Source organism: uncultured Sphingosinicella sp. (assembly GCF_963974575.1).
GTDB lineage: Bacteria > Pseudomonadota > Alphaproteobacteria > Sphingomonadales > Sphingomonadaceae > Sphingosinicella.
On sequence record NZ_CAXBBQ010000012.1, the window covers coordinates 1 to 57,671 of the forward strand.

The 57,671-nt window shown below is 64.6% G+C and carries 51 protein-coding genes and 2 tRNA genes (1 of these 53 running past the window's edge); 25 read left to right on the plus strand and 28 right to left on the minus strand.

From position 1 onward, the window contains the following. The coding region (locus tag AAC014_RS16780; protein WP_339710815.1) for a hypothetical protein at positions 1-738 on the minus strand (738 nt) is incomplete at its 3' end. A 187-nt stretch (positions 739-925) separates the two neighbouring features. On the opposite strand from AAC014_RS16780, the gene AAC014_RS16785 reads away from it, so the two are divergent. Beyond that, on the plus strand, positions 926-1,756 hold the full coding sequence (locus tag AAC014_RS16785) for a class I mannose-6-phosphate isomerase (RefSeq protein ID WP_339710818.1): 831 nt from the start codon (positions 926-928) through the stop codon (positions 1,754-1,756). An 8-nt stretch (positions 1,757-1,764) separates the two neighbouring features. On the opposite strand, the gene AAC014_RS16790 is transcribed toward AAC014_RS16785, so the two are convergent. Continuing rightward, positions 1,765-2,535, minus strand: coding sequence for an NUDIX domain-containing protein (locus AAC014_RS16790; protein ID WP_339710820.1), 771 nt, complete (start codon positions 2,533-2,535; stop codon positions 1,765-1,767). Between the two features lie 49 nt (positions 2,536-2,584). Between AAC014_RS16790 and AAC014_RS16795 the strand changes: the two genes are divergently transcribed. Together AAC014_RS16795 and AAC014_RS16800 are read left to right on the plus strand one after the other, a co-directional pair. Next, on the plus strand, positions 2,585-3,199 hold the full coding sequence (locus tag AAC014_RS16795) for a DUF4126 domain-containing protein (protein ID WP_339710823.1): 615 nt from the start codon (positions 2,585-2,587) through the stop codon (positions 3,197-3,199). A 1-nt stretch (position 3,200) separates the two neighbouring features. Continuing rightward, positions 3,201-4,013 (plus strand): phytanoyl-CoA dioxygenase family protein, encoded by an 813-nt coding sequence (locus AAC014_RS16800; protein WP_339710826.1) that lies wholly within the window; start codon positions 3,201-3,203, stop codon positions 4,011-4,013. Positions 4,014-4,035: 22 nt separating this feature from the next. Here AAC014_RS16800 and AAC014_RS16805 read toward each other — a convergent pair. Both AAC014_RS16805 and AAC014_RS16810 read right to left on the minus strand, forming a co-directional pair. Continuing rightward, a tRNA-Ala gene (locus AAC014_RS16805) sits at positions 4,036-4,111 on the minus strand. A gap of 73 nt (positions 4,112-4,184) precedes the next feature. Then, positions 4,185-4,484: a chorismate mutase gene (locus AAC014_RS16810; protein ID WP_339710829.1), complete on the minus strand. Its 300-nt coding sequence runs from the start codon at positions 4,482-4,484 to the stop codon at positions 4,185-4,187. A gap of 104 nt (positions 4,485-4,588) precedes the next feature. Here AAC014_RS16810 and AAC014_RS16815 point away from each other — a divergent pair, with 104 nt between their 5' ends. The 3 genes from AAC014_RS16815 (at position 4,589) to AAC014_RS16825 (ending at position 6,054) form a co-directional block, all read left to right on the plus strand. Then, positions 4,589-5,605 (plus strand): polyprenyl synthetase family protein, encoded by a 1,017-nt coding sequence (locus tag AAC014_RS16815; protein WP_339710960.1) that lies wholly within the window; start codon positions 4,589-4,591, stop codon positions 5,603-5,605. 65 nt (positions 5,606-5,670) lie between these two features. Continuing rightward, positions 5,671-5,949, plus strand: coding sequence for an ETC complex I subunit (locus tag AAC014_RS16820; protein WP_339710832.1), 279 nt, complete (start codon positions 5,671-5,673; stop codon positions 5,947-5,949). A gap of 28 nt (positions 5,950-5,977) precedes the next feature. Continuing rightward, positions 5,978-6,054, plus strand: a tRNA-Arg gene (locus AAC014_RS16825). A 194-nt stretch (positions 6,055-6,248) separates the two neighbouring features. On the opposite strand, the gene AAC014_RS16830 is transcribed toward AAC014_RS16825, so the two are convergent. The 10 genes from AAC014_RS16830 to AAC014_RS16875 all read right to left on the minus strand — a co-directional run bounded on the left by AAC014_RS16830 (position 6,249) and on the right by AAC014_RS16875 (position 16,434). After that, positions 6,249-6,725 (minus strand): hypothetical protein, encoded by a 477-nt coding sequence (locus AAC014_RS16830; protein ID WP_339710835.1) that lies wholly within the window; start codon positions 6,723-6,725, stop codon positions 6,249-6,251. 162 nt (positions 6,726-6,887) lie between these two features. Further along, a complete protein-coding gene (gene gabD, locus AAC014_RS16835; protein ID WP_339710837.1) occupies positions 6,888-8,330 on the minus strand; it encodes an NADP-dependent succinate-semialdehyde dehydrogenase in 1,443 nt (480 codons plus the stop codon). Between the two features lie 13 nt (positions 8,331-8,343). Further along, positions 8,344-9,726 carry an aspartate aminotransferase family protein gene (locus tag AAC014_RS16840; RefSeq protein ID WP_339710840.1) on the minus strand — a complete coding sequence of 461 codons (1,383 nt, stop codon included), beginning with the start codon at positions 9,724-9,726 and terminating at the stop codon, positions 8,344-8,346. Beyond that, complete coding sequence (locus tag AAC014_RS16845; RefSeq protein WP_339710842.1) at positions 9,723-10,463, minus strand: gamma-glutamyl-gamma-aminobutyrate hydrolase family protein; 741 nt, start codon at positions 10,461-10,463, stop codon at positions 9,723-9,725. The genes AAC014_RS16840 and AAC014_RS16845 overlap by 4 nt, the downstream gene beginning before the upstream one ends. 2 nt (positions 10,464-10,465) lie before the next feature. After that, positions 10,466-11,896, minus strand: a complete 1,431-nt coding sequence (locus AAC014_RS16850; RefSeq protein ID WP_339710845.1) for a gamma-aminobutyraldehyde dehydrogenase — start codon at positions 11,894-11,896, stop codon at positions 10,466-10,468. Positions 11,897-12,000: 104 nt separating this feature from the next. Continuing rightward, positions 12,001-12,456 (minus strand): SEL1-like repeat protein, encoded by a 456-nt coding sequence (locus AAC014_RS16855; protein WP_339710848.1) that lies wholly within the window; start codon positions 12,454-12,456, stop codon positions 12,001-12,003. Further along, on the minus strand, positions 12,420-13,544 hold the full coding sequence (locus AAC014_RS16860) for an ABC transporter ATP-binding protein (RefSeq protein WP_339710850.1): 1,125 nt from the start codon (positions 13,542-13,544) through the stop codon (positions 12,420-12,422). Before AAC014_RS16860 ends, AAC014_RS16855 begins: the two co-directional genes overlap by 37 nt. A 5-nt stretch (positions 13,545-13,549) precedes the next feature. Then, positions 13,550-14,398 carry an ABC transporter permease gene (locus tag AAC014_RS16865; RefSeq protein ID WP_339710853.1) on the minus strand — a complete coding sequence of 283 codons (849 nt, stop codon included), beginning with the start codon at positions 14,396-14,398 and terminating at the stop codon, positions 13,550-13,552. Next, positions 14,395-15,297, minus strand: a complete 903-nt coding sequence (locus tag AAC014_RS16870; protein ID WP_339710856.1) for an ABC transporter permease — start codon at positions 15,295-15,297, stop codon at positions 14,395-14,397. Before AAC014_RS16870 ends, AAC014_RS16865 begins: the two co-directional genes overlap by 4 nt. 27 nt (positions 15,298-15,324) lie before the next feature. Further along, positions 15,325-16,434, minus strand: a complete 1,110-nt coding sequence (locus tag AAC014_RS16875) for a spermidine/putrescine ABC transporter substrate-binding protein (RefSeq protein WP_339710859.1) — start codon at positions 16,432-16,434, stop codon at positions 15,325-15,327. A 186-nt stretch (positions 16,435-16,620) separates the two neighbouring features. On the opposite strand from AAC014_RS16875, the gene AAC014_RS16880 reads away from it, so the two are divergent. Beyond that, positions 16,621-17,526, plus strand: coding sequence for a LysR family transcriptional regulator (locus tag AAC014_RS16880; protein ID WP_197723630.1), 906 nt, complete (start codon positions 16,621-16,623; stop codon positions 17,524-17,526). Between the two features lie 3 nt (positions 17,527-17,529). Here the strand turns inward: AAC014_RS16880 and AAC014_RS16885 are convergent, their stop codons facing one another. The 6 genes from AAC014_RS16885 to AAC014_RS16910 form a co-directional block, all read right to left on the minus strand. After that, entirely contained in the window at positions 17,530-18,246 is a 717-nt protein-coding gene (locus AAC014_RS16885) for a hypothetical protein (RefSeq protein ID WP_339710963.1), read from the minus strand. Beyond that, positions 18,215-18,547 (minus strand): DUF6481 family protein, encoded by a 333-nt coding sequence (locus tag AAC014_RS16890; protein ID WP_339710864.1) that lies wholly within the window; start codon positions 18,545-18,547, stop codon positions 18,215-18,217. Before AAC014_RS16890 ends, AAC014_RS16885 begins: the two co-directional genes overlap by 32 nt. Before the next feature lie 78 nt (positions 18,548-18,625). Next, positions 18,626-18,832: a cold-shock protein gene (locus AAC014_RS16895; protein WP_121053057.1), complete on the minus strand. Its 207-nt coding sequence runs from the start codon at positions 18,830-18,832 to the stop codon at positions 18,626-18,628. Positions 18,833-19,008: 176 nt separating this feature from the next. Further along, on the minus strand, positions 19,009-20,400 hold the full coding sequence (locus AAC014_RS16900; RefSeq protein ID WP_339710867.1) for a glutamine synthetase family protein: 1,392 nt from the start codon (positions 20,398-20,400) through the stop codon (positions 19,009-19,011). 66 nt (positions 20,401-20,466) lie between these two features. Then, positions 20,467-21,741, minus strand: coding sequence for an FAD-binding oxidoreductase (locus tag AAC014_RS16905; protein WP_339710870.1), 1,275 nt, complete (start codon positions 21,739-21,741; stop codon positions 20,467-20,469). Between the two features lie 2 nt (positions 21,742-21,743). After that, positions 21,744-23,093, minus strand: a complete 1,350-nt coding sequence (locus tag AAC014_RS16910) for a glutamine synthetase family protein (protein ID WP_339710872.1) — start codon at positions 23,091-23,093, stop codon at positions 21,744-21,746. A 157-nt stretch (positions 23,094-23,250) separates the two neighbouring features. Between AAC014_RS16910 and AAC014_RS16915 the strand changes: the two genes are divergently transcribed. The 7 genes from AAC014_RS16915 to AAC014_RS16945 all read left to right on the plus strand — a co-directional run bounded on the left by AAC014_RS16915 (position 23,251) and on the right by AAC014_RS16945 (position 32,362). Further along, positions 23,251-25,023: a sulfotransferase gene (locus AAC014_RS16915; RefSeq protein WP_339710875.1), complete on the plus strand. Its 1,773-nt coding sequence runs from the start codon at positions 23,251-23,253 to the stop codon at positions 25,021-25,023. Between the two features lie 120 nt (positions 25,024-25,143). Next, positions 25,144-27,555, plus strand: a complete 2,412-nt coding sequence (locus AAC014_RS16920; protein WP_339710877.1) for a TonB-dependent receptor — start codon at positions 25,144-25,146, stop codon at positions 27,553-27,555. Positions 27,556-27,807: 252 nt separating this feature from the next. Further along, complete coding sequence (locus tag AAC014_RS16925; protein WP_339710880.1) at positions 27,808-28,383, plus strand: TetR family transcriptional regulator C-terminal domain-containing protein; 576 nt, start codon at positions 27,808-27,810, stop codon at positions 28,381-28,383. Between the two features lie 45 nt (positions 28,384-28,428). Beyond that, entirely contained in the window at positions 28,429-29,799 is a 1,371-nt protein-coding gene (locus tag AAC014_RS16930) for a M20/M25/M40 family metallo-hydrolase (protein WP_339710883.1), read from the plus strand. A 68-nt stretch (positions 29,800-29,867) separates the two neighbouring features. Beyond that, complete coding sequence (locus tag AAC014_RS16935; RefSeq protein WP_339710885.1) at positions 29,868-30,617, plus strand: FkbM family methyltransferase; 750 nt, start codon at positions 29,868-29,870, stop codon at positions 30,615-30,617. Positions 30,618-30,662: 45 nt separating this feature from the next. After that, positions 30,663-31,598, plus strand: a complete 936-nt coding sequence (locus tag AAC014_RS16940; RefSeq protein ID WP_339710887.1) for an ABC transporter ATP-binding protein — start codon at positions 30,663-30,665, stop codon at positions 31,596-31,598. Next, a complete protein-coding gene (locus AAC014_RS16945) occupies positions 31,595-32,362 on the plus strand; it encodes an ABC transporter permease (protein WP_339710890.1) in 768 nt (255 codons plus the stop codon). The genes AAC014_RS16940 and AAC014_RS16945 overlap by 4 nt, the downstream gene beginning before the upstream one ends. On the opposite strand, the gene AAC014_RS16950 is transcribed toward AAC014_RS16945, so the two are convergent. From AAC014_RS16950 to AAC014_RS16970, 5 genes are all read right to left on the minus strand, one after another. Then, positions 32,344-35,418, minus strand: coding sequence for an efflux RND transporter permease subunit (locus AAC014_RS16950; RefSeq protein WP_339710893.1), 3,075 nt, complete (start codon positions 35,416-35,418; stop codon positions 32,344-32,346). The genes AAC014_RS16945 and AAC014_RS16950 overlap by 19 nt on opposite strands. Further along, entirely contained in the window at positions 35,415-36,464 is a 1,050-nt protein-coding gene (locus AAC014_RS16955; RefSeq protein ID WP_339710896.1) for an efflux RND transporter periplasmic adaptor subunit, read from the minus strand. Before AAC014_RS16955 ends, AAC014_RS16950 begins: the two co-directional genes overlap by 4 nt. Positions 36,465-36,587: 123 nt before the next feature. Continuing rightward, complete coding sequence (locus AAC014_RS16960) at positions 36,588-38,258, minus strand: DUF389 domain-containing protein (RefSeq protein WP_339710900.1); 1,671 nt, start codon at positions 38,256-38,258, stop codon at positions 36,588-36,590. Continuing rightward, positions 38,251-39,969: an SLC13 family permease gene (locus AAC014_RS16965; RefSeq protein WP_339710903.1), complete on the minus strand. Its 1,719-nt coding sequence runs from the start codon at positions 39,967-39,969 to the stop codon at positions 38,251-38,253. Before AAC014_RS16965 ends, AAC014_RS16960 begins: the two co-directional genes overlap by 8 nt. Then, the gene (locus AAC014_RS16970) at positions 39,966-40,808 is read right to left on the minus strand and encodes an ATP-binding protein (protein WP_339710906.1); all 843 of its coding nucleotides are present in this window, start codon (positions 40,806-40,808) and stop codon (positions 39,966-39,968) included. The genes AAC014_RS16965 and AAC014_RS16970 overlap by 4 nt, the downstream gene beginning before the upstream one ends. 72 nt (positions 40,809-40,880) lie before the next feature. On the opposite strand from AAC014_RS16970, the gene yajC reads away from it, so the two are divergent. Genes yajC through AAC014_RS16990 form a run of 4 tightly spaced genes read left to right on the plus strand, consistent with a single transcriptional unit; the run spans position 40,881 to position 44,178 of the window. Continuing rightward, complete coding sequence (gene yajC, locus AAC014_RS16975) at positions 40,881-41,228, plus strand: preprotein translocase subunit YajC (protein WP_339710909.1); 348 nt, start codon at positions 40,881-40,883, stop codon at positions 41,226-41,228. Between the two features lie 16 nt (positions 41,229-41,244). Beyond that, on the plus strand, positions 41,245-42,837 hold the full coding sequence (gene secD, locus AAC014_RS16980) for a protein translocase subunit SecD (protein WP_339710912.1): 1,593 nt from the start codon (positions 41,245-41,247) through the stop codon (positions 42,835-42,837). Positions 42,838-42,849: 12 nt separating this feature from the next. Beyond that, entirely contained in the window at positions 42,850-43,800 is a 951-nt protein-coding gene (gene secF, locus AAC014_RS16985) for a protein translocase subunit SecF (protein ID WP_339710915.1), read from the plus strand. 6 nt (positions 43,801-43,806) lie between these two features. Then, entirely contained in the window at positions 43,807-44,178 is a 372-nt protein-coding gene (locus AAC014_RS16990) for an Mth938-like domain-containing protein (RefSeq protein ID WP_339710917.1), read from the plus strand. On the opposite strand, the gene AAC014_RS16995 is transcribed toward AAC014_RS16990, so the two are convergent. Beyond that, complete coding sequence (locus AAC014_RS16995; RefSeq protein WP_339710919.1) at positions 44,155-45,330, minus strand: glycosyltransferase; 1,176 nt, start codon at positions 45,328-45,330, stop codon at positions 44,155-44,157. The two genes, AAC014_RS16990 and AAC014_RS16995, sit on opposite strands and share 24 nt — an antisense overlap. Before the next feature lie 86 nt (positions 45,331-45,416). Here AAC014_RS16995 and AAC014_RS17000 point away from each other — a divergent pair, with 86 nt between their 5' ends. The 6 genes from AAC014_RS17000 to AAC014_RS17025 all read left to right on the plus strand — a co-directional run bounded on the left by AAC014_RS17000 (position 45,417) and on the right by AAC014_RS17025 (position 52,929). Continuing rightward, a complete protein-coding gene (locus tag AAC014_RS17000; RefSeq protein WP_339710921.1) occupies positions 45,417-46,214 on the plus strand; it encodes an outer membrane protein assembly factor BamD in 798 nt (265 codons plus the stop codon). A 10-nt stretch (positions 46,215-46,224) separates the two neighbouring features. Continuing rightward, positions 46,225-47,877 (plus strand): DNA repair protein RecN, encoded by a 1,653-nt coding sequence (gene recN / locus AAC014_RS17005; protein WP_339710923.1) that lies wholly within the window; start codon positions 46,225-46,227, stop codon positions 47,875-47,877. After that, positions 47,874-49,985 carry an NAD-dependent DNA ligase LigA gene (gene ligA, locus AAC014_RS17010; RefSeq protein ID WP_339710926.1) on the plus strand — a complete coding sequence of 704 codons (2,112 nt, stop codon included), beginning with the start codon at positions 47,874-47,876 and terminating at the stop codon, positions 49,983-49,985. The genes recN and ligA overlap by 4 nt, the downstream gene beginning before the upstream one ends. Positions 49,986-50,103: 118 nt before the next feature. Further along, entirely contained in the window at positions 50,104-51,339 is a 1,236-nt protein-coding gene (locus AAC014_RS17015) for a cytochrome P450 (RefSeq protein ID WP_339710929.1), read from the plus strand. A gap of 76 nt (positions 51,340-51,415) precedes the next feature. Continuing rightward, the gene (locus AAC014_RS17020; protein ID WP_339710932.1) at positions 51,416-52,651 is read left to right on the plus strand and encodes a cytochrome P450; all 1,236 of its coding nucleotides are present in this window, start codon (positions 51,416-51,418) and stop codon (positions 52,649-52,651) included. A gap of 125 nt (positions 52,652-52,776) precedes the next feature. Continuing rightward, a complete protein-coding gene (locus AAC014_RS17025; RefSeq protein ID WP_160119237.1) occupies positions 52,777-52,929 on the plus strand; it encodes a hypothetical protein in 153 nt (50 codons plus the stop codon). A 9-nt stretch (positions 52,930-52,938) separates the two neighbouring features. Here AAC014_RS17025 and AAC014_RS17030 read toward each other — a convergent pair whose 3' ends face one another. Continuing rightward, positions 52,939-53,829 carry a 50S ribosomal protein L11 methyltransferase gene (locus AAC014_RS17030; RefSeq protein ID WP_339710937.1) on the minus strand — a complete coding sequence of 297 codons (891 nt, stop codon included), beginning with the start codon at positions 53,827-53,829 and terminating at the stop codon, positions 52,939-52,941. 116 nt (positions 53,830-53,945) lie between these two features. On the opposite strand from AAC014_RS17030, the gene AAC014_RS17035 reads away from it, so the two are divergent. Beyond that, entirely contained in the window at positions 53,946-55,652 is a 1,707-nt protein-coding gene (locus AAC014_RS17035; protein WP_339710940.1) for a DUF885 domain-containing protein, read from the plus strand. Between the two features lie 8 nt (positions 55,653-55,660). Here the strand turns inward: AAC014_RS17035 and AAC014_RS17040 are convergent, their stop codons facing one another. Further along, positions 55,661-57,671, minus strand: partial view of a UvrD-helicase domain-containing protein gene (locus tag AAC014_RS17040; RefSeq protein ID WP_339710942.1) — the 3' portion only. Its footprint extends 278 nt past the window's final position; 2,011 of the gene's 2,289 nt are visible here — the last part of the coding sequence; its start codon lies beyond the right edge, outside the window; it ends in the stop codon at positions 55,661-55,663.

Consider the following 57,671-nt stretch of genomic DNA (forward strand, 5'->3'; position numbering starts at 1 on the left):
AGCGGCGGTCTTCGGCTTCGGACCCGGCTTGCCCTTGGGCTTGGCGGGCGCAGCGACTGCAGGCTTCGCGGCAGCAGCCTTCGGCTTCGGACCGGGTTTACCCTTCGGCTTCACCGGTGCTTTCACGGCCGGCTTCGCAGCAGCGATCTTGGGCTTCGGACCCGGCTTGCCCTTGGGCTTGGCGGGCGCAGCGGCCGCGGGCTTCGCAGCAGCAGCTTTCGGCTTCGGACCGGGTTTAGCCTTCGGCTTGGGACCAGGCTTCGCCTTCGGCGCAACCTTGGCGCCGATGTTCGTCGACGCCGCAAATTTCGTGATCTCGTTGGCGACGTTGCTGGCGAGTTCCTTGGCAATCTTTTCGAAGCCGGCGCGCGACTTGATGTCGTCGACAAAGGTTTGCACGCCGCTCTTGCGCAGCGTCGACGACGCCTGATCGAGCCACTGTCCGAACATCGCTTCCGCACGCGCCTGCAACTGTGCACCGGCGGCGGCGAGATGTTCACCGAAATCCTGACCGGTCGACTGCTTCTTCACAGCCGGCTTCTTCGCAGCCGGTTTGGCAGCGCTAACCTTCTTAGGCTTCTTCGCCTTCGCTACCGTTTCTTTCTTCTTCGCCATCATGATCTCCCATTGACGGATGGAGGACGCTAACATGTCCACAAAATTTGAAAAACTACCAACGCGCAGATAGTTCGTAATAATTGCCATATTCTTGATGGAATTAGTCATGGCAAAACGCAAGACACGATTTCTGAAGGCGCATTCGGTGCTGAGGGCCGATGATGTATAGCAACTGAAACGCGCTCGGTAAGATCAGGTTGCAAAGCTCGGCATCGAACGCGGCGATAGTTTAGGCGAATGTTTCCCGGCAGGCGGACCCGCTCTCGCAGACGCTGCCGGAACATGACTGAGTGGAGGCAGGAATACGATGACGGTCACCAAGCTGATAACACGCCGCATCGAGAAGCCGTGGGGCCGGCGGCATCTCTCACCTTTCTTTGAAGACGTCCCGGAGGGTGATGAAAAGATTGGAGAGATCTGGTTCGAGACTCCCGACGGACGCGACCCTGAACTCCTTATAAAATACCTGTTCACGAGCGAGCGATTGTCCGTGCAGGTGCACCCGGACGACGACGCGGCACGCGCCGCCGGCTATGCGCGCGGGAAGGATGAAGCCTGGCTCGTCCTTGCCGCCGAACCCCACGGCACGGTCGGGCTCGGCACGGTGCGTTCGATGTCTGCAGACGAATTGCGCGACGCTGCCATCGACGGTTCGATCGAACAATTGATCGACTGGAAGCCGGTGAAGGCGGGTGATTTTATTTATTCACCAGCCGGGACGGTCCATGCGATCGGTGCCGGAGTCACCATCGTCGAGATCCAGCAGAACGTCGACCTCACCTATCGACTCTATGATTATGGACGTCCGCGCGAGCTCCACCTCGACGAGGGAGTCGCGGTTTCGAATGCACATCCGTTCTTCGTTTCGGATGAACGTCACGACCTTTCCCGGGGGCGGACGCTGCTGTCGGCGGGCGGGAAATTTGTCGTGGAACGCTGGCGCACCGGCGCGCGCCTGCACCTGCGCCCACCGCGCGATCGGCCCGTCTGGATCACGGTGATCGATGGCCGCGCGGGCGACGCACGGTCGGGCGAGACGCTGCTCGTGGAAGGCGACGCCGATCTCGAAGCCGTGCCCGGCAGCGACCTCCTCGTCTCTTATCCCGGCGGCGAGGTCGCGACGATCCTGGAATTCTGAAAACAGGGTTACGCGCGGCGCGCGGTCTCCAGCGGCTCGCGCGTTACCGGATAGCCGATGCCTTCCGGGATGCAGAGATGCGGCCCGTCGTCGCACATGCGAACCTCGGGCTGCACGGTGACGATCGGCGTTTCCATCGCGTGCGCGATGAGCGCGTCAATGCTCCCGTGCTGCGCGAGGCGTTCGAGATTGCGGCGCGTGGGGAACATCACTTCGGCTTCCTGACGATCCGCGCGCGCGATCGCTTCAGACGGCGTGATCCACCACGAGGTGGTCGCCTCGTTGCCGTCGTGACCGGCGCTTGCCCCTTCGGGAAGGCGCGCGAGATAGAAGCGCGTGTCGTAACGCTTGCCGTGAAGACCGGGCGGCGGCACCCAGCGCGCAAAGGGGAAGAGCACGTCGAGATCGATCTGCTGATCGTGACGCGCGAGGAAATCGGAAAACGACAGCGCGCGCGAAGCGATCGCCGGCTGCGCTTCGATGAAGTCGCGCGGTGCGATTTCCGGCCCGTGCGTGAGCAGAACGCCCGCCTCCTCGAAGCTCTCGCGAACCGCGGCGACGCGCGCTGCGACCTCTTCCAGATCGAGATCGTGGCGGCTCGCAACGAGCCGCGACGCGGCGAGATCCACATCGTGCGCGTCCACCTTGCCGCCCGGAAAGACGATCATCCCCGCTCCGAAACCCATCGTCTTCGCGCGGGTCTGCATGAAGATTTCGGGTGTGCCGTAGCCTTCGCGCAGAAGGATCAGCGTGGCGGCGGGCTTGGCTTCGTCGTTCATAGACATGCGGCGTATGTGGACCCGCAATGCCCGCTTGCCAAGCGGGGCAATGCCTATCATTTTCTCGCGCATGGGCCCGATCGAACTGCTCGGTGTCGCCGCCAGCCTTAGCCTGCTCGCGGGATGGCGGCTCTATGCCACCGTGTTCGCCGCAGGGCTCGGGATGCGTTTCGGCCTCCTTGACCTGCCGCAGCATCTTCAAAGCCTCGATGTTTTTGCCAGTCCCTGGGTGATCGGCGCTGCCGCAATCGGTCTCGTCGTGGAATTCTTCGCCGACAAGATCGCATGGCTCGACAGCATCTGGGATGCGATTCACACCGCGATCCGGCCGCTCGGCGGGGCGCTCATCGCGCTTGCCGTTGTCGATGCGGGAGACCCTGCATGGCAGGTGGCGGCATTCCTGCTGGGCGGCGGCGCGGCGTTCGTTAGCCACAGCGCGAAGGCAAGTGGACGCGCGGTGGTGAACGCAAGCCCGGAACCGTTCTCGAACGTGATCGTTTCGGGTGTGGAGGATATGCTCACCCTCGGCGGGCTGACGCTCACACTTGTCGATCCGGTGCTCGCGGGGATCGTCGCGGTGTCGCTGCTCGCGGTAACCTTACTTCTTCTTTACGCAAGCTGGCGCATCCTGAAGCGCATCGACGTGGTGCTGCGGAAACTCTGAAATGACCTTCATGGAAGATTATACCCGGGATGGTTACGCCATCATCCGGCAGTTCTTTTCGCCTACCGACATCGAACGCATCGGCGCGGCGATCGACGGCATACACGCGGAAGCCGCTGCGCATGGGCGCAGTTTCCGTCACGGCAATCTCTTCTACAAGATCGCGGACGGCGACGTGCGCATGGCGCAGTGGCCATCGTGGCGCAGCGACGTGCTGGACGATGCACGCACCGACCGGCGCTTCGCAGCGCTGCTCGGCCCTGTGATCGGCGGCGACATCAAACAGATCATTAACCAGATTCACTGGAAGCGGCCGGGCGGGAAGGGCGATTTCGCCTTCCATCAGGACTCGCGTTTCCGGCGCCCGCCGGACGCTTACCGCAATCTCGGCGCGAGCTACGTGCAGACCGGCCTCGCAATCGATCCGCACAATGCGCGCTCGGGCGGAATGCGTATCCTGCCCGGCAGCCACCGGCTCGGTGCGCTGGATATGGAAATCGCAGGCGCGGTCATGGATAATGCCGCCGCCGAAGAAACGCTCGTCGCGCTCGGCCTCGATCCCTCGGGGCTCATCGACCTCGATCTCGAACCCGGCGACCTCGCGCTGTGGAGCCCTTATCTCGTGCACGGATCGGGCGCGAACCGTGCCGATCACCACCGGCGCTTCTACATCAACGGCTACGTCCGCGCCGCCGATTGCGACCGCGGCGAATGGGCGTTTCGAGACGGCGAACCCGTTCGGCTGGGTCCCGAACCCGCGCTCGTTCACTACGACCAATTGCGCGAACGGCCGGCGCCGCACTACGTCGATTGATGGGAAAAACAGGAAATCCGGATGGTGGAGCTGAGGGGAATCGAACCCCTGACCTCTGCAGTGCGATTGCAGCGCTCTCCCATCTGAGCTACAGCCCCGATCCGGACGGCGCTCTATAACGATGCCTTCCCGCCGATGCAACGGGGTTTGCGCGGCGTTTGAAAATCGCCTTCAGGCCTGCTCGTTCTTGATGCGCTCGTGGTGCCGGATCACCTCTTCGATAATGAAGCGAAGGAACTTTTCGGCCAGTTCCTCGTCCAGCTTCGCATCGGCGGCGAGCTTCCGCAGCCGCGCGATCTGGCGGGCCTCCCGGTCCGGATCGGCGGGCGGGAGGCCGGCGACGGCCTTGTATTCACCCACGGCCTGCGTGATCTTGAAGCGCTCGGCGAGCATATGGATGAGCGCTGCATCGATGTTGTCGATACTGCTGCGGTATGCAGCGAGGCGGTCATCTGAGCGGTCGTCGGTCATCAGGCTCCCCAAAACGTCGGCGCGTCGATGTGGCGCGGTGACAAAGCGCCGTGGATGTAGCATGGACGAATGACAGCGGAAACGTCATGGGACAAGTCAGAGTCGTGAGCGCCAACATACACAGGTTGAATCCGGCAGAGCCCGCACCGTCCATCGACGGGCTGATGCAGCTGGTGGCGCCCGAGCTGAATTCCGTGAACCAGATCATCTTGGACCGGATGCAAAGCCCGGTGGCGGTGATTCCGGCGCTCGCGGGGCATCTGATTTCGGGCGGCGGCAAGCGCCTGCGGCCGATGCTGACGCTCGCGAGCGCGCGCCTGCTCGGCTATTCGGGCGAACGGCACCACAAGCTCGCGGCGAGCGTGGAGTTCATCCACACCGCGACATTGCTCCACGATGACGTGGTGGACGGATCGGACCTGCGGCGCGGCAAGAAGGCGGCGAACCTCATCTGGGGCAACCAGGCGACCGTGCTTGTCGGCGACTTCCTGTTCAGCCGCGCGTTCGAGCTGATGGTGGAAGACGGCTCGCTGCGCGTCCTCAAGATCCTTTCGAACGCCTCCGCCGTGATCGCGCAGGGCGAGGTCGACCAGCTGATGGTCGCGCGCCAGATCGAAACCAGCGAGGAAAAATACCTGCAGGTGATCACCGCGAAGACGGCGGTGCTGTTCGCCGCCGCCTGCCAGATCGCCGCCGTGGTCGCGGAGCGCGACGAGGCGTGCGAGGCCGCGCTTGAAAGCTTCGGCCGCAACCTCGGCATCGCCTTCCAGCTCGTGGACGACGCGATCGACTACATGTCCGACGCCGAAACCATGGGCAAGGGGCAAGGCGACGACTTCCGCGAAGGCAAGCTGACGCTGCCCGTGATCCTCGCCTATCGCCGCGGCGACGACGAGGCGCGGCGCTTCTGGCGCGACGCGATGGAAGGCCGCCGCAAGTCCGACGAAGACCTCGCCGAAGCGATCGAGAGGCTGAAAACATCAGGTTCGATCGCTGATACGTTGGCGCGCGCGCGGCACTATGGCGAACTCGCCATCGATGCCATCGCCGATATGCCGGCAAGCAGCGCCAAGGTTGCGCTTACCGAAACCGTGCGTTTCGCGATCGCGCGGGCATTCTGAGCGCTTGACGCGCGGCCCGCGGCTGCGCCATTGGCGTTCCCGAGAGCTTTCAAGGACGAGGACAGATGGCTGCCCGGATTTACCAGCGCCCCAAGAACGCGATGCAGAGCGGCAAGGCGCGCATGCAGGAATGGGTGCTGGAGTTCGAGCGCGCGGACCCGCAGCGCCCCGATCCGCTCACCGGCTGGGCAGGCTCCGCCGACACGCGCCGCCAGTTGACGCTGCGCTTCGACAGCGCAGAAGCCGCCAAGGCGTATGCCGAGCGCGAAGGTTTTGCCTACACGGTGCTGCCGCCGCGCACGCACCACCTGAAAATCCAGACGTACGCCGACAATTTCAAATAGCGCGCATTTGCGCTAAGGCCCCTCGCGGGCGCCCGTAGCTCAGTTGGATAGAGCACGAGCCTTCTAAGCTTGGGGTCGCAGGTTCGAATCCTGCCGGGCGCGCCATGATTTTCTGAAGGTATTCCGCATGAATCACAAACGCGGCAGGCCCAGAAACCGTCGTGCGGGCTGCAAGATGTGCAAGCCCTGGAAGGTCAACGGCCATCGCACCGAGCGTCGCGACGGGGAGAAATTCAGCGACCACAGGCGCCGCACGGGCGCGGACGACGTGACACGGGGCGAATAGCTCGCCGTCGCCGCTAGTCCGACCTCTCTCGCGAATTGCCACGACGATCCCGGCGATCGCGCCAATCGCCACGGTCGCGGTCCGGCCTTGTCATGCGCGGGCTTTCGCGACCCCGATCGGCGTTCACGCGTCGATCCCGATCGCGATCACGCCATTTCTGACGGTCGGACCGGTCCCACTTTCCATCGTGCCGATCGCGATGACCGGCATAACGATCGCGTTGGCGCTCCATCCAGTAATCGCGTTGCCGCGCATTCCAGCGATGGCGTTTTCCTGCGCGGTCGAGCACGTAGTAACCGCTGCCGGGGTAATAATAGCCATCGTACCAGCCATAGCCGTAGCGGGGATAATCATAGCCGTAGCGGTCGTAGTAGCCGCCGTGGCCAACCGAAACGCCCGCTCTGCCGTATCCGTCGTACATGCAGCCGCCGAGGGCGACTGCAGACAGCAGCACAAGTGCGCTCGTTACGCCTCTTCGAATAGTATTCATGGCCTTCTCCTGCAGTCCAGTGGGCCATGAAGCGCCTGAACCGCAGGTGAAGCCGAGCGCCAAAAAAGACGCCGGCTCCGTTCGGGAGGCCGGCGTTCAGGTGTTGCATTGGGGTCAATGCACTGAACCTAAACGCCTATTGGACGAAATGTTTCCGCCGCCTCAGATGGTGAGGCAGAGGTACTTCATCTCGACATATTCATCGATGCCGTAGCGCGAGCCTTCGCGGCCGAGGCCGGACTGCTTGACGCCGCCGAACGGCGCGACCTCCGTGGAGAGGATGCCCGAGTTGACGCAGACCATGCCCGACTCGATCGCCTCCGCCACGCGCCAGACGCGGGAGAGGTTGTTCGAGAAGAAATAAGCGGCGAGGCCGAACTCGCTGTCGTTCGCCATCGCGATGGCGTCCTCTTCGGTTTCGAAGCGGATGACGGGGGCCAGCGGCCCGAAGGTCTCTTCGTGTGCGACAAGCATGTCCTGCGTGACGTTCGCGAGCACGGTCGGCTCGAAGAACGAGCCCCCGAGCGCGTGGCGCTTGCCGCCGGCGAGAATCTTCGCGCCCTTGCCGGTGGCGTCGGCGATGTGCTCCTCGACCTTCTCGACAGCGGCTTCGTTGATGAGTGGGCCCTGTTCGGTCCCGTCTTCAAGCCCGCTGCCGACCTTGAGCTTCGCAGCGGCCGCGGCGAGCTTCTCGACGAATTCATCGTAAACCCCGGCCTGCGCGTAAAGGCGGTTCGAACAGACGCAGGTCTGGCCCGAATTGCGGTACTTGGAGGCGATGGCGCCGACAACGGCAGCGTCCACGTCCGCATCGTCGAACACGATGAAGGGGGCGTTGCCGCCAAGTTCGAGGCTGAGCTTCTTGATGGTATCCGCGGACTGTTTCATCAGCAGGCGACCGATCTCGGTGGACCCGGTGAAAGACAGCTTGCGCACGATGGGATTGGAGGTCAGTTCGCCGCCAATCGCCGAAGCTTTGCCGGTCAGCACGTTGAACACACCCTTCGGAAGTCCCGCCTCTTCGGCCAGCACGGCGAGCGCGAAGGCGGAATAAGGCGTTTCGGTGGCGGGCTTCAGCACGATGGGGCAGCCGGCGGCGAGCGCCGGGCCGGCCTTGCGCGTGATCATCGCGTTCGGGAAGTTCCACGGCGTGATCGCGGCGGCCACACCGATCGGCTGCTTCAGCACGACGATGCGCTTGTCCGCCATGTGGCCGGGGATAACGTCGCCGTAGAGGCGCTTTCCTTCCTCGGCGAACCATTCGATGAACGCGGCGCCGTAGGCGATCTCGCCGCGTGCTTCGGCAAGGCTCTTGCCCTGTTCGAGCGTGAGCAGGCGGGCGAGTTCCTCCTGATTGGCCATGATGAGCTCGTACCAGCGGCGGAGGATGACGGCGCGCTCCTTCGCCGTCTTCGCGCGCCATGCGGGCCACGCGCGGTTTGCGGCCTCCACGGCGCGCTTCGTTTCCGCAGCGCCGCAGTTCGGAACGGTGCCGAGAACCTCGCCGGTGGCCGGGTTCGTGACCTCTATCGTCTCGCCGCTGTCTGCCTTCACCCATTCCCCGTCGATGTAGCAGGCTTCGCGAAGCAGCGGCGAACGGGTCATGGAGGCTCTCCTTTTACAGGGCTTTCAGTTTCGGCATGGCCAAATCCAGCGAACGGCGGATGATGTCAACCAGATCGTCGATTTGCTGGCGTGAGATGATGAGCGGCGGCGACATGACGATGGTGTCGCGAATGCCGCGCACCATCAGGCCGTTTTCGATGCAGAAGTCGCGCACGACCGGGCCGGCATTGCCTTCCTTGCCGCCGAAGCGCGCGGCTGTCTTCTTGTCCGCGACGATCTCAACCCCGCCGAGCAGGCCGATCGAGCGCGTTTCGCCGACGAGCGGATGGTCGTCGAGGCGCTTCAGCGCGGCGTTCAGATAGGGGCCGACATCATCGCGAACCTTGCCGACGAGGTTCTCGCGTTCGATGATCTCGATGTTGCGGAGCGCGACGGCCGCGCAGACCGGGTGGCCGGAATAGGTAAAACCGTGGACGAAATCGCCACCGGTCTTGAGCACGTCCACGACGTCCGACGACACCGCGACCGCCGAGATGGGGAGATAGCCCGAGGAGAGTCCCTTGGCCATCGGGACGAGATCGGGCGTGAAGCCGAGCGTCTGGTGGCCGAACCACTCGCCGGTGCGCCCAAAGCCGCAGATCACCTCGTCCGCGACGAGGAGGATGCCGTACTTGCGGCAGATGCGCTCGACTTCCTGCCAGTAGCCTTCGGGCGGGATGATGACGCCGCCCGCGCCCTGCACGGGCTCGCCGACGAACGCAGCGACGTTCTCGGGGCCGACTTGCAGGATGCGGTCCTCGATCGCCTGCGCGCAGAGCTTGCCGAATTCGCGCGGCTCCATGTCGCGGCCCTCGCCGAACCAGTAGGGCTGGCGGACATGCTCGATGCCGGGGATCGGGAGATCGCCTTGCGCGTGCATCGCCTTCATGCCGCCGAGGCTGACGCCCGCGACGGTGGAGCCGTGATAGGCGTTCCAGCGGCTGATGAAGATCTTGCGGCTGGGCTCACCCTTCACCTGCCAGTAGTGGCGCACCATGCGGAACACGGTGTCGTTCGCTTCGGAGCCCGAGGCGTTGAAGAACACGTGCTGGAGCTTGCCGCCGGTGAGGCCCGCGATCTTCGCCGCGAGTTCGATCGTAGGCGGTGTCGCGGTCTTGAAGAAGGTGTTGTAGAAGGGAAGCTCACGCATCTGCTCGGCGGCGACGTCTGCAAGCTCTTCGCGGCCGTAGCCGACGTTGACGCACCAGAGTCCCGCCATGCCATCGAGGATGCGGTTACCGTCGCCGTCAGTGATGTAGCAGCCTTCAGCGTGCGTCACGATGCGGCTGCCGCCCATGTCCTCGATCAACTTGTAATCCTGCTGCGCGGGCAGGTGGTGCGCGACATCGAGACGGCGCAGCGCGGGAATGTCGTAGTTCTTGCGGACGGCGGTCATGCTGTTCCCCTGAGAGTCTGGCCAAGAAGTTTGAAGAAGATCTGGCTGTCCGGGTTTGCTTCCGGGTGCCATTCGGGATGCCACTGGACGGCAACGACGGGCGATTTGCCGATGGTCGCCGAGTAGGCCTCGACGAGCCCGTCCGGTGCGGTCGCTTCCACGCTCAGGCTATCGGCGAGGCGGCCTATGCCCTGGAAGTGAACGGAGTTCACATCGAGTGACGGCGTATCGTAGGTGCGCGCGAGGATGCCGCCGGGGACGAGATCGACGCGGTGGCGGTGATCGAACATCGCGTCGAACGAAACGTCGTCCGGTGCGTGATGGTGGATGAGATCGTCGCTTGCGGAGGTGTCGCGGCGAAGGCTTCCGCCGAGCGCGACGTTGATTTCCTGAAAGCCGCGGCAGATGCCGAACACGGGACGCCCGCGCCCGATCATCGCATCCACCATCGACAGTGCGATCTCGTCGCGGCCGGGATCGAACGGGCCATCGCCGCCTTCATCGGCATAGCGGCTGCCCTCGATGTTCGAGGGGCTGCCGGTGAGGAGCACCCCGTCGAGACGCGGGGCGACTTCTGCGGCGGTCATCAGGTCCGGCAGGGCGGGGATCAGCAGCGCCGCAACATCGGCATAGGTCATCGCTGCGCGTACGTAGCGCTCCATCACCGCCTGCGCCGGCTCGGTGCCGACAATACGGTTGCAGCAGATAATACCAAGGACGGGGCGGGCTGTAGTCATACTCAGTGCTTTATCATGACATGCCGCGTCGCGAGATAGTGTTCGAGGCTGTAGACCGAAAGATCGGAGCCGTAGCCCGACGCCTTCACGCCGCCGTGCGGCATTTCGGTGGCGTTCACCGAGTGCGTGTTGATCCACGTGACGCCGTATTGCAGCCGCGCGGCGAACGCCGCGGCCTTGCCGACATCGCGCGTCCATACCGAGGAGGCGAGGCCGTATTCGCTGTCGTTCGCCCAGTCGAGCGCCTGGCTGTCTTCATCGAAGCGTGTGACCGAGACGACCGGGCCGAACACCTCTTTCTGCACGATCTCGTCGCTGTTCTTCGCGCCCGCGACGAGCGTCGGCTGATAGAAGAAGCCGGGGCCGTCCGGCGCCGCGCCGCCGGTGACGACCTCCGCATCCGTATCGGCGGCGGCGCGGGCGACGAAGCCGTCCACGCGGTCGCGCTGGCGGGCGGTGATGAGCGGGCCGAGCGCGGTGCCGGGCGCAGACGGGTCACCCATCGGGATCGCCTCGACCGCGCGCTGAAGTTCGGCGACTAGCCGGTCGTGGATGCTCGCATGGGCATAGACGCGGCAGGCGGCGGTGCAGTCCTGACCGGCATTATAATAGCCGCCTTCCGCGATAGCCTCGACCGCCGCAGCGATGTCCGCATCTGCCAGCACGATCACGGGTGCCTTGCCACCGAGCTCGAAATGCGTGCGCTTGATGGTGGGGGCGACGGCTTCCATGATCTTCCGGCCCGTTGCGACATCGCCTGTAAGCGACACCATGCGCACGCGCGGATGCGCGACGAGGCGCGCGCCGACGTTCGGCCCGTTGCCTGTAACGACGTTGACGACGCCCGCGGGCAGAAACTCGGCGCACACTTCGGCGAGCCGCAGCGCGGTCAGCGGCGTGTGCTCGGAGGGCTTCAGCACCACGGTGTTGCCCGCGGCGATGGCAGGCGCGATCTTCCACGATGCCATCATCAGCGGGTAGTTCCACGGCGCGATGCCGACGACGACGCCAATGGGATCGCGGCGGATCATCGAGGTGTGGCCGGGCTTGTATTCAGCCGCCGCCTGACCGGGGATGGCGCGCGCTGCGCCCGCATAGAAACGGAACACGTCGATGGTGTTGCCCACGTCGACGGCGCGCGCGGTGCCGATCGGCTTGCCGCAGTTGCGCATTTCAAGCTCGGCGAATTCATCCGCCCGCGCCTCGATCCTGTCGGCGATACGGAGCATCCTCAGCGAGCGTTCCTTGGGCGACATTGCTGACCAAACCGCGAAACCGCGCTCGGCGGAAGCAATGGCGGCATCGACCTGCGCTCGGCTTGCACTGTTCAACGTGGCGAGTGTGGCGCCTGTCGCCGGATTGAAAACCGGCTCGTGCGCGTCTTCGCCGTCGAGGGCGTGTCCGTCGATAAACTGGCTGGTCCGGTCGGTCATGAGGGATCGGCTTTCCGCGTGAGAGATCGACCGGACGATAGGGATGGGGCCGCCTCATCGGAAATACGAAATGATACATACTACCTATCGGTTTTCCCGATAGCTTAGCGGAAATCCTCGCGTGCGATGATTCTGGCTCGCATCCCTGCGAGCCACGCTTTCGCTTCGGGCAGGCCGGCGACCTTGGGACCGGTATTTATCGGGACTGTACGCCCGGTCTTTTCTTTCCCCACGGGCGGCGAATAGACCCACACTATGCCGCCACTATCTGAAGCGGCCTGTTCATACAGACGTTTCGCCTTGCGATAACTTTGTGGAACCCCGAGCCCCGCCTCAAAGCGTTTTCCAAGCGCGAGTTGGGCGTATTTGTCCCCCGCCATTGCGCGCCTGGCCTCTTCCTGGACCAAGGGCGACGCCGCGCCAGGTTGCAGCGCGATATCGGCATAGGGATCAACGGCGCAGCCCACGAGCAGAGCTGCGACAGCGATGGAAAGATGATGGCGCGGCAGGACTGTGCGCCGATTCAGGATAGCAGCACCACCGGGCTCGATCCGTGCCACGAAAGCCAGACCTTGTCATCCCAGGTGAAATCTTCCTGATCGTAGCGCGACAGGTTGGGGCGGGAGACGCGGATAACGCGGCCCGAATCGAGCTTCACCTCGTAGATCGTGATGTCGCCGAGATAGGACATGCCGCGGATTTGGCCGTGGGCAATGTTGTCGCCTTCCGGGCATTCAGGGGCGCTGGGCTTGCCCTTCGCTTCGGGAATCATGGCGATCTTTTCCGGGCGGAGCGCGACATGGATATTCGCATCGTGGGGGCCGGTGACGCCGTGGTTCAAATAGATGCGGCCGATCTCCGGGGCGTTGACGACAGCCCTGTCAGGCTCATCTACCACTAGTCGGCCGTCGAACAGGTTCACCGATCCGATGAAGTCCGCCACAAAGCGATTCGTGGGGAATTCGTAGAGGTCGGACGGAGTGGCGAGCTGGGCGACGAGCCCCCTGTTGATGACGGCGATACGGCCCGCCATCGAGAGTGCTTCGTCCTGATCGTGCGTCACCGTGACGAAGGTGATGCCAACCTGCTCCTGAAGATCGGCAAGCTCGAACTGCATCGCCGCGCGCAGCTTCGCGTCGAGCGCCGAGAGTGGCTCGTCGAGCAGCAGCACCTTCGGGCGCATGACGAGCGAGCGGGCAAGCGCGACACGCTGGCGCTGACCGCCCGAAAGTTGATCGGGACGGCGGCCGCCGAAGCCGTCGAGCTTCACGAGCGCGAGCGCTTCCTCGACGCGCGATTTAATCTCGGACGAGGGGACGCGCGCGATGCGCAGGCCGTAGCCGACATTCTCCGTCACCGTCATGTGCGGGAACACGGCGTAGGATTGGAACACCATGTTCACCGGGCGCTTGTTTGGTGGCACGTGCGCCATGTCCTGCCCGTCGATGACGATGCGGCCTTCCGTCGGCACTTCGAAGCCGGCGATCATGCGTAGCAGCGTGGTCTTGCCGCAGCCCGAAGGGCCGAGCAGCACGAAGAATTCGCCGGGCATTATATCGAGCGAGACATTGTCCACCGCCGCCACCGCGCCGAAGCGCTTGGTGACGTTCTGGATGCTGATGATGGGCTGTTTGGGTGCGGTCGCCATGGGAATCAGTGGCCTTGCGGGGTTCCGCCCATCCGGCTTTGCACCTTCAGGGCTATGGTCGTGAGAATGACGGTGAGCGCGATGAGCAGAGCGGAGGCGGCGTTCACCTCCGGCGTCACCGAGAAGCGGACCATCGAATAGACCTTCACCGGGAAGGTGATGGTGTTCGGCCCGCTGGTGAAGAAGGTGATGACGAAATCATCGAGGCTGAGCGTGAAGGCGAGGAGCGCACCGGCAACGAGGCCCGGCTTCATGTGCGGCAGCAGCACATCGCGGAACGCCTGCCATTCGCTGGCACCGAGGTCTTTCGCGGCTTCCTCCTCCTCGCGGTTGAAGCTGGTGAGGCGCGAACGCACCACCATCGTGACGAACGGAAAGCAGAAGGTGATGTGCGCGATGATGATCGCGCCGAGGCTCAGCGGCCACGGAAGGTCCGTTGGGAAGCCGATCTTCGCGAAGAACACCAGCATCGCGACGCCCATGCAGATTTCCGGCACGACGATGGGCAGCGCCATGGCGCCTTCGGTCGCGGTCTTGCCCGGGAAGCGGAAGCGCCAGAGCATCACGGCGGCGAGCGCGCCGAGGACGACGCTGACGATGGTGCTGAGAAACGCGATGGTGAGCGAATTGCCCATCGCGATCATCAGCGAGTCGTTGTTCAGCGCCTTCTCGTAATAGTCGAGCGTGAAGCCGCGCCACACGATGTTGCGCTTGCTGTCGTTGAAGCTGAACGCGACGAGTGTGATGAGCGGCGCATAAAGGAAGAACAGCACGACGCCGACCCACGCGCGCATCCACAGGCGCTTCGTGTATTCGAGCGGGGCGAGCGGGACGCGGGCTTTGAAGAGGCTCATTGGCGGCGCTCCGCCTGGCGCGATTTCATGGCTTGGAACGCGATGGCGATGAAGGTTGCGTACATCAGAAGGAACGACAGCGCCGCGCCAAACGGCCAGTCATTGGCGCGTTTGAACTGACGCTCGATCACGTTGGCGATCATCTGGCTGTCCGTGCCGCCGAGGAGGTCTGGCGTCAGATACGCGCCGAGCGCGGGCACGAACGTGATGATGACGCCCGAGATGATGCCCGGCGCGGCAAGCGGCGCCACGATGCTGAGCAGCGTGCGGACGTGTCCGGCGCCAAGATCGAGGCTCGCTTCGATGAGCGATTTGTCGAGCCGGTCGAGCGCCGCGTAGAGCGGCAGCACCATGAACGGCAGGTGGACGTAGACGAGGCCGAGGACGACCGCGAAATTATTGTAAAGGAGCGGGAGCGGCTCGAACGTTCCGAGCGGCTGGAGACCGGCGAAGGTCATCAGCCCGCTCCATTTGTCCCACATCCAGCCGATGGTCTGGTTCGCGTAGCCTTCCCTCCGCAGCACCGCCATCAGCGCATAGGTGCGGATGAGGAGGTTCGTCCAGAACGGCAGCATGATCGCGAGCAGCAGCCACGGGCGCCATTTCGGTGTCGCGAAGACGATAGCGAGCGCGACCGGGAAACCCACCACGAGGCAGATGACCGTGGTAAGCGCCGCGACGCCCACGGATTTGACGAAAATGCCGAGATACAGGGGTTCGAGTGCGCGCGCATAATTGGCGAACGTGCCGCTGATATCGATTTCGGTGAGGCCGACGTTGCGGCCGAAACTATAGAGCCAGACGAGACCGAGGGGGACGATGAAGAAGAGGATAAGCCAAAGAATGGGCACGCTCGCGATGCTTGCGAACGTCGCCCGGTTCAGCTTCCAGTCCTGCATCTCGCGCCCCCCTCGCGCCGCTGTTCGCTAGGCCGCGCGGACGCGGGTGAAGGCTTCCTCGAAGATAGGCTGCATCTTGCCGTCGTACGCGGCGTACTCGCACTTCGCGAGTGCTTCGGCGGGCGGGAAGATGACCGGGTTGTTCTTATAATCATCAGGCATCAGCGCCTTCGCCGCTTCGTTCGGCGTCGGGTAGAGGATGTATTCGCTGATCTTCTTTCCGGCCTCGGCATCAAGCAGATAGTTGATGAAGGCGTGCGCGTTCAAAGGATGCGGCGCACCCTTCGGGATGCACAGCGTGTCCGAATTGAGCTGGCTGCCTTCCTTCGGAAGCACGAAATCGATGTCGTCATCCTCGGCCATGATCTGCGCGATATCGCCGTTGTATTCGAGAACGAGATCGACCTCGCCCGACAGCAGCAGGTCCTGACCGTTGTCCTCGTGGAACGCCTTGATATTGGGCTTCTGCTTGATGAGCATCGCCTCGATCTGCTGGACGAGTTCAGGGGTGACGCCGTTCACCGAATGGCCGAGATACTTGGCGCTGAGGCGGAACATGTCGCCGGCTTCCGAGAGCACGGCGATGCGGCCTTTGTACTTGTCCGAATCGAACAGCCACTTCCAGCTGTCCGGCACGCCGTCCACCTTCGATTTGCGGTAGCCGATGCCGAGCGTCAGCCATGTGTAGGGCATCGAGAACTTGCAGCCCGGATCGTAGGCGACATCTTTGAAGTCGGCGCCGATGTTGGCGATGTTGGGGATCTTCGCATGGTCGAGCGGCATCAGCATGTCCGCCTGCACCATGCGCTCCACGAAGTCGTTCGAGGGCACAATGACGTCGAAGCCGGGGTTACCCGCGCGCAGCTTCGCGAAGAGTTCGTCGTTGGTCGCGAACAGGCTCATGTTGACGTCTATGCCCGACGTATCCTTGAAATCGTCGAGCGTGGTTTCGCCGATGTAGGTGTCCCAATTGTAGAAGTTGAGCTTGGGCTCCTCGCCGGTGGAGGCCTTGCCGCCCTCCTTTTTCTCGCAACCAGCGAGCGCGCCGGTGAAGGTAATGCCGATGGCAGCGGCGCCGAGCCCTTGCAGAAGCGAGCGGCGGCCGATGCGTTTGCGGATGCTGTCGAAGCTGTTCATGGTCCCTGTCTCCCGTTCGTCGCCCGCCAGCGATCATCCCCGGACTTCAACGCTCTGACGGCGCTCGGTGGATGCTAACGCAGCCGTGCTCGGCCGCAAGCCCCTCAGTCTCCCGAGGGTCATCAAAACCTTCTACCGCCACGCGTGCAAATGCATTATGCAAACCGTGAGGTATCGAAAAAACCGATGGCAGAGATGAACATCACGTTCCGGCAGATCCGCTATTTCATAGCCGTCGCAGAGGCGCGCTCTGTCTCCGGCGGATCAAGCGCGGTCGGCATTTCGCAGTCGGCGGTGACGGACGCGATCCGCACGCTGGAGGCGGAAACCGGCGTCATGCTGTTCCACCGCCACGCCAAAGGCGTGACGCTGACGCGCGAGGGGCACCAGTTCCTCCGCCACGCTCGCTCGATCATCGACGCCATCGCCGACATGCAGGGCGGGGTAGGGCGCGAACAGGACTTGACCGCAGGCAGCGTCCGCGTGGGCGTCACGCCGGTCGTCACGGGTTATTTCCTCTCGGACCTGCTGTCCCGTTTCAGGCGTATGTTTCCCCGCATCGAGGTCCAGCTCGTCGAAGAGCGCCGCGACTACATTGAACACTTGCTCATCAACGGCGAACTCGATCTCGCCGTCCTGATGGTGAGCAACCTCGAAGAACGCAGCGCGATCGACCACGAGGTGTTGCTCCGCTCCGAATGCCGCGCATGGGTCGCCCCCTCGCACCCGCTGTCGGACGTCGACGGCCTCAGCCTCGCCGACCTCGAGAACGAGCCGGTGATCGCCCTCACACTCGACGAGCTCGAAGGTCTGATCGACGGCATCTGGTCCAAATTCGATCATCCGCCACGCGTCGCCTATCGCACCTCCTCGATGGAAGGCGTGCGTAGCCTTGTGGGTACGGGGGCGGGGATCACGCTGCTTCCCGATCTCGTCTATCGGCCGTGGAGCCTGGAAGGCGACAGGATCATAGCCAAGCGCACACGCGAGAGCCTGCCCACCGTGGACATCGGCATCGCCTGGCGACGCCTGACGCGGCACAGCGAGGCCGCGACACTGTTCATGGAGACGGTGCACGAGCACCGGCGGTAAAGTTCAGGAAGGCCGCTTCGCGATCCAGATGATGTGGCGGGCACCGCGGCGTTCACCATTCGTGCGGACGACGGTTTCTTCCACCTCGAAGTTCGCCTTGATGAGCCGGTTCTTGAATGCGTGGTCCGGTGCGGCGGACCATACGGCGAGCACGCCGCCGGGGCGGAGCGCCTCGCGGGCGGCGATCAGGCCCTTACGGCTGTAGAGCCGGTCGTTGTCCGGGTGGGTGAGGCCGTCGGGGCCGTTGTCCACGTCGAGCAGGATGGCATCGTAGTGCGATCGTACGTCGCCGATCAGGTCCGCGACATCCTCCACGGCCACCGTGGCGCGAGGGTCGTCGAGGCAGCCGTCGAAGATATGCGCCATAGGCCCGCGCGCCCACGCCACGACCGAGGAGACGAACTCTGCGACGGTGACCGACGCGTCTGCCGGAAGTTTGGCGAGCGCGGCCCTAAGCGTGAAGCCCATGCCGAGACCGCCGATCAACATCCGCGGCTGCGGACGCGGCAGAATCTTGTCGCATGACAGCGAGGCAAGTGCTTCTTCCGAGCCCTTGAGGCGGCTGTTCATCAGCTCGTTTGCACCGAGCATGATGGAGAACTCCGTGCCGCGCTGGATCAGGCGAAGCTCGCCGCCACCGGGGATCTTCGCGGTGTCAATCAGAAGGCGGGGGAGCACGTGTGGACGATCAGCGTTTTGCGCGCTGTTTCCGGGCAGCATAGCGCGCATCGCGCGCGGCTTTCTTTTCAGCCTCGGTAAGAGCGGGTGCGGTTTCGGCAGCAGTCAGTGCGGCTTCGCGCTTCTGCGCTTCCCGCTCGGCCCTGGCGGCGGCCTCCGCAGCGCGGCGCGCGGCGCGTTCTTCCGCCTCGGCGGCTTCGCGGGCAAGACGCGCGGCTTTGCGCTCTGCGAGCGTCGCCTCATCAACCGGAGGCTTGGCCTTCAACTTTTCGAGGGCTTTTTGCTTCGCCTGTTTGGCGAGGGCGGCACGATCCTGGAAACTCGGAACCTTGAACGACGTCATATTTGGTGAAGCTCTATCCAGTGGTGGGTTGGACGATCGGGCGGGTATCCCCGCTGGGGACACCCGCCCGGATACGCGTCAGGCGACCTGGAGGTTGACTGCCGAGGTCTTGCCGCGCTGGTCGGTTTCCAGCTCGTAGGAAACGCGCTGGTCCTTGTCGAGCGTGCGAAGACCGGCCTTTTCGACCGCCGAGATATGGACAAACGCATCGTTTCCGCCCGTTTCCGGCGCGATGAAGCCATAACCCTTGTCTGCATTGAAGAATTTTACGGTTCCGGTGATCATATGGGTATCCTTTGGCCCAATGTTTGACGGGAACGCATCAACAGCGATGCTTCCCGGCTTCTGTAAGGCTAGGCAGGGACAAAAGAGACCGAATCTCGGCCCGATATCCGTCGCTCGCGACGTCAGCGGGTGGAGCTATAACCCAAAATCTCCGGAAGCGCAAAACGTGCGCCTTTTCAGGCGTTGCGCAGGTACCAGTCGTAGTCGAGCTGCGTGACCTCGCCGTAGAAACGCGCCATCTCCGTGCGCTTCAAGATGGTGTAGTTCTTGACGAAGCGCTGCCCGAGATAATCGTTCATCAGCGGCGAAGCTTCGAAGGCGTCGTTTGCCGCGAACCAGTTGTTCGGAAGCTTCACGCCCGCACTCGCCTCATCCTCGTAGCCGTTGCCGACGACGGCGGGGCCGGGGTCGGTGCGGTTCGTGATGCCGTGGTGCATCGCGGCTAGGACGGCGGCAACAGCGAGGTAAGGGTTGGCGTCGGCGCCGCAGACGCGGTGCTCGACATGGCGCGAGGCGGGCGAGCCGGCCGGGATGCGCAGCGAAACCGTGCGGTTGTTGACGCCCCACGTCGGCGCGACCGGCGCGTAGCTGTTCGCCTTGAAGCGGCGGTAGCTGTTTGCATTGGGCGCGAAGATCGCCATCGATTCGCCGAGCGCGGCCTTCATGCCGCCGATGGCGTGGCGCAGGATCGGCGCACCTTCGGGGTCTTCGCTGGCAAAGGCGTTGGCGCCGCTTTCGTCGGCCATCGAGATATGGAGGTGCATCCCGTTGCCGGCCTCGTGCGCGAAAGGCTTCGCCATGAACGTGGCTTCGAGGCCGTGTTTGACGGCAACGCCCTTCACGAGGCGCTTGTACATGACCGCGTCGTCGGTGGCGCGGAGCGCATCGGGCTTGTGGCGCAGCGTCAGTTCGAACTGGCCGGGGGCGTATTCGGAAATCGCTGATTCGAGCGGAATGTTCTGCGCGTCGCACGCGGCGTAGAGATCGTCGAAGAACGGCTTGAAGTCTTCGAGCTCGCGCAGGCCATAGACCTGATTGTCGCCAGAGCGGTGCGGGGTGAGCAGGCCCTTTGCGGGGCGTGGCGTGCCGCCCGAGATATCGAGCAGGAAGAATTCAAGCTCGACCGCGACGACAGGCGTGAGCCCATCCGCCGCAAGCCGATCGATGACGCTGCCGAGCACATGGCGCGGATCGAGATCGTTCGGCGTGCCGTCAAGCTCGTAGAAGCTGGTAAGGAACTGTCCAGCGTTCTCGCCGAGCCAGGGCGCGCGGACGAGCGTGCCGGGGATTGGCTTCACATACCGATCGGCGTCGCCGTCCTCCCAGACGAGGCCAGTCTCCTCGGTGTCGCGCCCGGTGATGTCGACGACGACGGCCGAGCCGGGCAGGAAACGGCCGGACTCGTAGACGGCGATCACCTCGTGCTGGCGCAGGCGCTTGCCGCGCGGCACGCCGCACATGTTCGTGAAGATGATATCGACGGCATCGATATCGGGATTCGCCTCGAAAAAGGCGCGGGCCTCCGAAACATCGGCGATCTTGTTGGAGGCGAGGGGCGGCTTGGTCATGGGTCTATTCCATAAGGCTTGAGAGGCATTCGCCCAAGACATTGCCGCGGGCGGTGGCGGGCGCAATCACAGCCGGTCCCTCAGCGCGTACCAGAGCATACCGGCGACATAGAGCGGATGGCGCAGCAGCGGCCCGCCGGGGAAGGGCTTGACGGGCAGCGATGCGAACAGGTCGAAGCGCTCGGCGGTGCCGCGCATCGCCTCGGTGATGAGTTCACCCGCGAGCGTCGAGAGCAGGACGCCGTGGCCCGAGTAACCGTGCGCGTAGAAGATATTGCCCTTGCGGCCGAAGTGCGGAAGCCGGTTCATGGTGACACCGACGAGGCCGCCCCATGCATAATCGATGCCGATGCCTTCAAGGCCGGGGAATGCCGCCTCCATGTAGGGCCGCACGAAGCCGGCGACGTCGCGCGGCGGGCGCGGCGTGTATTTCTCGCCGCCGCCGAAGATCAGGCGGTTGTCGGCGGAAAGGCGGTAGTAATTGAGGACGAAGCGGCTTTCGGAGATAGCTGCGCCCGACGGGATGAGTGCGCGGGCGCGTTCCTCGCCGAGCGGCTGCGTCGCGATATTGTAGTTGGCCACCGGCATCGTGTAGCGGCCGAGGTCCGCGTCGATCTCGGCCGTGAACGCGTCGCAGGCGAGGACCACGTAGCGCGCGGATACGCTACCGTGCGCGGTGATGACACCGGGGCGATCACCGCCGGTGATGCGGACGACGGGCGAACCTTCATAGAGGCGGACGCCGGCCGCGTGCGCGGCTTCGGCGAGGCCGAGCGCGTAATTCAGCGGGTGGAGGTGGCCGCCTGCCGAATCGTAGATGCCGCCGTGATAGCCTTTCGCCGAGACGATCCCGGCGGTCTGCTCCGGGCGCACGATCTGCGCGGCGTCGTAGCCCATCACATAGTCGAGACACTCGAGCTCGCGCTCCATGGCGGCGAGGTCGGCGGGTTTGCAGGCGGCGGTGAAGTGGCCGTGACGCAGATCGCAGGCGATGCCGTGCCGGGCGATGCGATCGTGGACGCGCGTGCGCGCTGTAGCGGCAACGCTGAACAGGCGCTGGGCGGCTTCCTGCCCGAAGCGCTCCACGAGATCGTTCGCGGACCAGCGCAGGCCGGGAATCATCTGGCCGCCGTTGCGCCCCGAAGCGCCCCAACCGATACGGTGCGCCTCGACGAGGGTGACGGCGTAGCCGGCTTCGGCGGCGGAGAGCGCGGCGGAGAGGCCCGTGTAGCCGCCGCCGACGATGCATACGTCTACGGGGGTGCTGCCTGCGAGCTGCGGCTGGGCCGGGAAAACGTTTGCGGTTGCTGCGTAGTACGATGGCGCGTGTGGCTCGGCCAAAATCAGACCCTCAGCAGAAGGTGTTCGCGCTCCCAGGAACTGATCACCGACTGATACGCGAACAGCTCGGATTCCTTGATCGCGTAGAACACGTCGAAGAAATCCTCGCCGAGATGGTTGCGCACGGCCTTGCAGTGGCTGAAGCGATCGAGCGCGCTTTCGAGCGTGCGCGGCAGAGTGCGCGCGCGGTTGTAGGCGCTGCCCTGCATGATCTTGGGCGGCTGCATCCGCTCGGTCATGCCGACATAGCCGCAGATGAGCGAGGCGGCGATCGCAAGATAAGGGTTCGAATCCGCGCCGGGCAGGCGGTTTTCGATGCGCCGGTTCTTCGCGTCCGAAACCGGGATGCGAAGCCCGCAGGAGCGGTTGTCGCTGCCCCACTGCACGTTGATCGGCGCGTCGCTATCGGGCCGCATCCGGCGAAACGAATTGACGTTCGGCGCGAACATCGGCGCGATCTGTGGCAGCAGGCGGACGAGCCCTGCGATATAGCTGCGGAACAGTGCGCTGTCGCGGCCCTGCGGCGTGGTGAACAGGTTGCGGCCCGTGTCGCTGTCGAGCAGCGACTGGTGGATGTGCATCGAACTGCCGGGCTGGTCAGACATCGGCTTGGCGAGGAAGGTGGCATAGACGCCATGCTCCAGCGCGACCTGACGCACGATGCGCTTGAAGAGCAGCACCTGATCGGCGAGCGCAAGCGGATCGCCGTGAACGAAATTGATCTCGAGCTGCGCGGCACCGGACTCGTGGATCATCGTATCGATGTTGAGCTCGGCCTTCTCGCAGAAGTCGTAGATGTGCTCGATGATGTCCTCGAACTCGCCGAGCGCTTCGAGGCCGTAAGGCTGGCTCGCGGTTTCCGACCGGCCCGAGCGGCCCGCGGGCGGTGTGAGCGGAAAATCGGAATCGAGGTTCTTGGAGACGAGGTAGAATTCCAGCTCCGGCGCGATCACCGGCTTCCAGCCGCGCCGCTCATAGAGGTTGAGCACCTTCTTCAGGATCATGCGCGGCGCGATGCCGAGCGGTTTCCCCTCGCGCGTGTAGGCGTCCGCGATGACGTAGGCGGTCGGGGTCTTGAAGCCCGGCGCTTCGCGGATCGTCGACGGATCGGGCACCATCACCATGTCTGGGTCGTAGTCGGGAATGATGTGGTTGATGTCGTCCGGATATTCGCCGGTGACGGTGACGGTGTAGACGCTGCCCGGAATGCGGAGGGTCTGGTCTGTGAGCGACTTCAGGAACTTGCCGGCAGGCAGAACCTTGCCGCGCTGAATACCGTTCATATCGGGGACGATGCACTCGACCTCGCTGATACCGCGTTCACTGATCCAATTTGCAATTTCGGCTGACATGATCGGATAAACCCCCGTCTGGCCTTCATACTGCGCGGGCGGCAGGCGCTTGGCCAGAGGGATTTGCTGGAGCACGGGGTATCGGTTTTTCCGATGGGAGCAACTGCTATCGACAGACAGCTTGACCGGTCGCGCAGGGCTCAGCAGGTTCACGCGCATGTCAACCGTACCGGATCTCAGTCAGCGCGCCGAACGCGCTCGCACCTTTCTGAAAACGCACCCCGGCAACGCCGATGCCCTTCGTGCGCTCGGCGCTGCGCTGCGCGGCATGGGCGAGGAGGCGGCAGCCGAGGAGGCCGAACTGGGCGCGATCCAGGCCTCGACGCGCGACCCGGTGCTCGTCGAGGCGGCTGCCGCGCTCCTCGATAACAATATCCCGATCGCCGAACGCATCCTTCGTGCGCGGCTGAAGGAAAAGCCCACTGACGTCGCAGCGATCCGCATGATGGCGGAGATCGCGGGGCGGCTAGGGCGCTACGGGGACGCCGAAAAGCTGCTGCGCCGCGCGCTCGAACTCGCGCCCGCATTTGGCGCGGCGCGTGCCAACCTGGCGACCGTGCTCTACCGGCAAAACAATCCCGCCGATGCTGTTGCGGAGCTTGACCGGCTGCTCTCGGACGACCCCGACAATGCCGCCCACCGCAACCTCAAAGCCGCGGCGCTGGGACGGATCGGCGGCTATGAGGAAGCGATCGCGCTCTACGAATCCGTGCTTGCCACCCATCCGGCGCAGCCGCGCGTGTGGATGAGCTATGGCCACGTGCTGAAAACCGTGGGCCGGCAGGCGGATTCGATCGCCGCCTACCGCAAGGCGATCGAACGCGCGCCGGGGCTGGGCGAGGTGTGGTGGAGCCTTGCCAACCTCAAGACCGTGCAGTTCACCGATGCGGACATGGCGACGATGCGTGCGGCGCTGGAGAGCGACGGCATCAGCGAGGACGACCGCTTCCACCTGCATTTCGCGCTCGGCAAAGCGCTGGAAGATGCGAAGGATCATGCAGGTTCGTTTGGCCACTATCTGCAGGGCAACGCGCTGCGCAAGGCGATGCTCGATTATGATTCGGGTGAAATCAGCGGCCTCGTCCGCGAGGCGGCGGCGCTGATGGACGCGGCGTTCTTCGCGGAGCGCAAGGGGCAGGGTGATCCAGCGCCCGATCCGATCTTCGTTCTTGGAATGCCGCGCGCGGGATCGACGCTGATCGAGCAGATTCTCTCGTCGCATCCGATGATCGAGGGGACACAGGAGCTGCCCGACATCGCCGCGATGGCGCGGCGTCTCGGCGGCCGCAAGATGCGCGGCGAGGAGACGGCCTATCCGGCGTGCCTTGCGGACCTCTCCGCCGATGCGCTTGCCGAACTTGGTGCCGAATACCTGGAGCGCACGCGCATCCAGCGCAAGACGGAACGTCCGCTTTTCATCGACAAGATGCCGAACAACTGGGCGCATACGGGTTTCATCCACCTGATCCTCCCGAACGCGAAGATCATCGACGCCCGCCGGCACCCGCTCGGCTGCTGCTTTTCGAACTTCAAGCAGCATTTCGCGCGGGGGCAGGGCTTCAGCTACGACCTTCCCGACCTCGGCCGTTACTACCGCGATTATGTGGCGATGATGGCGGTGATCGACGACGCGCTTCCGGGCCGCGTGCACCGTGTTTTCTACGAAGACATGGTGGAGAATACCGAAGGCGAGGTGCGGCGGCTGCTAGATTATGTCGGCGTGCCGTTTGATCCAGCGTGCCTGCGCTTTTTCGAAAACGACCGCGCGGTGCGTACGGCAAGTTCCGAACAGGTGCGGCGTCCGATCAACCGCGATGGTATGGAGCAATGGCAGGCTTTCGAGCCTTGGCTGGAGCCCCTGAAGACAAGTCTCGGACCCGTGCTTACTGCGTATCCGGGGGTGCCGCCGGTCGCTTCGCTGTTGCAATAATGTGACGCCCGCCCAGCAATATGACATCTGTATAATAAAGCCGCCGGACCCGAATTGACCGCTCTTCCGTGCGCCGCCACTCTTCACCCGGGACAGCAAAAGCTGAAAAGGGGGAAAAGGATGCACCTGCGAAATCATGTGACGATCAGGGCCGCAGTCGCCAGTGGCGTGCTGCTCGGTTCCACCATGCTCACGGCACCGGCGCTTGCACAGGAAGCGCAGGAGGCCATCGGCGACACCATCATCATCACGGCGCAGAAGCGCGAGGAAAACCTGCAGGACGTGCCGATCGCGGTCGTTGCGCTCGGCACGCAGAAGCTCCAGCAGCTTCAGGTGCAGGATTTCGACGACTATGCGCGCTACCTGCCGAGCCTTTCCTACCAGTCGCTCGGGCCGGGCGCTTCGAACGTTTATTTCCGCGGTGTCGCCTCGGGCGAGAATGCGAACCATTCGACCTCGCTGCCGTCGGTCGGCATGTATCTCGACGAGCAGCCGATCACGACCATCCAGGGCAACCTAGACATCCACATCTACGACATCGCGCGCGTCGAGGCGCTAGCGGGTCCGCAGGGCACGCTCTATGGGGCATCAAGCCAGGCCGGCACGGTGAAGATCGTGACGAACCGCCCGGACACGAGCGGTTTCTACGGCGCTGTCGATGCCGAGGTGAACACGGTCGCGCACGGCGAGGAAGGCTATGTCCTCGAAGGCTTTATCAACGCGCCGCTTTCGGACAATGCGGCGGTGCGCGTCGTCGGTTGGTACGACAAGGACGGCGGCTACATCGACAATATCCCGGGCTCGCTGACCTTCCCGACATCGGAGATCACCTTCAACAACGCGCCGTATGTCGAGGACGACTACAACGACGTCGAGACCTACGGCGGACGCATTGCGCTAGAGATCGATCTCAACGAGAACTGGACGGTGCTGCCGTCGCTGATGGGCCAGAAGCAGAAAAGCTACGGCTCGTTCGCCCAGGAATCCGGGCTTGGCGAGCTGCAGGTGCAGCAATTCAACCCCGAGCGCTACAACGACCGCTGGTTCCAGGCCGCACTCACCATCGAAGGCAAGATCGGCAGCTGGGATCTGACCTATGCCGGCGCCTACATGAAGCGCAAGATCAACAGCGAATCCGATTATGTCGATTACGCGTATTTCTATGATGCGCTCTACGAGGCAGGCGGTTCATTCTACGACAACGACGATAATCTGGTGAACCCGAACCAGTATATCATCGGCATCGATCGCTTTAAGAAGCAGAGCCACGAGTTGCGTATCGCTTCGCCGGCGGATCAACCGCTGCGCTTCATCGGCGGCGTGTTCTATCAGCGCCAGTCGCACAACATCGAGCAGCACTATATTATCGACGACATCGCCGATTCAATCACTGTGCCGAGCACGGACAGCAATATCTGGCTGACCAAGCAGCTGCGCATCGACCGCGACTACGCGGCGTTTGGCGAGGTTTCATACGACGTGACCGAGAAGCTGACGCTGAGCGGCGGTATCCGCGTCTACAAATACAAGAACTCGCTCGAAGGCTTCTTCGGATACAGCGATGGCTTCAGCAGTCGGACGGGTGTTGCGGCGTGTTTCACGGACGGCGAAGGTGAGTTGCTTCCGCCGACCATCAAGGGCAGCCCCTGCACAAACCTCGACAAGACGACATCGGACACCGACTTCATCCACAAGTTGAACGCGACCTACAAGCTGACCGATGACGCGATGGTCTATGCGACATGGTCTCGCGGTTTCCGGCCAGGCGGTGTCAATCGCCGCGGCACGCTGCCGCCATACGGGGCGGATGAACTCGACAACTACGAGCTTGGCTGGAAGACGACGTGGGCGGGCGGTGCGTTCCGCTGGAACGGGGCAGTCTATTACGAGAAGTGGACCAACATCCAGCTCTCGTTCCTTGGCGCCAACGGCCTCACCGAGGTGCGCAACGCCGGCGATGCACGCATCTGGGGTATCGAAAGCGATATCTTCATCCGCGCTTCGGAAGGCCTGACCTTCAACGCGGGGTTCAGCTACAACGACGCGCAGACCACCAAGGACTTCTGTCTCATCGCGAACGCGCAGTTCGATTGCGCGCTGCCGGGGCCGGAGGAGGAAGAGAATGCTTTGCTGGCGCCTTCCGGTACGCGTCTGCCCGTCTCGGCGAAGTTCAAGGGCAATGCCTTCGCGCGCTACGAATTCCCGGTGGGCGGGCTCGAGGCGCATCTGCAGGGTGGCCTCGTCTACGAGGGCAAGCGAACCAGCGATCTTCGCCTTTACGAGCGTAGCATTGTCGGTTCGTTGCCGTCTTACACGACGGTCGACATCAGCGCGGGCGTAACCAATGGATCGTGGTCGGTGGAACTCTACGCCCGCAACCTGTTCGACTCGCGCGGGCAGGTAACGCGCACGATTCAGTGCGGCGAGAGCGTCTGCGGGGACCCCGACGGCGTGACCGATATCGGCGGCAAGTTCTACACGGTGGTAACGACGCCGCGCACCATCGGTCTCAAGGTCGGTACCAAGTTCTGATACCGCGCGGCGGGGGCTTTGTGTGAACCACAGGGCTCCCGCCTTCGGTGGCTCGGTTTCCAGATGGCGCTCGTGCTGCTGGTCGCCGGGCTTCCGGCCTATCAGCTCGTGCACCGTCAAAAGCAGCGGTGAGACGAGAAGAAAGCGCGACAAAAGGTTAACACGCCGATATAGGACCCTCGCAGCTTTGGGAGGGTAGGGTTGGCACGCGCACAGTTTCAACGGCTGGATCCTGATTTTCGTCGCCAAAGCTTGATTGATGCGACTGCACATTGCCTCGCCCGCTATGGGATCGGCGGCACCTCCGTAAGAACGATCTGCGCCGAAGCAGGCGTTTCCGCGGGGCTTCTGCGACACTACTTCGCGGGTATCGACGAGCTTGTCGCTGAAACCTATGCCGACGTCGGCGACCGGCTGGTGGCGAACATGATCGCGGCGGCGGACAATGCTGGGCCGGACCCGCGCGAACAGCTTCGCGCCTTCGTGATGGCGAGCTTCAAGCCGCCGATCGCGGACCCGGACCTGCTGGCAACGTGGCTCACTTTCTGGAGCCTCATCAAGAGCGACGCACGAATCCGCGAGCTTCACACCGAAAACTATGCAAGCCACCGGCGGCCCGTGGAGAGGATGGTCGCGGAAATCCTGGGACCCGAGGCGAGCCATGTGGATGTGCGGCTGACGGCTGTGGGCGTGACGGCGCTGGTAGACGGGCTCTGGCTTGAGCTTTGTCTCGATGCATCGAGCTTCACGCCCGAGGAGGCAGCGCGCATTGCCGACAAGTGGCTGAACACGCTGGTCGGCGATCCGCTGAAAGTGCTTGCCGACTGACGCACCGACTTCTTACACCTGTAAAACAGGTGGGAGATTCTTCGAATGCTGAAAACCGGAACTTCGCTCGTCCTTGCGGCCTTGCTGGCGGCTGCCCCGACGCTTGCTGCAACCCCTGCACAGGTCGACGGCGCCAAGGCCATGCTCGGCAAATCGATCGCCTTTCCGACCGTCGCCGGGCGCGGGCAAGTGCCGGTGTACGCGGCCTATCTTGAAAGCGAACTCAAGAGCGCCGGTTTCAAGGACAGCGAGATCAGCATCGAACCGCTCGGCGAGACCGCGTCGCTGATTCTGACGTGGAAAGGCACGGGCAAGAAGAAGCCGATCGTGCTCAACGCGCACATGGATGTGGTGGAGGCGAAACGCGAAGACTGGGAACGCGATCCGTTCGTGATGGCCGAAGACGCGGGCTATCTCTTCGGGCGCGGCATCAGCGACAACAAGTTTGACGTGGTGATGCTCGTGCAGACGGTGATGAACCTGAAGCGCGAAGGTTTCAAACCATCCCGCGACATCGTGCTGTTCCTTACCGGCGACGAGGAAACCGCGCAGAAGACGGTGGCGGCCATCGCGCCCCGCTACAAGGACGCGGCGATGGTGCTGAACGGTGACGGCGGCGGTGGAACGCTCGGCGCAGACGGGACGCCCCTCTATTATACGATGCAGACGGCAGAGAAGACCTACGCCGACTACAAGCTGACCGTGACCGACCCGGGCGGCCATTCGAGCGCGCCGCGCGCCGACAATGCAATCCTGATGCTGGGCGCCGCGCTGCAGCGGATCGCCGCAGCGCCGTTTCCGGCCGAAACCAGCGAGACGACACGCGCTTATTTCGCGGCGTCGGCGAAGCGGACGCCGGGCGAAGCGGGCGAGGCGATGGCGCGCTTCGCGGCCAACCCGAACGATACGGCTGCGGCGGACATCCTCGCGAAGTACCCCGAGCACATCGGGCAAACGCGCACAACCTGTGTGCCGACGATGGTGAGCGGCGGTCACGCGGAAAATGCGCTGCCGCAGCGTGCGGTCGCCAACATCAACTGCCGCATCTTCCCCGGCACGGCACCCGAAGCGGTGCGCCAGCGGCTGCAGCAGCTGGCGGGCGACAAGGTGGTGGTGACACTGCCGGAACCGTTCCCGCAAAGTTCCACTTCGCCGCTGCTTCCCGAGCTGGACGCGGCGCTACGCAAGGCTGTCGATGGGCGCGCGAAGGGACTTTCGATCATCCCGAGCATGTCGGCAGGCACCACCGACAGCCTGTTCTTCCGCGCTTCCGGCATCCCGAGTTACGGGGTCTCGGGCCTGTTCATGAAGCCGGATGACGAATATGCCCACGGTCTAAACGAGCGGGTGCCAGTGGACGCGATTGGACCCGCGCTTGATCATTACCGGACGTTGATCGTGACACTCGCCCGATAGATCGCTCTTCGCTTTGCGGTCTATCGCCCCGATGGTACTATCATCGGGGCATTTATGGACAGACCGCGATGAAGACGTTCCTGAAACGGGCTTTCACGGACACGCTACGTTGGCGTGAGTATGAGTTGAAGGACGTCCAGCATCCTTTGCGGAAAGCGCCTGCGTTTTTCCGGGCAATGACCCCCAAGGGTCTCAGCCCCCAAACTGTGATCGATGTAGGCGTTGGATACGGCACCCCATGGTTGATGGACGGCTTTCCGGATGCTTACACGGTTCTCGTGGAGCCCAACGAGGGGTTTCGGGAACCCATCGATCAACTGATGGCCGCCCGCAGGGGAGAAGTTCATTTTGCGGCGGCGGGGCGCGCGACGTCTGAAATGGTGCTCAACCTGAATGTACGCCGCCCGACCAGTTCTACGATGTCTACGCCATCGACGCATCAAATTGACGAGTTCGCGCGCCGTGGATGGACGCGCGAGACGCGTGCTGTGACCGTGCCGGTCAAACGCTTGGATTCGTTCGACCGCACGGCATGGCCGAAACCCTACCTGCTGAAAGTCGACTCGGAGGGGTTCGAGCTGGAGGTGTTGGCGGGTGCGACGGGTCTGCTGCCGGATGTACAATGCCTTATCGCTGAAGTCTCCGTGGCAGAACGGTACGAGGGTGGATACGATTTCGCGACATTCATCTCGGCGCTGGACGATTACGGTTTCCGAATGTTCGACATCACGGACATGCTCCAGTTCGGGCGCAACGGCAGGCTCTCGACGATCGACGCGGTTTTCGTGCCCAAAGGTTCGCCGCTCCTTGGCGCGTGAGTGCAGACGGTTTTGCGTTTTCTGAAAACTGTCTAAACACATCGCATGTCCGTGCTTTCCATTTCCGGCCTTTCCAAAACCTATGCGGGCGGCTTCACGGCGCTGAAGTCGGTCGATCTTGAAATCCGCAAGGGCGAGATTTTCGCGCTGCTCGGGCCGAACGGCGCGGGCAAGACGACGCTGATCTCCATCGTTTGCGGGATCGTGACGCCCACGGCGGGCACGGTGATCGCCGACGGGCACCATATCCAGCGCGACTACCGTGCCGCGCGGATGAAGATCGGGCTGGTGCCGCAGGAACTGCACACCGACGCCTTCGAAACCGTGTGGGCGACGGTGAGCCTGAGCCGGGGCATGTTCGGGCGGGCGCCGGACCCGGCACTCATCGAGCAGATCCTGAAGGACCTGTCGCTGTGGGAAAAGCGCGATTCGAAGATCATGGAGCTGTCGGGCGGCATGAAGCGGCGCGTGATGATCGCGAAGGCGCTCTCCCACGAGCCGGAAATCCTGTTCCTCGATGAGCCGACGGCAGGCGTCGACGTCGAGTTGCGCCGCGATATGTGGAACCTCGTGCGCGGTCTGCGCGAACGCGGCGTCACCATCATCCTCACCACGCACTACATCGAGGAGGCCGAGGAGATGGCCGACCGTGTGGGCGTGATCAACAAGGGCGAGCTCATCCTCGTGGAGGAAAAGGCCGCGCTGATGAAAAAGCTCGGCCGCAAGACGCTGACGCTGAATCTCACAGAGCCGCTCGCCGCGCTCCCGCCAGAGCTGGCGGAGTGGAACCTGAAGCTGAAGGCGGATGGCAACGAGATCGAGTACGAGTTCGATGCGAACGCCGAGCGCACGGGCGTGCCCTCGCTGCTCAGGCGGATGAGCGACATCGGGCTCGGCTTCAAGGATCTGAACACCGAGCAGAGTTCGCTGGAGGATATCTTCGTCGGCCTTGTGACGCAGCGGCAGGAGGCGCGGCCATGATCTTCAACCGCCACGCCGTCTGGGCGATCTACAAGTTTGAGCTGGCCCGCTTCCGCCGCACGGTCTGGACGAGCCTCATCACCCCCGTCATCACGACGACGCTCTACTTCATCGTGTTCGGCTCGGCGATCGGCTCGCGGATGCAGGAGGTCGGCACGGTTCCCTACGGCGCGTTCATCGTGCCGGGGCTGATGCTGCTCACGATGCTGACCGAAAGCATCTCGAACGCCTCGTTCGGCATCTACATGCCGAAATGGACGGGGACGATCTACGAGCTGCTTTCCGCGCCGATCTCCGCGTTCGAGATCGTGCTCGCCTATGTCGGCGCGGCTGCGACGAAATCGGCGATCCTCGGCATCGTGATCCTTGCGACCGCCAACCTCTTCGTCGATATCGACATCGTGCATCCGCTCTGGATGATGCTGTTCATGGTGCTGCTCGCCGTGACGTTCTGCCTGTTCGGCTTCATCATCGGCATCTGGGCGAAAAACTTCGAGCAGCTTCAGATCATTCCGCTGCTTGTGGTGATGCCGCTGACGTTCCTCGGCGGCGCATTTTATTCGATCGACATGCTGCCCGCGGCGTGGCGCACGGCGACGCTGTTCAATCCCATCGTCTATCTGATGAGCGGTTTTCGCTGGAGCTTCTTCGGCCAGGGCGATGTGAGCATCGAGCTCAGCCTTGCGGCGATGTTGGGTTTCCTGACGCTCTGCCTTGCCGTCGTCTGGTGGATCTTCAGGACGGGCTACCGGCTGAAGAGCTGAGCGAAGGGTCTACGCCGTCTCCGCGTGCGGGGCCGCGCCAGCAGCAGGTACATGACCGGGGTGACAATGCGGCTGAGCAGCGTCGAGGAGATGAGGCCCCCAATGATGACCCATGCGAGCGGCGAATAAAGCGCCGAGCCGCCGAGTGCGAGCGGCATCAGGCCGCCGATCGCCGTGACTGATGTGAGCAGCACCGGCAGGAAGCGGATTTCACCCGCCTGCTCGATCGCTTCGCGAAGGCCGAGTCCGCGCGCGCGAAGCTGCGAGGTGAAATCGACGAGAAGGATCGAGTTCTTGATCTCGATGCCGATGAGCGCGACGAAGCCGATGATGCCCATGTAGCTCATCGGATAGCCGGTGAGCAGCAGGGCGATGATGCCGCCGAACATGCCGAGCGGGATGACGCCCGCGACCACCGCAACCTCGCGGAAGCGGCCGAATTCGGCGACGAGCACGGCCATGATGCTGAACACGGCGAGGAGCAGGATGCTGCCGATGCCGTCGAAGCTCTGTGCGCTTGCCTCCGCCTCGCCGCCGATGCCGAGCGCATAGCCTTGCGGCAGCGTGAGGCTCTGCAGACGCTCCACGACGTCCTTGTTGACGCGGGAGGTGAGATAGCCGGCCTGCGTCCACGCGGTGACGGTGATGTTGCGTTCGAGCTGGTAGCGATCGATGCGCGGCGGCACGCTCTTGAGATAGGGCCTAGCGACCTCCGCCAGCGGTATCGCGTTGCCGCTGCTGGTGGTGATGTAAACGGATTGCAGCGCGGAGACGGGCTGCCGCTCCTCCATCGGAAGCCTCACGACGACGGGATAGGTGTCTCCTTCGTCGTCGCGAAAGCTCGCAGCACGTTCCCCGGCAATGGCAAGACGCAGCGCCCGCCGCGGCTCGCCCGGCTGCACGCCGAGCAGCGCCGCCTTGTCCGCATCGAGACCAAGGTCGAGATCGACTCGGTCGACCGCAAGAGGATTGTCGATGTCACGCGTGCCGGGTGTGGTTCGGATGATCTTTGCGACCTCGCCCGCAATCATCTTCAGGACGCTGTTGTCCGGCCCGCTGATGCGGATGGCGATCGGCGCATCGATCGGCGGGCCGTTTTCGAACATGCGAACCGTGATGCGGGCGTCGGGATCGGTGCTGAAGATACCGCGCAGCCGACCGAGCATCGCTTCGCTTTCGTCCGCGATCCATTCGTTCAGTACAACGAACACCGCACCCTTGCGCGATTCCTCGGTGAGCGAGCGCACGTTGTAATAGACTTGGGGATTGCCCGCCCCGCTGTTTTCCATGAGCGCGGCGATGTTGCCTTCCTTCGCGACTTCGGCGGCGACGCGGCGGACGACCCGGTCGGTCTGGGCAACGCTCGTGCCTTCGGGGGTTTCGACCTCCACCATGAAATAGGGCGCATCCGATGCGGGAAAGAGCTGCCAGCCCGCCACCGGGATAAGGCCAAGCGCGCCGATGCAGAGCGCCATCGAGATCGCGAGGGTGCGCTGCGGTTTTTCGAGCGCGTAGTGCAGCACGGGGCCGTAGAGCCGGTGGATACCGCGGGTGAGCGCCTTCAGGATCGCATTGCCTTCGGGATCATCGTCGCGGCGCAGAACGCGGCTGGCGAGAAAGGGGATGATCGTGAGCGAAACGACGAGCGACGCCCCGACCGTGTAGATGACCGCAAGCGGCAGCGACCGCGTGAACTCGCCCGCCCCGCCGGGGAGGAACACCAGCGGCAGGAAGGCGAACAGCAAAACGCCGGTGGAGCCGAACACGGCGGCGGTGATTTCCTTTGTGCCCGAAAGCGCGGCGGCGGTGCGCTCCGCGCCCATGCGCAGGTGGCGAGAGATGTTCTCCGTCACCACGATCGAGTCATCAACGATGAGCCCGAGCGCGAGGATGAAACCCGAGACGGAAAGCTGGTTCAGCGAAAAATTGAACACGTGCAGCAGCAGCACGCCGGTCGCGAGGCTGAGCGGTATCGAGATCATCACGATCAGCGAGGCGCGGGGCCCGAGCGGCAGCAGCGTGATGAGCACGAGGCCGAGCGCGATGCCGAAATCGCGCGCCAACGTATCAAGCCGGTTGCGGATATCGCGCGACTGATCGAAGCCGAGTTCGAGCTTGATGTCGGGTGGAAGCTGGTCGCGCGCCGCTGCGAGCGCCGTCTCGATCTCCTTGCGGATGCCGAGGACGTTGCCGTTCTCCTTCTGCATCGCAGTGACGAACACGGCGCGCTTGCCGTTGAACCGCGTGATGTGCGTGTGTTCGGCGGTGGACCAGTTTACCTCGGCGACGTCGCCGACACGCACCAGCGTTCCGTCTTCGGCACGGATCGGCACCGCACGAATCTCGGCGAGGTCGCGATACGCCCCGCCGGCGTCGACGTTCAGGCGGTGCTCGCCCGAGTGGACGGCGCCCGCGGGCAGATCGACGCCGCCGCTCTGGAGCGCGGTGACGAGCGACGAGGGCGGAATCTTGAGCTCGGCGAGGCGACCGCCATCGATGGCGATGCGGACTTCCGGGTTCGGCAGGCCGTAAATCTCGGTGGAGCGGATGCCGTCGACGCGCGAGAGACGCTCGGAAAGGTCGGTCGCATACTTTTCCATACGCCGCCACGAGGCGGTTTCGCTGACGAGCGCGAGTTGGACGACGGCGGCGTCGCTGGTGCGGACCTTCAGATACTGGAGGCTGGCAAGGCCGGAAGGTAGACGGTCGCGGATGGCGCCGATCTCGCGCACGACCTCGTCGAAATGCTGTTCTGGATCGCCGCCCCATTCGAACTCCGCGGTGATGACCGAGGTGCCGTCCTTCGAGGTGGAATCGACGTCAACGATGCCGTCGAGGCCCTTGATCACCTCCTCGATCGGCTTTGCGACTGTTTCTTCCATATCCTGCGCATCGGCGCCCGGCTGCGAGGCGACGACGAGCACGACAGGGATCGGCAGGTGCGGATCAACGGCGCGCGGGATGTTGAGGAAGGCGTAGATGCCGAGCGCGGCAAGCAGTGTGAAGAGGACGAGCGTCAGCTGCCAGCGGCTGACGGCGAAGCCGGCGAGGTTCATGTGCCGGAGACGGTTGGGGTAACGCGGCTGCCGTCGGTAAGCTGGCTGATCCCGGTGACGGCGATACGTTCCCCAGCCTTGAGCCCAGCGAGAACGGCGACGCCACGGTCATTCATGGCGCCGGTGACGATGCGGCGAGGCTTCACGCGCTTGCCGCTCTCATCAAGCACATAGACGAAGGCCTCCCCGGCGCGTGCCGCGAACACCGCGCTGCTCGGCACGAGCATCGTTTCCGGGCCGCCGCCGCGCATGGAGAGCGTCGCATGGCCGATCTGGCCTGACCTCAGCGCCGGATCGGGCGGGAGTGCGAGTTCGACCGCGAAGGTTCCGGTGCGCTCGTCGGCGCGGCCGGCAACCTCAATGATGCGTGCGGCACGGGGGGCGGGGCCGAGTGCCACGATATCGATAGGAACGCTGCCGGTGCGGATGATACCTGCGGCCTGCACATCGGTGATGGGGACGCGTAGCACGAAGCCGTCGCGATTATCGCCGAAGCTGATGACCGGCGTTCCGGCATTTACGACCTGGTTCACCTCAGCGAAGCGCCGGAGGATATGGCCGTCCGCAGGCGCCGTGATGCGGGCGGTGCTGGCAGCGAACTGGGCGGATGTGGTTGCGGCCGCCGCCGCGCGGTAGGCGGCTTCGGCGGTGTCGAGCCGCGCACGTGTGACCCAGCCTTTCGCGAAAAGATCGCGCGCACGGGCGAGATCGGCCTGAGCGCGGGTGCGTTCGGCGGCGGCGGCGGCGAGATCTGCACCGACGGTGGTCGTGTCGAGCGCAGCGAGCAGCTGGCCCTTCCGCACGCGGTCACCTTCCTCCACCGCGATAGCGGCGATGCGGCCCGGTGTCGTGAAGCCCAGATCGATTTCGCGGCGCAGCCTTACGGTTCCGACCGCGCGGAAGGTGTCGGCGCTCTCCACGGGGCGAGCTTCGGCCACGCGGACCGGCACTGGCGCGGCTTCGGAGGGCTTTGCCGCCTCATCGCCCGCCGAACAAGCGGCGAGGGCAATGAAGAGGGCCGCTGCGAAGGGCCGAACGGAGTTCATAGCGGCGGATCCACTTCCGAGTCGTGCTCAGACGCATACTGGACGGGTGATTCTAAGGGAAGATAGCGTCTAAAAATCTTAAACGATACGCTTGCGTGTCAATGTGTTGCGGAAGGCTGCTTGCTAGCGCGCAGCGCTTGGCGGTTCGGCCAGCGTATCGGGGACGAGTTCAACGCTTCGGAGCGCGCTGCGGCCGTATTCGTCCTCGGCCGCGTTCTGGATGGTACCTGAGGTGGTGCTGCGCGAGGCGACCTTGATGCCGCGTTCCCCGAGAGCGGCGGCAACAGCGGCGGCGCGGTCCTCGGCGAGCTTGTCGCGCGCGTCGCTGCTGTCGGCCTCACCGCTCGCAACGCGGCCGTTGACGAGCACCGTGGTGATCCCCCAGCGCCTCAGCGCCCACGCGGCATCGACCACGGAGTCCCTGCCCTTCGGCGAAAGCGCAGCAGAATCTTCGTCGAACGGTATGAGCGGGAGTTGGCCGACCGGCGGGATCACCATTACCGTCCAGCCCGGATGACGGATGGCGACGCGCGTTTCGAGCGCGCGCCAGGCGGGCAGGCGGATGCCGGGCATCGCTTCGGCTGTCATCGATGCGAAGCGGCGGGCGAGGTCGACGTTGACGGCCGATGGCGACTGCGCTCCGAGAATCGCGAGTTCGGCGGCGACCTGCTGCGCATCGGCCTCGGTCGCCTTGCGCAGCGATTCGCCTTGCGCGCGCTTCGCAGCTTCCAGTTCGCGCTGCTCGCGCTCCTTCAGGGTCGCGTCACTATCGACGAGGACTTGGGCGAGGTTGATCGCAATGGGCTCTTCGAGACGTGCGCGCAGGCGTGCGCTGATCTGCTGATCGGCATCATAGCGACGCTTCGGCGTCTGCACCGTAGCGCGGGCGACGATCGGTTCGGCGGAAAAATCCATTTCGAGCTGCGATATGCGCGAGTCCGGGCCGAAATAGGCCGAGATGGCTTCGCGCGTAAGACGGCTCGCGAGCGCTTCCCATGCGATCTGGTGCAGCGAGAGCAGCAGCGGCACGGACAGTACGGCGAAAATCCCCAGGATGCCGATGGTCTGGATGCGCGTGGAGCGGTCCGACATCGCGGTGCCGAAGCCGTACATCTTGGCCATCACCGCAGCGCTCAGCGCGATGGCGAGCAGATTGGTCATGAACAGGCCGAGCGCACCGAAGAACACGAGGCCGTTCAGCGTCGCAAGGCCGTAGCCGACAACGGCGAGCGGCGGCATAAGGGCTGTGGCGATGGCGACGCCGACGATCGTTTCGCCGCGTCCGCGGATGACGGCATAGGCCCCCGCGAGTGCCGAGAAGATCGCGACCAGAAGATCGAAGAAGTTCGGTCGCGTCCGCGCAAGGATTTCGGGCGTGACCGCCTGCAGCGGCGACAGGTAGACGACGAGGGCGCAGAAGCCGACCGCCGCAGCGACACCGATTCCCAGGGTCGTCAGCGCGAGCCTCGCTTCGGCGAGGTTGAAGCGCGCAAGGCTGAAGCCGAGCGCCATGATCGGGCCCATGAGCGGCGAGATCAGCATTGCGCCGATCACCACCGCAGGCGACGAAAGCAGCAGGCCGAGCACGGCAATGCCTGCCGACATGATGAGCATGAAGCCGAAGCGCGCGGACCAGTGCGCCTCGCCATCCAGCTTCGCGGCGACCTCCATATGATTGACGGAGCGCACCACCCAACGCCGCCAATAGGCGCGCTGGCGGCGCCACAACGTCGAAGCCTGATGAAGCGTGGTATCGATGCGGGCCTTCAGCCCTTTTCGCGTCGTGCTATCCAAATCCTCTACTCAACAGCCAGGCCGCGACCCCGATGACGATGACCGAAACGCCCACCCCCATCCGTGCATAATCAGAGAACCGATACCCTCCCGGCCCCATGACGAGCAAGTTGTTCTGGTGTCCGATGGGTGTGAGGAAGTCCGAGGATGCGCCGATCAGCACCATGATGAGGCCCGCATCGGGCGAGAAATCCATGTATTCGGACATCTGGATCGCAAGCGGCCCCATGATGATTGCCGTCGCCACGTTGTTGAGCAGCGCGGAGAGGAGAAGCGTCGCGGCACCGATCGCCGCGAACGTGGCGAACACGCTGGCGTTGCCGAGCTGGGCGCTCAGCCATTCCGAAAGGATGTTCACCGCTCCGGTCGATTCAAGGCTCTGGCCGACCGGTATCATCGCCGCGAGCATGATGACGACCGGCCAGTCAATCGACCGGTACACTTCCGAAGTCGGAATAAGGCGAGTCGCCGCCAGTATCGCGGCCGCGGCGAAGAATGCGATCGCGGGCGACAGGTCAAACGCCACGATGCCCACGATGGCGGCCGTGAATATGGCAACGATCGCGGCGGCGCGGCTCGGCTCGACGGGTGGTGTATCGAGACGCCCGATTTCCAGAAGGCGGGCGTTTGCAATGAACGCACCGAGCTGGTCGGCGGGGCCGTGAATGAACAATTGGTCGCCGGGTTGAATCTCCATTTCCGACAGCGGCAACCGCTCGTGCGCGGCGCGCGGGCCCGCCCCGACGACGCGGAGTTGCTGGCCGCTCCGCCATGTGACGGCCTCGTACCGCTGCCCGATCAGGAAGGAGCCATGCGCAACCGCGGCACGCACCGTTGTCGCATCCGGTGCGGGATTGCGGGCGACGGTTGGATAGGTGCCGGTCGCATCGGATAGCTCCCACGGATCCTTGCGGCTGAGCACGAGCACGCGGCGCCTGTCGCCGCCGATTGCCTGCGAATAGTTTTCGAAGCTCGCGAGGAGACGGCTGCCCGCCTTGCGTAGCGCTGAGCGGAGTTCCGCCTCGTCGGTCTCGGAAGGGACATCGAGTTCGAAGATGCGCCAGGGGTTGGCGAACGCGCGGACAGGCGCGCGTGCATCGGGCAGCAGTCGCCAGCCGATCACCGCCATGTAGAGAAGCCCAGCGGCGGCCACACAGCTTGCCACCGGTGTCATCTGGAAGAAGCTGAACGGCTCTCCCAGCGAATTTTGCCGGATCGACGACAGAATGAGGTTCGCGGGCGTACCGATCAATGTCGTCATGCCGCCGAGGATGGTCGCGAACGCCAGCGGCATCAGCGCCGCGGAGGGAGAGCGTCGCGAATCGATGGCGACCTGCGTGGCGATCGGCATCGTGATGACGAGCGCGGCGATGTTGTTCATGAATGCAGAGAGGACCGCGCCGACCACCATCACGATGATGAGCCTGATAGGGAACGGCGCCCGCTCGGGAATCACCCGGCGCGTGAACGCAGCCGCGATGCCGCTGATCTCGACCGCGCGCCCGACGACGAGCACTGCGGCAACCGCGATCACCGCGGGGTCGGAGAAGCCGGCCAGCGCTTCCTTCGGGCTGACAACGCCAACCACCAGCGCCGCGAGCAGCGCGATAACGGCGACGAGATCGTGCCGAACCTTCTCGCTGATGAAAAGCACCAGCGTGAGCGCCAGGATCGTCGAGCTGACGATTGCGGGGTCGAAGGGCAGGTTCAAGAGAGGCGAACGCCGGCAGCGCCGGCGACCTCCTGCACATATTGCCACGCGACGCGGCCCGAGCGCCCGCCACGCCCGGTCGCCCATGTGACGGCAGCCCGGGGATCGATATCCAGCCCGTAGGCACGACCGTAGGCCTCAACCATCGCCAGATAGGTGTTCTGGTCACAGGCGTGGAAGCCGAGCGACAGGCCGAAGCGGTCGGCGAGTGCGAGACGGTCGTCGAGCACGTCGCGGGCGTTGATGCTGTTCGCAAGCTCGTTCTCGCGCATTTCGCGCGGCACGATATGACGGCGGTTCGAGGTGACGTAGAAGCGGCAATTGTCCGGCCGTGCCTCGATGCCGCCTTCGAGAACGGAGCGCAGACGCCGGTACTGGCGTTCGTCCGTATCGAAGCTGAGGTCATCGCAGAACAGCACGAACGCGCCGTCGCGCTTCGCGAGACGTCGCAGTAGCAGCGAAACGTCGGCGATGTCGTCGCGCTCGATCTCGACGAGGGCGATCGCCTCGCCTGCCGCCTGCAGGTGCGCGACCGCCGACTTCACAAGGCTGGACTTGCCCATGCCGCGCGAACCCCACAGCAGGATGTCGTGGGCGGGCAGGCGTTTGGCCAGCCGCTCGGTGTTGCGGAGCAGCGCTTCGCGCTGCGCATTGATCCCCACGTAGCGGTCCAGCGGCTGCGCGCTGAGCGTCGCGACTGGCCGCAGCGTGCCATGATCCCAGGCGTAAGCCGGGGCATCGGGCAGCGCCTCGCTGGCAGCCGGCGCGGGCGCAAGCCGTTCCAGCGCGTCTGCGATGCGCGCAAAAAGGCTGATTTCAGGAGATTCGGGCGTTTTCATTGCGTCTCGCTCTTGCATTTGTATAGTCGCGCGCCAAATCGCAGCCACACGCTTTCGAAAGCAAGGGTCTCAATGCTCATTTCTCCAGCCTATGCGCAAGCCGCGGGGGCAGCGCCGGGAGGCGGCGCGGCTTTCCTGAACGCCATCATGCCGTTCCTCCTCATCATCCCCATCTTCTACTTCCTGCTGATCCGTCCGCAACAGCGGCGATTGAAGCAGCACCGCGAGATGATCGCTGCGGTGAAGAAGGGCGACACGGTGGTGACGGCCGGCGGCCTGATCGGCAAAGTCGCGAAGGTGACCGACGACGAGGTCGAGGTTGAGCTTGCGGCTGCCACGAAGGTCCGCGTCGTGAAGTCGACGCTCTCCGAGGTTCGCGCCGTCGGCACTGGCAAACCCGCCAACGACACGGCCGCCTGAAGGTTGAACCTGCGCCATGCTTGAATTCTCCAAGGCGAAGATCTGGTCGATCATCGCCGTGCTCGTTGCAGGCTTCATCTTCGCGATCCCCAACGCTTTCCCCGAAGAGCAGGTTCAAGCCTGGCCGAGCTGGGCGCCCAAGAAGCAGATGAACCTCGGCCTCGATCTTCGGGGCGGAAGCCACATCCTGCTCGAAGCGAACGCCGAAGGGCTCGCCCGCGCCAACATCGACAAGATGGAGGAAGACGCGCTTTCCGAACTGCGCCGCGCCGAGGGCGGTGCGATTGCGGTGGGTGATGTCAGCAACCGCGGCGGGCGCGTGAGCTTTCTCGTGCGCAATGTTGACGATGTAGACCGCGCGGTCGACCTGCTTCGCAACCTTTCCATGCCGATCGGCGTGACGGGGCAGCGCAGCTTCAACGTCGAGGTGACGGACGGCAACCGCATCGTGCTCACGCAAACGTCGGCGGGCCGTACGCAGGCGATGGAAAGCGCGATGACGCAGGCGGTGGAGGTGATCCGCCGCCGCATCGACGAGCTTGGCACGCGTGAGCCGACGATCATCCGGCAGGGCAGCCAGCGCATCGTCGTGCAGGTGCCGGGCCTTCAGGACCCTTCCGCGCTCAAGCAGCTACTTGGCAAGACCGCGCAGCTTGAGTTCAAGCTCGTCGATATCACTGCCGACCCGGCGGACGTGGCGGCGGGCCGTGCGCCCGCGGGCAGCCAGATACTTCAGATGGCGGATACCGGGCAGCCGATTGCAGTGAAGCGCCGCGCGATCATCACCGGCGACCAGCTGATGGACGCGCAGCAGACGCTGCAGCAGGGCCAGTGGGTCGTCAGCTTCCGCTTCGACAGCGCCGGTGGCCGCCGCTTCGCGCGCACCACGCAGGAGAACGTCGGCAAACCGTTCGCCATCGTGCTCGACAACCGCGTGATCAGCGCACCCAACATCAACGAGCCCATTCTCGGCGGATCGGGTGTCATTTCGGGGAGCTTCAACGCGGAAAGCTCGAACGAGCTGGCGATCCTGCTGCGCTCGGGCAAGCTGCCGGTGGAGCTGAAGGTCGTCGAGGAACGCACCGTCGGCCCCGACCTCGGCGCCGACTCGATTCGCGCCGGCACGATCGCCTCGCTGGTCGCAGTGCTCGCGGTGGGCGTGTTCATGTTCCTTACCTACGGACGGTTCGGCGTGTATGCGAACATCGCGCTGGTGCTGAACGTGGTCCTGATCCTCGCGGTCATGTCGCTGACCGGCGCGACGATGACGCTGCCCGGCGTGGCCGGCATGGTGCTCACCATCGGTGCCGCGGTCGATGCCAACGTGCTCATCAACGAACGTATCCGGGAAGAGCAGCGCAAGGGCAGGGGAGTCCGCTCCGCAGTCGAGAACGGCTTCAAGGAAGCCAGCCGCACGATCTGGGACGCGAACACGATGAACCTCATCGTGGCCGCCGTGATGTTCGCTTTCGGTTCAGGGCCGATCAAGGGCTTTGCCGTGGTCCTCACCATCGGCATCGTCACCTCGGTGTTCACGGCGGTGACCGTGGCGCGCCTCTTCATCGTCAACTGGCTGAACCGTACGCGGCCGGCCACCATCACGATCTGATCGGACCAGCACATGCGGCTCCTGAAAATCATTCCGGACAACACCAACATCCGCTTCGTGCGGCTGCGTTGGATCGCGTTCGCCGTCACCACCATTTTGACGTTGAGCTCGATCGCCCTGCTGGCGACGCGTGGGCTTAATCTCGGTGTCGATTTCGTCGGCGGCCTGATGATGGAAGTGAAGTTCGAACAGCCCGTAAAGCTCGACGAACTGCGCAGCACCGTCGACCGCCTCGACTACGGATCGTCCGCGCTGCAGAACTTCGGCGGCCCCGATACAGTGCTGATCCGCCTGCCGCTGCCGCCTGGAGACGATGCCGCCGTGCAGCGCGTCGTGCAGAAGGTGCAGAACGCAATTCGCGTGAATCACGAGGATGCTTCGTTCCGCCGCGTCGAAACGGTGAGCGGCAAGGTTTCCGAGGAGCTGATCCGCAACGGTATCATCGCCATCGTGATTTCGATGGGCGCAATCGCGCTGTTCACGTGGTTCCGATTCGAATGGCATTTCGGCGTCTCGACGATCGTCGCGCTTGTCCACGACGTGACGGTTACGCTCGGCTTCTTCGCGCTGACGCAGCTCGAATTCGATCTCAATATCGTCGCCGCCGTGCTCACGATCATCGGCTATTCGCTGAACGACAAGGTCGTGATCGACGATCGTATTCGCGAGAACCTGCGCAAGTACCGGCAGATGGATATCGGTCCGCTGATCGACCTTTCGGTGAACGAAACGCTGTCGCGCACCTATGCGACGACGATGGCGCTGACGCTGGCGCTCGGCTCGCTTCTGCTCCTTGGCGGCGACGTGCTGTTCGGCTTCACCGCCGCGATGCTGCTCGGCATCGTGATCGGCACCTATTCGTCGGTGTTCGTCTCCTCCTCGCTGCTGATCTCGCTCGGCGTCGGGGCGAACACGTTCGCGCCGATCGAGGGCGGCACGGCGGAGAAGGTGGGCAGCCGCTAGGCGTCCGTGCCGCTCGAGCTGCAAACCGGCCCACGCGGCGTTCACCGTATCGATGCGATCCGGGGCGGCAGGTTCGTTGTCGCCGGGGAGCCGCGCGCCGGGAGCATCCTGATCTGGCCCGGCGGCGTTCAGGATGCGGCGGAAACGCTTACGATCGAGGCTTTCGCGCCGCTGCTTTCGCTCGATCCGGCGCGGGAGGTGCTGCTTGTCGGCACCGGCGCCGCGCTGCGCTGGCCCGATCAGGCGCTGCTGGACGCGCTTGCGGCAAAGGGGGCGGGGGTCGATGTCATGACGTCGCAGCTCGCCGCGCGCACTTATAACGTGCTTGCCGGCGAAGGTCGTCTCGTCGGCGCGTTATTGCTGGGCCTCGGGGCCTGACACCAGCGCCAGAAGGTGCGCGTAGAGCGCACCGGTGTTGTTTTTCCAGTCGAAACGCAGCGCCGAAGCGCGCACCGCTTCGGGAGCTGGCGGGGCTTCCAGCACGGCGCGGATGGCCTCGGCGAAAACTTCGGGCCTGGCATCATCGATCAGCGTGCCGGCCTCTGCGCGGTCCACGACCTCGGCAGCGGCGCCGACATTCGCGGTGACGACGGGCGTGCCGCTTGCGAGCGCTTCGACCCACACGTTGGCAAGGCCTTCGCTCGACGACGCATGGACGAACACGTCCGCCGCTGCCATCAGGGCAGGCATGTCGGCGTGGTGCACCCCGCCGAGCAGCCGGACGCGCGCGGAAAGACCGCGCTCGGCGATCAGGGCTTCGAGCTTCCGTCGCTCGCGCCCTTCGCCTGCGATGAACAGCGTGGCATCGGGCAGCAGCTCGGCGGCGCCGATCACGAGCTCGAAGCGCTTCAGCGCCACAAGGTTGCCGACGGCGAGCAACAACGGTCCTGAAACGCCGAGCGATGCCTTTGCGGCCGAGCGTTCCACGGGGTGAAAACGATCAAGTTCGATGCCCGTGCGGTGCACGCGAATCTTCTCTTCGGGTATTCCGATCGCGACCATATCGGTCTTCAGCGATTCGGAGACGGCGAGCAGGCCGTCCGCAGCGTTCGCTGCGTCCACCATCAAGCGGCGGGCGGCAGGCTTCGCGCCCCAAAGGCGGATGTCCGACCCGCGTGCCTTGATCGAGACAGGAATGCCGAACGCCTGCCCCAGCCGCACGGCGGAGGGGCCGTCCGGCCAGAAGAATTCACAGTCGATCACATCCGGGCAGAAGCCGTCGGCAATGAGATCGACGAGCACACGCTTCCCGGCGTGGTACGCGAAAGCCGGGTTGAACCGCCAGCCGACGGCGGGGAGGAGCGGAAAACGCGGCCAGAAAACCGGGATGCCGTTGTGCTCGCCCCGCCTCGGTACGCGGGTGAGCGCGGCGTAAGGGCCGATGGGCAGGAACGTGCCGATTGGCGCCAGAACCTTCAGATCGACATCGCTGCGCGCGGCGAGGCGCGTCGTCTGCCGCTCGACGAATCCGCCGAAATTCGGCTGTACGGCGTTGGGGTACAACGAGGAGAAGGTGAGGACGTTCAGCACGGCGACATGCTGATAGCGTCAGTATCCCGCGCCTGCCAACCCATCAGCGCTTGGCGCACCGTTCGCGACCGGTTAAGGAGTGCCGCATGACAGCTTCGTCCCGTACCGGTCGCGCGACCGGCCGTGCCCTTTTGCTTCTCGTTGCCGCCGGCCTCGCGCTGTCGGCCTGTGCCGGCAAGAAGGGGCCGAACGTCTCCGATCGCAGCTACATCGCGCGCGACGTCGAGACGCTCTACAACTTCGGCAAGGATACGCTGGACAAGGGCCGCTACAAGCAGGCCGCGCTGATCTTCGACGAGGTGGAGCGCCAGCATCCCTATTCGACATGGGCGCGTCGCGCCCAGTTGATGAGCGGTTTTTCCTATTATCTGGCGAAGGACTACCAGCAGGCGATCCTGTCTTCGCAGCGCTTCCTGTCGCTGCACCCCGGCAACAAGGACGCCGCTTACGCCTATTACCTGATCGCGATCAGCTATTACGAGCAGATCGCCAACGTGCAGCGTGATCAGAAGATCACCGATCAGGCACTCTCCGCGCTCACCGAGGTGACGCGCCGCTTCCCCGATTCGTCCTATGCTGCGGATGCGCGGCTGAAGATGGACCTCGCCCGCGATCACCTCGCCGGCAAGGAAATGGAAATCGGCCGCTTCTACCAGCAGCGCCGCCAGTTCATCGCGGCGGCCTCGCGCTTCCGCAACGTCGTCGACAAGTACGACGTGACGAGCCACACGCCGGAAGCGCTGCACCGCCTCGTGGAGGTGTATCTGGCCCTTGGCCTTCGCGACGAGGCGCGGAAGACCGCGGCGGCGCTCGGGTACAACTACCCCGGATCGAAGTGGTACGAGCGCAGCTTCGCGCTCGTCGAACGCAACACGACCGGCTGAGGCGGCTAGCGTGCTTGCCGCGCTGGAAATCCGCAACGTCGTCCTTATCGAACAGCTTTCGCTCGATTTCGGCGAAGGCCTCGGCGTGCTCACCGGCGAGACCGGCGCGGGCAAATCCATCCTGCTCGACAGTCTCGGCCTCGCGCTCGGTGCGCGCGGCGACACCGGGCTGGTGCGCGTCGGCGCGGGGCAGGCGCAGGTGACGGCGGTGTTCAGCGTGGACGAAGGCCACGAGGCGTTCGCGCTGCTGGGCGAGCAGGGCATTGAGACCGAGGGGCGGGAGATCGTGCTGCGGCGCATCGTGCGCAGCGACGGCGGCAGTCGAGCGTTCGTGAACGATCAATCGGTGAGCGCGCAACTGCTGCGCGATGTCGGCGGCACGCTTATCGAGATTCATGGCCAGCATGACGAGCGGGGACTGCTCAATCCGAAGGGGCACCGCGCGCTCCTTGATGCGTTCGCCGGCATCGATACCGGGCCGTGCGGCGAGGCTTACCGGGCGTGGCGGGAGGCGGAAGCGGCGCTTGCGGCGGCGCGCGAGACCGTGGAGCGCGACGAGCGCGACCGCGAGTTTCTGGAACATGCCGTCGCGGAGCTGCGCGCGCTGAAACCCGAACCCGGCGAAGAGGAAACGCTCGCGGCGCGGCGTACCGACATGCTGAAGGGCCAGAAGCTCTCCGAAGACCTGGATGCGATCAGCGGCGATCTCGACGGTAGCGACGGCGGCCTTGCACGCCTGCGCACGGCGGCGCGGCGGCTGGACCGCGTGGCGGGCGAGCATCCGCTGCTCGGCGAGATGCTTGCCGCGCTCGACCGGGCGCTGGCCGAGGCGGGGGAGGCGGAGGATCACCTGCGCGCCGCACGCGAGGCGATGTGGTTCGAGCCAAGCGAGCTTGATGACGTCGAAAGCCGCCTGTTCGAGCTGCGCGGCGTGGCACGCAAGCACCGGGTGGAGCCCGATCGGCTCGCCGATCTTGCCGCCGAGTTCGAGGCGCGCGCTGCGGCGATTGCGGCGGGTGAGGCCGGGCTTGCGGGATTGGAGCGCAAGGTGGCCGGCGCGCGGGAGGCGTTCATCAAGGCTGCCGACGCGCTCGGCGCGGCACGGCGGGCGGCTGCAGAGCGCCTTGACCTCGCTATGGCGGGGGAGCTGCCGCCGCTGAAACTGGAAGCCGCGAAGTTCCGTACGGTGGTGGAAACGCTGCCCGAGGCGCAATGGTCGGAAGCTGGAACCGACCGCGCCGAGTTCGAGATTTCGACGAACCCCGGCGCACCGTTCGGGCCGCTGATGAAGATCGCCAGCGGCGGCGAACTGTCGCGCTTCATGCTGGCGCTGAAGGTGGCGCTTTCCGAAACGCGCGGGCAGGGCACGCTTATTTTCGACGAGATTGATCGGGGTGTCGGCGGGGCAACCGCGAGCGCGATCGGCGAGCGGCTGGCGCGGCTGGCGGAGGGCGCGCAGGTGCTCGTCGTGACGCACAGTCCGCAGGTGGCGGCGCGCGCGGCGCAGCAGTTCCGCATCGAAAAGGCATCGGACGGTATGGAGGCGCGCACGGCGGTCGTTCGGCTGGATGCGGCGGCGCGGCGTGAGGAGATCGCGCGGATGCTTTCGGGCGCAGAGATCACCGACGAGGCGCGCGCGCAGGCGGAAAGATTGTTGGCGTGAAGCGGATTGAAGACCTGACCGAGGCCGAAGCGGCGGCGGAACTCGAACATCTGGCGGCAGAGATCGCCCGGCACCGGCGCGCCTATTACGAGCACGACGATCCCGAAATCAGCGATGCCGAATTCGATGCGCTGGAAAAGCGCAATGAGGCGATCGAGGCGGCTTTCCCGCAGCTTGTGCGCGCGGATAGCCCGTCGCGGAGCGTGGGGGCTGCACCGGCCGGCGCGTTCGCCAAGGTGACGCACGCAAAGCCGATGCTGAGCCTCGACAATGCGTTCAGCGGTGGGGAGGTCGAGGATTTCGTCGGGCGCATCCGGCGCTATCTGAAGCTGGACGCGGACGAGCCCGTGGCGCTCACCGCCGAACCCAAAATCGACGGGCTGTCTTGCTCGCTGCGCTATGAGCGCGGCGTGTTCGTGCAGGCGGCGACGCGCGGCGACGGCAGCGTCGGCGAGGACGTGACCGCGAACGTCCGCACCATCGCCGACATTCCGCAGGCTTTGCCGATCGACACGCCCGTGTTCGAGGTGCGCGGCGAGGTTTACATGTCGAAGGCCGATTTCCTTGCGCTGAACGCTGAGCAGGAACGGGTGGGCGGCAAGATCTTCGCGAACCCGCGCAATGCGGCGGCGGGCTCGCTGCGGCAGAAAGATGCGTCGATCACGCAGGCGCGGCCGCTGAAGTTCTTCGCGCACGGCTGGGGCGAGGTGACGGCGCTTCCCGCCGATACGCAGATGGGGGTGATGCAGGGGATCGCGGGCTGGGGCATCCCGGTCGATCCGCTGCTGGCGCTGGTCGAGGGCGGGGAAGGCGCGCTGGAGCATTATCGGAAGATCGAGCAGGCGCGCGCCGATCTCGGCTACGATATCGACGGCGTCGTCTACAAGGTGAACCGGCTTGATTGGCAGGAACGGCTCGGCTTCGTCGCGCGCGCGCCGCGCTGGGGGCTCGCGCACAAGTTTCCGGCCGAGCAGGCGGAAACCACGCTTGAAGCTATCGATATCCAGGTGGGGCGCACGGGCAAGTTGACGCCTGTGGGACGGCTCGTGCCGGTGGGTGTGGGGGGTGTGATCGTTTCGAACGTCACGCTGCACAATGCTGACGAGATCGAGCGGCTGGGCGCGCGGCCCGGCGATCGGGTGCGTATCCAGCGCGCGGGCGATGTGATCCCGCAGATCGTCGAGAACCTGACGCGCGACGAGGAGCGGCCGCCGTTCGTGTTTCCAGATCACTGCCCGGAGTGTGGTTCGGCGGCGGAACGGGAGCCGGGGGAGGTCGATTATCGCTGTACGGGCGGGCTCATCTGCCCAGCGCAGCGCGTCGAGCGGCTCAGGCACTTCGTGTCGCGGCGTGCGCTCGATATCGAGGGACTGGGCGAGAAGAGCATTGTCGAGCTGTTCGCCGATGGGCTGTTGCAATCGCCGGCGGATATCTTCCGGCTGCATACGCACGCCGAGGCGCTGAAAACGCGGGAGGGGTGGGGCGAGCAGTCGGTCGCGAACCTCGTTGCCGCGATCGATGCGCGGCGGTCGCCGCCGCTTGACCGGTTCCTGAATGCGCTCGGCATCCGGCATGTCGGCGAGGTGACGGCGCGCGATCTGGCGCGGCGCTATTCAAGCTGGGCGGGATTTCGCGAGATGATCGACCGCGCGCTTGCGCGCAGGGCCGAGCTTTTGCCGGTGGTTGGGGAGACGGAGGACAAGTTCCTTGCGCGCGAGGCCAAGGAGCTTGCGACGATCATTGAAACGCCGGGCGTCGGGCCGGAAGTGGCACTGGCGCTCGTCGATTTCTTCGCCGAACCGCACAATGCCGAGGCGGTTGCCGACCTGCTGGGCGAGGTTTCGCCCGCCGATATCGTGTTCGAAACGCGGGAATCGCGCGTGAGCGGCAAGACGGTGGTGTTTACCGGCACGCTCGAAGCACTGTCGCGCGATGAGGCGAAAGCACAGGCGCAGGCGCTCGGCGCCAAGGTCGCCGGGTCGGTGTCCGCCAAGACCGATCTGGTCGTTGCCGGGCCTGGCGCGGGGTCGAAACTCAAGAAGGCGGCCGATCTTGGCATCGAGGTGATCGACGAGGCGGCGTGGCTGGAAATCGTCCGGCAAAGCTGACCCCTGCGGCACGTGCGCGCAGGACCGATCCCGTCACATAGATGACGTTTTTTTGTGGACATGGTAAAGACAGTCCGTAACCTGCTGGCGTATCGGCAGAACCGGGGGTCTGTTGAACATGAGAGGCTTGGCCGCCGCCGCGACGCATCCTGAGTCAGGTGTGCTCGATGTCACGGCGAACGACTTGTACGGCGAGGGCCGCTGGCCCGAGGTTTTCGCGCGTCTGCGGCGCGACGATCCCGTGCATTTCTGCCCCACCAGCTTTTACGGGCCTTATTGGTCCGTCACGCGCCACGCCGATATCGCGCATGTCGAAGCGCTGCCGCAGCTGTTCTCGTCCTCGTGGACGCACGGCGGCATCACCATCCTGCACAACGATCCTGATATCCAGCTGCCGATGTTCATCGCGATGGATCGCCCCGAGCACACGGCGATGCGGCGCACGGTGTCGCCCGCGTTCAGCCCGAGCGCGCTCACCGACCATGCCGCCGCGATCCGCGCCCGCACGGCGGCGCTGCTCGACAGCCTGCCGGTGGATGAGCCGTTCGACTGGGTGGACCGCGTTTCGACCGAACTCACCACGCAGATGCTGGCGACGCTGTTCGATTTCCCTTGGGAAGACCGCCGCCTGCTCGCGACATGGGCAAACTGGGCGGGCGATTTCCGGGCCGCGGTGAGCCCCGCGCTGCGCCGCAAGCGCCAGCGCGTGCTGCAGCAGATGGTCGATTATTTCGGGCGGCTGTGGGCCGAGCGGCGGAACAGCGGGCTGGCGCCGGACCTCTTGTCGCGGATGATCCATTCGGACGCGATGTCCAACCTCCGTCCGCAGGAATTCTGCGGCAATCTGATGCTGCTGGTGATCGGCGGCACCGACACGACGCGCAATTCGATGACCGGGCTCGTCGTCGCGCTCGAACAGTTCCCCGAGAACCGGGCGTTGTTGGAGGCGGACCACGGCCTTGTCGTCAATGCCGTGTCGGAGCTGATCCGCTGGCAGACGCCGCTTTCGCACATGCGGCGTACGGCAACGGAAGATACGGAAATCGGCGGCAAGCTTATCCGCAAGGATGACAAGGTCGTGCTGTGGTACAACAGCGCGAACCGAGACGAGGCCGTGTTCACCGATGCCGACCGCTTCGACGTGACGCGCGCCAATGCACGCCGCCACCTGGCGTTCGGCTTCGGCATCCACCGCTGCGTCGGCGCCCGGCTTGCCGAGCTGCAACTCTATATCCTTCTCGAAGAGATGCTGAACCGCGAGATGCGCGTGACGCCGCTGCACGCGCCGATGCGGATTCCCTCGCCCTTCGCGAACGGCTACCGCAAGCAGATGGTGACGATCACCCGATCCTAGCGTTTTGGAGCGCGTTACGACGCGCGTCCTTTCCGTCATTCTGTCACGTGCAGGGGTGAGGAAGGGAGACTTCGCCATGGCGACCAAAGTGGCAGCGGATACGTGCGATCTCGCCGCGATCGACCCGGCAGATTACCACTACTTCACCGAGCAGACGTGGCCCGCGCTGTTCGCGCGGCTGCGCGCCGAAGATCCGGTGCATTACTGCACGGAAGGGCTCTTCGCGCCCTACTGGTCGGTCACGCGCTACAAGGACATCGTGCATGTCGAGGCGCTGCCCGACATCTACTCCTCCTCGTGGGAATACGGCGGCATCACCGTGCTCGATGCGCTCGATCAGGAACTGAAGTTCCCGATGTTCATCGCGATGGACCGGCCGCAGCACTCAGCCGAGCGCCGCGTGGTTGCGCCGGCCTTCACGCCAAGCGAGATGCAGCGGCTTGCGGGGCCGATCCGGGCGCGGACGGCCGCGTTGCTCGACAGCCTGCCGGTGGGCGAGACGTTCGACTGGGTCGACCGCGTTTCGATCGAGCTCACCACGCAGATGCTCGCCATTCTGTTCGACTTCCCGTGGGAGGACCGGCGGCTGCTGACCAAGTGGTCGGACTGGGCGGGCGACGTGCAGGCGGCGGCCGATCCGGCGATGCGGGAGGAGCGCACGCGCATTCTCTATGAAATGGGCGCCTACTTCCACGGCCTGTGGCAGGCGCGCCTCAATGCACCGCCCGCGCCTGATCTGCTTTCTATGATGATCCATTCCGAAGCGCTGTCGAAGATGGATGAGCAGGAGTTCATCGGGAACCTCGTCCTGTTGATCGTCGGCGGCAACGACACGACGCGCAACTCGATGACTGGTCTGGTGCGGGTGATGAACGAATTTCCCGCCGAATGGGAAAAGCTGAAGGCGGACCGGAGCCTCATTCCCAATGCCGTCTCCGAGTTGATCCGCTGGCAGACGCCGCTTGCGCACATGCGACGCACGGCGAAAGAGGATACGGAGCTTGGCGGCAAGACCATCCACAAGGGCGACAAGGTGGTGATGTGGTACATTTCCGCCAACCGCGACACGGAGGTTTTCGAAAACCCGGATCGCGTGGATTTCAGCCGGGAAAACGCGCGGCGGCACCTGTCGTTCGGCTACGGCATCCACCGCTGCGTCGGCGCGCGCCTCGCTGAACTGCAGCTCACAATCCTGTTAGAGGAAATGCTGGCGCGGGGCATGGACGTGGAAGCAGTTGCACAACCGCAGCGCGTGCCGTCGCCCTTCATCCACGGCTACAAAGAACAGATGGTCCAGATCACCAAGGGTTAACAGGCGTTTAGAGAGAGCTATGCACTGAGTGCATAAGTGATAGGATTTTTCGACGGCTACTCGCCGATGCTGCACTGCATCATATGTCTCCCTGTCGCCACTAGGGGCGGCAACAGGAGGCTTACATGATCTACGCATATGCAAAGGCCGCCACGATGGCGTTCCCGCAGGATGGGCAGACGGTGCAGCCGACCAAGCTTCGTGAAGCGCGCAGCCTTGCTGGTCTTTTCAGCGAGCGCGGCCGCGACATGCAGCTGTTCCACGCCTGGCGCCCGTAACCACGGGCCTCAGGCTTTGAGGAGCCGCAAGGTCGGCCACTCGCCGATGACGGTTCTGGAGGCCGGCGCGACACCGCAATTGCGGTACGCCGCCTCCACCGCCTCGGCCTGACCCGCGAGCAACCCGGCGAGGATTAACGTCCCGCCGGGGGCAAGCGCCGCCGCGATGGACGGCGCCATTTCAATGAGCGGCCCGGCGAGAATATTCGCCACGACAAGATCGAACGGACAGCGCGCGGCCAGCGCCGCATCTTCCAGACCATCGGCCACGTAGAGCGCGATTTCGCCCGCGGCCTCCCCGATGTTAACCATGTTCACTTCAGTATTCTCGCGCGAAACCTTGATCGCGATGGGATCAATGTCGCTTGCCGTGACCACCGTTTCCGGCCACGCCTTGACGACGGCAAGCGCAAGGATCGCCGTTCCGGTGCCGAGGTCGAGCGCGTTCCTCGGCACGAACTCAAGCGCGTCGAGCGTCAGCAGGCAGCCCGTCGTTGTGGCGTGCTGGCCGGTGCCGAAGGCGAGACCGGCTTCGATCTGAAGTCCGATGCGGCCCGGCGGCAGGCGTTCCGCATCCGCAGCCGTGTGGACGAAGAAGCGTCCGGCTTCCACCGGATCGAGCCCGGCCTGGCTCATCGTCACCCAATCTTCGTCTGCCAATTCGACAAGCGTATGCGCCCCCCCGGCGCTCGGCAGCAGCGCAGAGACGGCCTCGATCAGCGCCTGCGGCGGATGCTCCTCTGTGTAGACGTCGAGCTGCCAGTCGTCGGGCTTCGATTCATCGGGTTCGCTCGTCATCACGACGGGCGGCGGATCGAAGTCGGCAAGTTCGGGCACGTCGCCGGTGAAGAGATCGGCTTCGGCGCGCTTGCAGGCGAAGGTGAGTTTCCATGTCGTCATATCCGCGGGGAATAGGCTGCGCCGGGGCGGGTGGCAATGTTTCGACGAACGGCTCTTGGCAGCGGTGGCCGTGCTCGTCATGCTGCGCGCATAGCGCTCCTGAAAAGGCCGAAATCATGAAACTTCGTACGCTTGTGCCGATTCTGCTCATCGGCGTTGCCGCCTGCGATTCTGCGCCGAAAGCGCCGCCAAAGGCGGACTGGCAGGCATTTTCCGATGCCTATATCGAGGCGACGTTCAAGGCCGACCCCTATTTCGCGGTGTATCAGGGCCGGCATGAGTACGACGGCATTCTGCCGGACTGGTCGAAGGCGGGAATCAATGCAGAGATCGCGCGGCTGAAAACGGCGCTTGCCGATGCGGAGGCGCTCGATACGTCGGGCTTCAGCGATGCCGAGCGGTTCGAGCATGATTACCTCGTTGCGGTGACGCGCGGCCGCCTGTTCTGGCTGGATACGGCGCGCTGGCCCTATCGCAATCCGGCATTCTACACCGGTGCGGGGCTCGACCCGAACGTCTATATCACGCGGCCCTATGCGGCGCCGGATGTGCGCCTGAAGGCGTTCGTGAAATACGCGAACGCGCTTCCCAAGGCCGCCGAGCAGATCAAGGCGAACCTCGCCGGGCCGATGCCGCGCACGTACATCGATTACGGCCTCGCCGCGTTCAACGGCTATGCCGATTATTTCGCGAAGGACGTGAACATGGCCTTCGCGGAGGTGAAGGACGAAGCGCTCCAGAAAGAACTGGATGCAGCGAGCGCCGCTGGCGCGCAGGCGATGCGCGACCTTGCCGCCTTCCTTGAAACCAAGCGCACCGGACAGACCGAAGACTTCGTGCTGGGGCCGGACGTGTTCGCGGCGATGGTGCGCGATACCGAAGGCGTCGATATCAGCCTCGAGGAACTCGAACGCATCGGCGAGGCGGACCTGAAGCGCAATCAGGCGGCGCTGAAATCGGCGTGCGACAAGCTCGCGCCCGGCAAGTCCATTGCAGACTGCATGGCGGTCGTTTCGAACGACAAGCCCGCGGATGGCCCGGTGGCAGAGGCGCGGCGCCAGCTGCCGGACCTGAGAGCCTTTCTGGTGAAGGCGGACCTTGTGACCATTCCGGGCACGGAGGAGGCGCTCGTTGAGGAGTCGCCGCCGTTCAACCGGCAGAACAGCGCCTACATCGACATTCCGGGGCCGTATGAGAAAGGCCTGCCTTCGGTCTATTACATCTCGCCGCCCGATCCTTCATGGCCGAAGGACGTGCAGGACGGGTTCGTGCCCGGCAAGCTCGACCTGCTGTTCACCTCCGTGCACGAGGTGTGGCCAGGGCACTTCCTCAACTTCCTGCACGCGAACCGCGCGAAATCGCAGTTCGGCAAGGTGTTCGTTGGCTATGCCTTCGCGGAAGGCTGGGCGCATTATACTGAGGAGATGATGTGGGAAGCGGGGCTGGGGAACGGTGACCCCGCGACGCACGTCGGCCAGCTATCGAACGCGCTGCTGCGCGATTGCCGCTACCTCTCCGCGATCGGGATGCACGCGCGCGGCATGAGCGTGGAACAGTCCCGCCAGATGTTCCGCGACCAGTGCTATCAGGACGAAGGCAACGCCCGCCAGCAATCGGCGCGCGGCACATACGATCCCGCCTATCTCAACTACACGATGGGCAAGCTGCTGATCCGCAAGCTCCGCGAGGACTGGACAGCATCACGCGGCGGTCGCGAGGCGTGGAAGGCGTTCCACGATGAGTTCCTTGGGTATGGCGGGCCGCCGATCCCGCTGGTGCGCAAGGCGATGATGAAGGAGCCGGACGCGAAGGCGGTGTTTTGAGGGGAGGGCTACCCCTGCACCTCAACGAAACTGTCCAGCACACGCTTGTCGCCTGCGTGATCGAACGCGACTTCGAGCTTGTTGCCTTCGATCGCCTTGATCGTGCCGCCGCCGAATTTCTGGTGGAAGACGCGCATCCCGACGGAAAGGTCGCGGCGCGGGGCGGCGCCGACAGTGACCGAGACGGGCTTCGCGTCGATCTGCGTCGCGGTGCGGGTGGGGCGGCCGTAGGTTTGGGCGCGCTGCCAGCCGGGGCCGTGGCCGCGCTGGGTCGCACGGTGGACGTCGGCGAAGGGGTCGCGCTCGTCGAGCGCGGCGCGCCAGAGCGAGGCGCCGCCGGAGAGCGATGTTTCGGCCTCGATGTGCTCGCGCGGCAGTTCGCTGACGAAGCGTGAGGGGATCGACGAGGTCCACTGGCCATAAACGCGCCGGTTCGCGGCGTGGAGGATCGTCGCTTCCTGTTTTGCGCGCGTGATGCCGACGTAGGCGAGGCGGCGTTCCTCCTCCAGGCTCTTGAGGCCGCCTTCGTCGAGCGAGCGCTGCGAGGGGAAGACGCCTTCCTCCCAGCCGACGAGGAAGACGTGGTCGAACTCAAGGCCCTTGGCGCCGTGCAGGGTCATGATCGTGACCTTGGGTTCGTCGCGCGATTCCTCATTGTCCATCACGAGGCTGACGTGTTCGAGGAACGCCTCCATCGATTCGAACTCTTCCATCGCGCGGGTGAGTTCGAGGAGGTTTTCGACGCGGCCCTGCGCTTCGGTGGAGCGGTCGGCCTGCCACATGGCGAGGTAGCCGGATTCCTCGATGATGATGCGCGCGAGCTCCGGGTGGGGCATCTTGTCGGCATGGTGCCCGCGCCAGCGGCGGAAATCCTCCGAAAGCTGGGCGAGCGCCTTGCGCGCGGCGGGCGGGATTTCGTTCGTGCTGGCAATGTCGGAGGCGGCGACCGACAGCGGCGCGCCGGTGGCGGCGGCGAACTGGTGGAGGCGCTGCAGGCTCTTGTCGCCAAGGCCGCGCTTGGGGGTGTTGACGATGCGCTCGAACGCGAGGTCGTCGGCGGGCTGCGCGACGACGCGGAAGTAGGCGAGGGCGTCGCGGATTTCGAGGCGGGCGAAGAAACGCGGCCCGCCGATGATGCGGAACGGGATGCCGACGCGCACGAAGCGCTCCTCGAACTCCAGCATCTGGTACTGCGCGCGCACGAGGATGGCGATGTGGTCGGCGGAGACGCCGCGCCGCTGGAGGCTTTCGATCTCCTCGCCGACGCGGCGGGCTTCTTCGGGACCGTCCCACACGCCGAGCACGCGGACTTTTTCACCGCTGTCCGCCTCGGTCCACAGCGTCTTGCCGAGGCGATCGGCGTTCTGCGCGATGAGGCCGCCCGCCGCGCCGAGGATGTGGCCGGTGGAGCGGTAGTTCTGTTCGAGGCGGATCACCTTGGCGCCGGGGAAATCCTGCTCGAAGCGCAGGATGTTGGCGACTTCGGCCCCGCGCCAGGAATAGATCGACTGGTCGTCGTCCCCCACGCAGCAGATGTTCTTGTGCTTCTGCGCGAGCAGGCGCAGCCAGAGGTACTGCGAGACGTTGGTGTCCTGATACTCGTCGACGAGGATGTAGCGGAAGCGCGTCTGGTACTGCTCCAGCACGTCGCGGTGCTTGGTGAAGATGGTGAGCATGTGTAGCAGAAGATCGCCGAAATCGGTGGCGTTCAGCGCGACAAGACGGGCCTGATAGGCGGCGTAGAGCGTGCCCGCCTTGCCGTCCGCGAACGCCCACACTTCTTCTTTGGGCAGCGTCTCGGGCGTCCAGCCGCGGTTCTTCCACTTGTCGATGACACCGGCGAACTGGCGTGCGGGCCAGCGTTTCTCGTCGAGATCGGCGGCGGTGATGATCTGCTTCAGCAGGCGGATCTGGTCGTCGGTATCGAGGATCGAGAAGTTCGATTTGAGGCCGACAAGCTCGGCGTGGCGGCGCAGCATCTTCGCGGCGACGGCATGGAAGGTGCCGAGCCAGCCCAGC

Bases quoted from the DNA above. Each gene is read 5' to 3' on its own strand.
- AAC014_RS16845 (WP_339710842.1), bottom strand. From the start codon at position 10,463: ATGACTACAGCCCGCCCCGTCCTTGGTATTATCTGCTGCAACCGTATT.
- secD (WP_339710912.1), top strand. From the start codon at position 41,245: ATGCTTGAATTCTCCAAGGCGAAGATCTGGTCGATCATCGCCGTGCTC.
- AAC014_RS16790 (WP_339710820.1), bottom strand. From the start codon at position 2,535: ATGAACGACGAAGCCAAGCCCGCCGCCACGCTGATCCTTCTGCGCGAA.
- AAC014_RS16820 (WP_339710832.1), top strand. From the start codon at position 5,671: ATGGCTGCCCGGATTTACCAGCGCCCCAAGAACGCGATGCAGAGCGGC.
- AAC014_RS16945 (WP_339710890.1), top strand. From the start codon at position 31,595: ATGATCTTCAACCGCCACGCCGTCTGGGCGATCTACAAGTTTGAGCTG.
- AAC014_RS16930 (WP_339710883.1), top strand. From the start codon at position 28,429: ATGCTGAAAACCGGAACTTCGCTCGTCCTTGCGGCCTTGCTGGCGGCT.
- AAC014_RS17035 (WP_339710940.1), top strand. From the start codon at position 53,946: ATGAAACTTCGTACGCTTGTGCCGATTCTGCTCATCGGCGTTGCCGCC.
- yajC (WP_339710909.1), top strand. From the start codon at position 40,881: ATGCTCATTTCTCCAGCCTATGCGCAAGCCGCGGGGGCAGCGCCGGGA.
- AAC014_RS16915 (WP_339710875.1), top strand. From the start codon at position 23,251: ATGTCAACCGTACCGGATCTCAGTCAGCGCGCCGAACGCGCTCGCACC.
- AAC014_RS16910 (WP_339710872.1), bottom strand. From the start codon at position 23,093: ATGTCAGCCGAAATTGCAAATTGGATCAGTGAACGCGGTATCAGCGAG.
- AAC014_RS16870 (WP_339710856.1), bottom strand. From the start codon at position 15,297: ATGCAGGACTGGAAGCTGAACCGGGCGACGTTCGCAAGCATCGCGAGC.
- AAC014_RS16865 (WP_339710853.1), bottom strand. From the start codon at position 14,398: ATGAGCCTCTTCAAAGCCCGCGTCCCGCTCGCCCCGCTCGAATACACG.
- AAC014_RS16950 (WP_339710893.1), bottom strand. From the start codon at position 35,418: ATGAACCTCGCCGGCTTCGCCGTCAGCCGCTGGCAGCTGACGCTCGTC.
- AAC014_RS16810 (WP_339710829.1), bottom strand. From the start codon at position 4,484: ATGACCGACGACCGCTCAGATGACCGCCTCGCTGCATACCGCAGCAGT.
- AAC014_RS16895 (WP_121053057.1), bottom strand. From the start codon at position 18,832: ATGATCACCGGAACCGTAAAATTCTTCAATGCAGACAAGGGTTATGGC.
- AAC014_RS16940 (WP_339710887.1), top strand. From the start codon at position 30,663: ATGTCCGTGCTTTCCATTTCCGGCCTTTCCAAAACCTATGCGGGCGGC.
- AAC014_RS17025 (WP_160119237.1), top strand. From the start codon at position 52,777: ATGATCTACGCATATGCAAAGGCCGCCACGATGGCGTTCCCGCAGGAT.
- AAC014_RS16880 (WP_197723630.1), top strand. From the start codon at position 16,621: ATGGCAGAGATGAACATCACGTTCCGGCAGATCCGCTATTTCATAGCC.
- AAC014_RS16900 (WP_339710867.1), bottom strand. From the start codon at position 20,400: ATGACCAAGCCGCCCCTCGCCTCCAACAAGATCGCCGATGTTTCGGAG.
- AAC014_RS16840 (WP_339710840.1), bottom strand. From the start codon at position 9,726: ATGACCGCCGTCCGCAAGAACTACGACATTCCCGCGCTGCGCCGTCTC.
- AAC014_RS16795 (WP_339710823.1), top strand. From the start codon at position 2,585: ATGCCTATCATTTTCTCGCGCATGGGCCCGATCGAACTGCTCGGTGTC.
- AAC014_RS16885 (WP_339710963.1), bottom strand. From the start codon at position 18,246: ATGCTGCCCGGAAACAGCGCGCAAAACGCTGATCGTCCACACGTGCTC.
- AAC014_RS16850 (WP_339710845.1), bottom strand. From the start codon at position 11,896: ATGACCGACCGGACCAGCCAGTTTATCGACGGACACGCCCTCGACGGC.
- AAC014_RS17000 (WP_339710921.1), top strand. From the start codon at position 45,417: ATGACAGCTTCGTCCCGTACCGGTCGCGCGACCGGCCGTGCCCTTTTG.
- AAC014_RS17015 (WP_339710929.1), top strand. From the start codon at position 50,104: ATGAGAGGCTTGGCCGCCGCCGCGACGCATCCTGAGTCAGGTGTGCTC.
- AAC014_RS17030 (WP_339710937.1), bottom strand. From the start codon at position 53,829: ATGACGACATGGAAACTCACCTTCGCCTGCAAGCGCGCCGAAGCCGAT.
- AAC014_RS16860 (WP_339710850.1), bottom strand. From the start codon at position 13,544: ATGGCGACCGCACCCAAACAGCCCATCATCAGCATCCAGAACGTCACC.
- AAC014_RS16785 (WP_339710818.1), top strand. From the start codon at position 926: ATGACGGTCACCAAGCTGATAACACGCCGCATCGAGAAGCCGTGGGGC.
- AAC014_RS16955 (WP_339710896.1), bottom strand. From the start codon at position 36,464: ATGAACTCCGTTCGGCCCTTCGCAGCGGCCCTCTTCATTGCCCTCGCC.
- AAC014_RS17020 (WP_339710932.1), top strand. From the start codon at position 51,416: ATGGCGACCAAAGTGGCAGCGGATACGTGCGATCTCGCCGCGATCGAC.
- AAC014_RS16830 (WP_339710835.1), bottom strand. From the start codon at position 6,725: ATGAATACTATTCGAAGAGGCGTAACGAGCGCACTTGTGCTGCTGTCT.
- AAC014_RS16890 (WP_339710864.1), bottom strand. From the start codon at position 18,547: ATGACGTCGTTCAAGGTTCCGAGTTTCCAGGATCGTGCCGCCCTCGCC.
- AAC014_RS16800 (WP_339710826.1), top strand. From the start codon at position 3,201: ATGACCTTCATGGAAGATTATACCCGGGATGGTTACGCCATCATCCGG.
- secF (WP_339710915.1), top strand. From the start codon at position 42,850: ATGCGGCTCCTGAAAATCATTCCGGACAACACCAACATCCGCTTCGTG.
- gabD (WP_339710837.1), bottom strand. From the start codon at position 8,330: ATGACCCGTTCGCCGCTGCTTCGCGAAGCCTGCTACATCGACGGGGAA.
- AAC014_RS16970 (WP_339710906.1), bottom strand. From the start codon at position 40,808: ATGAAAACGCCCGAATCTCCTGAAATCAGCCTTTTTGCGCGCATCGCA.
- AAC014_RS16920 (WP_339710877.1), top strand. From the start codon at position 25,144: ATGCACCTGCGAAATCATGTGACGATCAGGGCCGCAGTCGCCAGTGGC.
- AAC014_RS16875 (WP_339710859.1), bottom strand. From the start codon at position 16,434: ATGAACAGCTTCGACAGCATCCGCAAACGCATCGGCCGCCGCTCGCTT.
- AAC014_RS16935 (WP_339710885.1), top strand. From the start codon at position 29,868: ATGAAGACGTTCCTGAAACGGGCTTTCACGGACACGCTACGTTGGCGT.